This window comes from Pseudomonas sp. PvP100 (assembly GCF_017833055.1).
In the GTDB taxonomy this organism is placed as follows: domain Bacteria; phylum Pseudomonadota; class Gammaproteobacteria; order Pseudomonadales; family Pseudomonadaceae; genus Aquipseudomonas; species Aquipseudomonas syringae.
In genome coordinates this window covers 977,371-1,031,680 of record NZ_JAFIBO010000001.1, presented here as the reverse complement: position 1 = coordinate 1,031,680, position 54,310 = coordinate 977,371, and the positions used below count along the sequence as shown (strand labels likewise).

General features: G+C 58.9%; 62 protein-coding genes, 1 tRNA gene and 1 pseudogene (2 of these 64 running past the window's edge). 24 read left to right on the top strand and 40 right to left on the bottom strand.

Annotation, left to right across the window (positions count from 1 at the left end):
- Nucleotides 1-40, top strand: the end of a protein-coding gene (locus JOE39_RS04455) for a hypothetical protein (RefSeq protein ID WP_210077827.1). The gene continues 671 nt to the left of window position 1, outside the view; the window shows 40 of its 711 coding nt (coding positions 672-711); its start codon lies off the left edge, out of view; its stop codon occupies nucleotides 38-40.
- A gap of 2 nt (nucleotides 41-42) precedes the next feature.
- Here JOE39_RS04455 and JOE39_RS04450 read toward each other — a convergent pair whose 3' ends face one another.
- Nucleotides 43-255 (bottom strand): hypothetical protein, encoded by a 213-nt coding sequence (locus JOE39_RS04450; RefSeq protein ID WP_024421391.1) that lies wholly within the window; start codon nucleotides 253-255, stop codon nucleotides 43-45.
- 112 nt (nucleotides 256-367) lie between these two features.
- On the opposite strand from JOE39_RS04450, the gene JOE39_RS04445 reads away from it, so the two are divergent.
- Both JOE39_RS04445 and JOE39_RS04440 read left to right on the top strand, forming a co-directional pair.
- Nucleotides 368-580: a hypothetical protein gene (locus JOE39_RS04445; RefSeq protein ID WP_005753573.1), complete on the top strand. Its 213-nt coding sequence runs from the start codon at nucleotides 368-370 to the stop codon at nucleotides 578-580.
- Nucleotides 580-1,692 carry a tyrosine-type recombinase/integrase gene (locus JOE39_RS04440; protein WP_210078657.1) on the top strand — a complete coding sequence of 371 codons (1,113 nt, stop codon included), beginning with the start codon at nucleotides 580-582 and terminating at the stop codon, nucleotides 1,690-1,692. The genes JOE39_RS04445 and JOE39_RS04440 overlap by 1 nt, the downstream gene beginning before the upstream one ends.
- Nucleotides 1,693-1,694: 2 nt before the next feature.
- Here the strand turns inward: JOE39_RS04440 and JOE39_RS04435 are convergent, their stop codons facing one another.
- The 10 genes from JOE39_RS04435 to thrS all read right to left on the bottom strand — a co-directional run bounded on the left by JOE39_RS04435 (nucleotide 1,695) and on the right by thrS (nucleotide 9,763).
- Nucleotides 1,695-2,195, bottom strand: a complete 501-nt coding sequence (locus JOE39_RS04435; protein ID WP_210077829.1) for a hypothetical protein — start codon at nucleotides 2,193-2,195, stop codon at nucleotides 1,695-1,697.
- 118 nt (nucleotides 2,196-2,313) lie between these two features.
- Nucleotides 2,314-2,390: transfer RNA gene (locus tag JOE39_RS04430), tRNA-Pro, on the bottom strand.
- Nucleotides 2,391-2,478: 88 nt separating this feature from the next.
- Nucleotides 2,479-2,835, bottom strand: coding sequence for a MerR family transcriptional regulator (locus JOE39_RS04425; RefSeq protein ID WP_003315559.1), 357 nt, complete (start codon nucleotides 2,833-2,835; stop codon nucleotides 2,479-2,481).
- Nucleotides 2,816-3,118 carry an integration host factor subunit alpha gene (ihfA, locus tag JOE39_RS04420; protein WP_002553164.1) on the bottom strand — a complete coding sequence of 101 codons (303 nt, stop codon included), beginning with the start codon at nucleotides 3,116-3,118 and terminating at the stop codon, nucleotides 2,816-2,818. The genes JOE39_RS04425 and ihfA overlap by 20 nt, the downstream gene beginning before the upstream one ends.
- Before the next feature lie 3 nt (nucleotides 3,119-3,121).
- Nucleotides 3,122-5,500, bottom strand: a complete 2,379-nt coding sequence (gene pheT, locus JOE39_RS04415) for a phenylalanine--tRNA ligase subunit beta (RefSeq protein WP_024664827.1) — start codon at nucleotides 5,498-5,500, stop codon at nucleotides 3,122-3,124.
- Between the two features lie 27 nt (nucleotides 5,501-5,527).
- Nucleotides 5,528-6,544, bottom strand: coding sequence for a phenylalanine--tRNA ligase subunit alpha (gene pheS / locus JOE39_RS04410; RefSeq protein ID WP_003367019.1), 1,017 nt, complete (start codon nucleotides 6,542-6,544; stop codon nucleotides 5,528-5,530).
- 104 nt (nucleotides 6,545-6,648) lie between these two features.
- Nucleotides 6,649-7,005 (bottom strand): 50S ribosomal protein L20, encoded by a 357-nt coding sequence (gene rplT, locus JOE39_RS04405; protein ID WP_002553161.1) that lies wholly within the window; start codon nucleotides 7,003-7,005, stop codon nucleotides 6,649-6,651.
- Between the two features lie 29 nt (nucleotides 7,006-7,034).
- Entirely contained in the window at nucleotides 7,035-7,229 is a 195-nt protein-coding gene (gene rpmI, locus JOE39_RS04400) for a 50S ribosomal protein L35 (protein WP_002553160.1), read from the bottom strand.
- 60 nt (nucleotides 7,230-7,289) lie between these two features.
- On the bottom strand, nucleotides 7,290-7,841 hold the full coding sequence (gene infC, locus JOE39_RS04395) for a translation initiation factor IF-3 (RefSeq protein WP_170855886.1): 552 nt from the start codon (nucleotides 7,839-7,841) through the stop codon (nucleotides 7,290-7,292).
- Entirely contained in the window at nucleotides 7,841-9,763 is a 1,923-nt protein-coding gene (thrS, locus tag JOE39_RS04390; protein WP_003315564.1) for a threonine--tRNA ligase, read from the bottom strand. Before thrS ends, infC begins: the two co-directional genes overlap by 1 nt.
- A 349-nt stretch (nucleotides 9,764-10,112) precedes the next feature.
- Between thrS and JOE39_RS04385 the strand changes: the two genes are divergently transcribed.
- A complete protein-coding gene (locus JOE39_RS04385) occupies nucleotides 10,113-10,418 on the top strand; it encodes a hypothetical protein (protein WP_122220621.1) in 306 nt (101 codons plus the stop codon).
- 295 nt (nucleotides 10,419-10,713) lie between these two features.
- A complete protein-coding gene (locus tag JOE39_RS04380) occupies nucleotides 10,714-10,926 on the top strand; it encodes a cold-shock protein (protein ID WP_003315566.1) in 213 nt (70 codons plus the stop codon).
- 65 nt (nucleotides 10,927-10,991) lie between these two features.
- Here JOE39_RS04380 and JOE39_RS04375 read toward each other — a convergent pair whose 3' ends face one another.
- A complete protein-coding gene (locus tag JOE39_RS04375; RefSeq protein WP_011267468.1) occupies nucleotides 10,992-11,333 on the bottom strand; it encodes a lipoprotein in 342 nt (113 codons plus the stop codon).
- Between the two features lie 309 nt (nucleotides 11,334-11,642).
- Between JOE39_RS04375 and JOE39_RS04370 the strand changes: the two genes are divergently transcribed.
- Nucleotides 11,643-11,837 (top strand): hypothetical protein, encoded by a 195-nt coding sequence (locus JOE39_RS04370; protein WP_011267467.1) that lies wholly within the window; start codon nucleotides 11,643-11,645, stop codon nucleotides 11,835-11,837.
- Between the two features lie 22 nt (nucleotides 11,838-11,859).
- On the opposite strand, the gene JOE39_RS04365 is transcribed toward JOE39_RS04370, so the two are convergent.
- From JOE39_RS04365 to JOE39_RS04330, 8 genes are all read right to left on the bottom strand, one after another.
- Nucleotides 11,860-12,885 (bottom strand): nucleoside hydrolase, encoded by a 1,026-nt coding sequence (locus JOE39_RS04365; RefSeq protein WP_116895831.1) that lies wholly within the window; start codon nucleotides 12,883-12,885, stop codon nucleotides 11,860-11,862.
- A 23-nt stretch (nucleotides 12,886-12,908) separates the two neighbouring features.
- A complete protein-coding gene (rbsD, locus tag JOE39_RS04360; RefSeq protein ID WP_003320864.1) occupies nucleotides 12,909-13,313 on the bottom strand; it encodes a D-ribose pyranase in 405 nt (134 codons plus the stop codon).
- Nucleotides 13,310-14,230, bottom strand: coding sequence for a ribokinase (gene rbsK, locus JOE39_RS04355; RefSeq protein ID WP_024684328.1), 921 nt, complete (start codon nucleotides 14,228-14,230; stop codon nucleotides 13,310-13,312). The genes rbsD and rbsK overlap by 4 nt, the downstream gene beginning before the upstream one ends.
- Before the next feature lie 30 nt (nucleotides 14,231-14,260).
- Nucleotides 14,261-15,277 (bottom strand): substrate-binding domain-containing protein, encoded by a 1,017-nt coding sequence (locus JOE39_RS04350; RefSeq protein ID WP_003423790.1) that lies wholly within the window; start codon nucleotides 15,275-15,277, stop codon nucleotides 14,261-14,263.
- 1 nt (nucleotide 15,278) lies between these two features.
- Nucleotides 15,279-16,271, bottom strand: coding sequence for an ABC transporter permease (locus tag JOE39_RS04345; protein ID WP_016567902.1), 993 nt, complete (start codon nucleotides 16,269-16,271; stop codon nucleotides 15,279-15,281).
- Nucleotides 16,268-17,821 (bottom strand): sugar ABC transporter ATP-binding protein, encoded by a 1,554-nt coding sequence (locus JOE39_RS04340; RefSeq protein ID WP_003393032.1) that lies wholly within the window; start codon nucleotides 17,819-17,821, stop codon nucleotides 16,268-16,270. The genes JOE39_RS04345 and JOE39_RS04340 overlap by 4 nt, the downstream gene beginning before the upstream one ends.
- Before the next feature lie 53 nt (nucleotides 17,822-17,874).
- Nucleotides 17,875-18,834 carry a sugar ABC transporter substrate-binding protein gene (locus JOE39_RS04335; protein ID WP_003346032.1) on the bottom strand — a complete coding sequence of 320 codons (960 nt, stop codon included), beginning with the start codon at nucleotides 18,832-18,834 and terminating at the stop codon, nucleotides 17,875-17,877.
- Between the two features lie 193 nt (nucleotides 18,835-19,027).
- Nucleotides 19,028-19,252, bottom strand: a complete 225-nt coding sequence (locus tag JOE39_RS04330; protein ID WP_046265760.1) for a YgdI/YgdR family lipoprotein — start codon at nucleotides 19,250-19,252, stop codon at nucleotides 19,028-19,030.
- 137 nt (nucleotides 19,253-19,389) lie between these two features.
- Here JOE39_RS04330 and JOE39_RS04325 point away from each other — a divergent pair, with 137 nt between their 5' ends.
- The 3 genes from JOE39_RS04325 (at nucleotide 19,390) to JOE39_RS04315 (ending at nucleotide 20,806) form a co-directional block, all read left to right on the top strand.
- A complete protein-coding gene (locus JOE39_RS04325) occupies nucleotides 19,390-19,641 on the top strand; it encodes a DUF1654 domain-containing protein (RefSeq protein ID WP_004418201.1) in 252 nt (83 codons plus the stop codon).
- A gap of 4 nt (nucleotides 19,642-19,645) precedes the next feature.
- On the top strand, nucleotides 19,646-20,347 hold the full coding sequence (locus tag JOE39_RS04320; protein WP_003423784.1) for an endonuclease I family protein: 702 nt from the start codon (nucleotides 19,646-19,648) through the stop codon (nucleotides 20,345-20,347).
- A gap of 222 nt (nucleotides 20,348-20,569) precedes the next feature.
- Nucleotides 20,570-20,806 (top strand): DUF6555 family protein, encoded by a 237-nt coding sequence (locus tag JOE39_RS04315; protein WP_003315582.1) that lies wholly within the window; start codon nucleotides 20,570-20,572, stop codon nucleotides 20,804-20,806.
- Between the two features lie 75 nt (nucleotides 20,807-20,881).
- Here the strand turns inward: JOE39_RS04315 and map are convergent, their stop codons facing one another.
- From map to JOE39_RS04295, 4 genes are all read right to left on the bottom strand, one after another.
- Nucleotides 20,882-21,673 carry a type I methionyl aminopeptidase gene (gene map, locus JOE39_RS04310; RefSeq protein ID WP_003346035.1) on the bottom strand — a complete coding sequence of 264 codons (792 nt, stop codon included), beginning with the start codon at nucleotides 21,671-21,673 and terminating at the stop codon, nucleotides 20,882-20,884.
- Nucleotides 21,670-21,927, bottom strand: coding sequence for a ParD-like family protein (locus tag JOE39_RS04305; protein ID WP_003393021.1), 258 nt, complete (start codon nucleotides 21,925-21,927; stop codon nucleotides 21,670-21,672). The genes map and JOE39_RS04305 overlap by 4 nt, the downstream gene beginning before the upstream one ends.
- An 87-nt stretch (nucleotides 21,928-22,014) precedes the next feature.
- A complete protein-coding gene (locus JOE39_RS04300; protein WP_003393020.1) occupies nucleotides 22,015-22,212 on the bottom strand; it encodes a hypothetical protein in 198 nt (65 codons plus the stop codon).
- Between the two features lie 102 nt (nucleotides 22,213-22,314).
- Entirely contained in the window at nucleotides 22,315-23,346 is a 1,032-nt protein-coding gene (locus JOE39_RS04295) for an Ldh family oxidoreductase (protein WP_046265761.1), read from the bottom strand.
- A gap of 272 nt (nucleotides 23,347-23,618) precedes the next feature.
- Here JOE39_RS04295 and JOE39_RS04290 point away from each other — a divergent pair, with 272 nt between their 5' ends.
- Together JOE39_RS04290 and JOE39_RS04285 are read left to right on the top strand one after the other, a co-directional pair.
- Nucleotides 23,619-24,647: a FecR family protein gene (locus JOE39_RS04290; RefSeq protein ID WP_004418205.1), complete on the top strand. Its 1,029-nt coding sequence runs from the start codon at nucleotides 23,619-23,621 to the stop codon at nucleotides 24,645-24,647.
- Nucleotides 24,648-24,872: 225 nt separating this feature from the next.
- Nucleotides 24,873-25,265 (top strand): hypothetical protein, encoded by a 393-nt coding sequence (locus tag JOE39_RS04285; RefSeq protein ID WP_003315592.1) that lies wholly within the window; start codon nucleotides 24,873-24,875, stop codon nucleotides 25,263-25,265.
- Nucleotides 25,266-25,295: 30 nt separating this feature from the next.
- Here the strand turns inward: JOE39_RS04285 and JOE39_RS04280 are convergent, their stop codons facing one another.
- Nucleotides 25,296-25,484 (bottom strand): hypothetical protein, encoded by a 189-nt coding sequence (locus JOE39_RS04280; protein WP_003393013.1) that lies wholly within the window; start codon nucleotides 25,482-25,484, stop codon nucleotides 25,296-25,298.
- A 244-nt stretch (nucleotides 25,485-25,728) separates the two neighbouring features.
- Between JOE39_RS04280 and JOE39_RS04275 the strand changes: the two genes are divergently transcribed.
- Nucleotides 25,729-27,537 carry a monovalent cation:proton antiporter-2 (CPA2) family protein gene (locus JOE39_RS04275; protein ID WP_024684333.1) on the top strand — a complete coding sequence of 603 codons (1,809 nt, stop codon included), beginning with the start codon at nucleotides 25,729-25,731 and terminating at the stop codon, nucleotides 27,535-27,537.
- 37 nt (nucleotides 27,538-27,574) lie between these two features.
- On the opposite strand, the gene JOE39_RS04270 is transcribed toward JOE39_RS04275, so the two are convergent.
- From JOE39_RS04270 to moaB, 3 genes are all read right to left on the bottom strand, one after another.
- Nucleotides 27,575-28,501: a glycosyltransferase gene (locus JOE39_RS04270; protein ID WP_198704589.1), complete on the bottom strand. Its 927-nt coding sequence runs from the start codon at nucleotides 28,499-28,501 to the stop codon at nucleotides 27,575-27,577.
- An 89-nt stretch (nucleotides 28,502-28,590) separates the two neighbouring features.
- Entirely contained in the window at nucleotides 28,591-29,802 is a 1,212-nt protein-coding gene (gene glp / locus JOE39_RS04265; RefSeq protein WP_210077831.1) for a gephyrin-like molybdotransferase Glp, read from the bottom strand.
- Nucleotides 29,803-29,808: 6 nt separating this feature from the next.
- A complete protein-coding gene (gene moaB, locus JOE39_RS04260) occupies nucleotides 29,809-30,348 on the bottom strand; it encodes a molybdenum cofactor biosynthesis protein B (RefSeq protein WP_210077833.1) in 540 nt (179 codons plus the stop codon).
- Nucleotides 30,349-30,423: 75 nt separating this feature from the next.
- On the opposite strand from moaB, the gene mobA reads away from it, so the two are divergent.
- Nucleotides 30,424-31,029 (top strand): molybdenum cofactor guanylyltransferase MobA, encoded by a 606-nt coding sequence (gene mobA, locus JOE39_RS04255; RefSeq protein ID WP_210077835.1) that lies wholly within the window; start codon nucleotides 30,424-30,426, stop codon nucleotides 31,027-31,029.
- A gap of 96 nt (nucleotides 31,030-31,125) precedes the next feature.
- A complete protein-coding gene (locus tag JOE39_RS04250) occupies nucleotides 31,126-31,350 on the top strand; it encodes a YgdI/YgdR family lipoprotein (RefSeq protein ID WP_003315600.1) in 225 nt (74 codons plus the stop codon).
- A gap of 77 nt (nucleotides 31,351-31,427) precedes the next feature.
- Here the strand turns inward: JOE39_RS04250 and JOE39_RS04245 are convergent, their stop codons facing one another.
- Complete coding sequence (locus JOE39_RS04245) at nucleotides 31,428-32,318, bottom strand: pseudouridine synthase (RefSeq protein WP_003423764.1); 891 nt, start codon at nucleotides 32,316-32,318, stop codon at nucleotides 31,428-31,430.
- 186 nt (nucleotides 32,319-32,504) lie between these two features.
- Between JOE39_RS04245 and JOE39_RS04240 the strand changes: the two genes are divergently transcribed.
- Nucleotides 32,505-33,359, top strand: a complete 855-nt coding sequence (locus JOE39_RS04240) for a shikimate dehydrogenase (protein WP_016567894.1) — start codon at nucleotides 32,505-32,507, stop codon at nucleotides 33,357-33,359.
- A gap of 3 nt (nucleotides 33,360-33,362) precedes the next feature.
- Here JOE39_RS04240 and JOE39_RS04235 read toward each other — a convergent pair whose 3' ends face one another.
- On the bottom strand, nucleotides 33,363-34,019 hold the full coding sequence (locus JOE39_RS04235) for a TetR/AcrR family transcriptional regulator (protein WP_003423761.1): 657 nt from the start codon (nucleotides 34,017-34,019) through the stop codon (nucleotides 33,363-33,365).
- A gap of 107 nt (nucleotides 34,020-34,126) precedes the next feature.
- Nucleotides 34,127-36,034, bottom strand: a complete 1,908-nt coding sequence (gene quiC / locus JOE39_RS04230) for a 3-dehydroshikimate dehydratase QuiC (RefSeq protein ID WP_003393005.1) — start codon at nucleotides 36,032-36,034, stop codon at nucleotides 34,127-34,129.
- A gap of 617 nt (nucleotides 36,035-36,651) precedes the next feature.
- Between quiC and JOE39_RS04225 the strand changes: the two genes are divergently transcribed.
- Nucleotides 36,652-37,980, top strand: a complete 1,329-nt coding sequence (locus JOE39_RS04225) for an MFS transporter (RefSeq protein ID WP_210077837.1) — start codon at nucleotides 36,652-36,654, stop codon at nucleotides 37,978-37,980.
- Between the two features lie 417 nt (nucleotides 37,981-38,397).
- Here the strand turns inward: JOE39_RS04225 and JOE39_RS04220 are convergent, their stop codons facing one another.
- Entirely contained in the window at nucleotides 38,398-39,285 is an 888-nt protein-coding gene (locus JOE39_RS04220; protein WP_024683528.1) for a DMT family transporter, read from the bottom strand.
- A 236-nt stretch (nucleotides 39,286-39,521) separates the two neighbouring features.
- Between JOE39_RS04220 and JOE39_RS04215 the strand changes: the two genes are divergently transcribed.
- Nucleotides 39,522-40,778: an OprD family porin gene (locus JOE39_RS04215; RefSeq protein ID WP_074997710.1), complete on the top strand. Its 1,257-nt coding sequence runs from the start codon at nucleotides 39,522-39,524 to the stop codon at nucleotides 40,776-40,778.
- Nucleotides 40,779-40,836: 58 nt separating this feature from the next.
- On the opposite strand, the gene pcaC is transcribed toward JOE39_RS04215, so the two are convergent.
- The 8 genes from pcaC to JOE39_RS04175 form a co-directional block, all read right to left on the bottom strand.
- Nucleotides 40,837-41,235, bottom strand: coding sequence for a 4-carboxymuconolactone decarboxylase (gene pcaC / locus JOE39_RS04210; RefSeq protein WP_003423756.1), 399 nt, complete (start codon nucleotides 41,233-41,235; stop codon nucleotides 40,837-40,839).
- Nucleotides 41,232-42,593, bottom strand: coding sequence for a 3-carboxy-cis,cis-muconate cycloisomerase (locus JOE39_RS04205; protein ID WP_024960807.1), 1,362 nt, complete (start codon nucleotides 42,591-42,593; stop codon nucleotides 41,232-41,234). Before JOE39_RS04205 ends, pcaC begins: the two co-directional genes overlap by 4 nt.
- Nucleotides 42,594-42,617: 24 nt before the next feature.
- Nucleotides 42,618-43,967, bottom strand: a complete 1,350-nt coding sequence (locus tag JOE39_RS04200; RefSeq protein ID WP_024960808.1) for an MFS transporter — start codon at nucleotides 43,965-43,967, stop codon at nucleotides 42,618-42,620.
- A gap of 87 nt (nucleotides 43,968-44,054) precedes the next feature.
- Nucleotides 44,055-44,657 (bottom strand): protocatechuate 3,4-dioxygenase subunit alpha, encoded by a 603-nt coding sequence (gene pcaG, locus JOE39_RS04195; RefSeq protein WP_153221101.1) that lies wholly within the window; start codon nucleotides 44,655-44,657, stop codon nucleotides 44,055-44,057.
- A gap of 11 nt (nucleotides 44,658-44,668) precedes the next feature.
- Entirely contained in the window at nucleotides 44,669-45,388 is a 720-nt protein-coding gene (gene pcaH, locus JOE39_RS04190) for a protocatechuate 3,4-dioxygenase subunit beta (protein WP_003416184.1), read from the bottom strand.
- Nucleotides 45,389-45,525: 137 nt separating this feature from the next.
- A complete protein-coding gene (gene pcaQ, locus JOE39_RS04185) occupies nucleotides 45,526-46,446 on the bottom strand; it encodes a pca operon transcription factor PcaQ (RefSeq protein ID WP_003423751.1) in 921 nt (306 codons plus the stop codon).
- Nucleotides 46,447-46,498: 52 nt separating this feature from the next.
- On the bottom strand, nucleotides 46,499-46,741 hold the full coding sequence (locus JOE39_RS04180; protein WP_003315616.1) for a glutaredoxin family protein: 243 nt from the start codon (nucleotides 46,739-46,741) through the stop codon (nucleotides 46,499-46,501).
- Between the two features lie 57 nt (nucleotides 46,742-46,798).
- Nucleotides 46,799-47,869 (bottom strand): acyltransferase, encoded by a 1,071-nt coding sequence (locus tag JOE39_RS04175; RefSeq protein ID WP_003423749.1) that lies wholly within the window; start codon nucleotides 47,867-47,869, stop codon nucleotides 46,799-46,801.
- A 247-nt stretch (nucleotides 47,870-48,116) separates the two neighbouring features.
- Between JOE39_RS04175 and JOE39_RS04170 the strand changes: the two genes are divergently transcribed.
- The 7 genes and pseudogenes from JOE39_RS04170 to JOE39_RS04140 all read left to right on the top strand — a co-directional run.
- On the top strand, nucleotides 48,117-48,431 hold the full coding sequence (locus JOE39_RS04170; protein WP_003315618.1) for a DUF883 family protein: 315 nt from the start codon (nucleotides 48,117-48,119) through the stop codon (nucleotides 48,429-48,431).
- Nucleotides 48,432-48,435: 4 nt separating this feature from the next.
- A complete protein-coding gene (locus tag JOE39_RS04165) occupies nucleotides 48,436-48,828 on the top strand; it encodes a phage holin family protein (protein ID WP_003392988.1) in 393 nt (130 codons plus the stop codon).
- Nucleotides 48,825-49,181 (top strand): hypothetical protein, encoded by a 357-nt coding sequence (locus tag JOE39_RS04160; RefSeq protein ID WP_003346087.1) that lies wholly within the window; start codon nucleotides 48,825-48,827, stop codon nucleotides 49,179-49,181. The genes JOE39_RS04165 and JOE39_RS04160 overlap by 4 nt, the downstream gene beginning before the upstream one ends.
- Nucleotides 49,182-49,360: 179 nt before the next feature.
- Nucleotides 49,361-50,692 (top strand): deoxyguanosinetriphosphate triphosphohydrolase, encoded by a 1,332-nt coding sequence (locus JOE39_RS04155; RefSeq protein WP_003392987.1) that lies wholly within the window; start codon nucleotides 49,361-49,363, stop codon nucleotides 50,690-50,692.
- Between the two features lie 249 nt (nucleotides 50,693-50,941).
- Nucleotides 50,942-51,334 carry a response regulator gene (locus JOE39_RS04150; protein ID WP_016567885.1) on the top strand — a complete coding sequence of 131 codons (393 nt, stop codon included), beginning with the start codon at nucleotides 50,942-50,944 and terminating at the stop codon, nucleotides 51,332-51,334.
- A 359-nt stretch (nucleotides 51,335-51,693) separates the two neighbouring features.
- Nucleotides 51,694-52,320 carry a response regulator transcription factor gene (locus JOE39_RS04145; protein ID WP_003423744.1) on the top strand — a complete coding sequence of 209 codons (627 nt, stop codon included), beginning with the start codon at nucleotides 51,694-51,696 and terminating at the stop codon, nucleotides 52,318-52,320.
- Between the two features lie 8 nt (nucleotides 52,321-52,328).
- Nucleotides 52,329-54,310 (top strand): annotated as a pseudogene (locus tag JOE39_RS04140) (transporter substrate-binding domain-containing protein) (it continues 1,639 nt past the right edge of the window).

Here is a 54,310-nt window from a genome sequence, read left to right as displayed (position 1 = left end):
ATGGGTCTGGGTCGTCGAGTTCAAGCGCGTTACACCGTGACCCTACCGCACCATGAAAATCAGTTCTCCCCTGTCGGTCATCGCCATGCCGTACTTGAGCCGGCCCAGGTACTGCTCGTGCATTGAGTAGACCCGGTCATCGATGATTCTGAAAATCATCGTTGTGCCCGACCAGATATTGCCGTCCACCGCCCGCCTGCCGAGCCTGGCATTGCGCGGGCCGTAAACCTCATCCGCCGTTGTGGTGCATTCCATGACATCTCCTTGGTGCCTCCCAGCTCCTGCTGGCTGCGTGGACCATAGCAGTGAACTACAAAACCCGCCTGATAAACCCTTCCGCCGCGTAGCGCGGCCCGGAGCCTCGAAAATGAGAAAAGAACTGATCAAGATCAGTGAGTTTCAGCGTCGGCGCTGGGGCGAGAACGGCACGCCGCCCTGCCCTCAAGCGATCCGAAATTACATCCGCAACGGCCAGCTGCCAGGTGAGCAAATTGGAAAGCTCTGGTATATCGACTGGGCCGCCTACAACAAAGCAGCAGGAAATGACCTGATCGCGATGGTATTGAAAGGAGCTGCATGATGGTCCCCCGGCCGCGCAACAAATCAAACAAGGGCCTGCCCCAAAATCTGTACATGGACGACCGGCGCGGAACCTATCGATATCGCAGGCCGACTGACGGCAAGTGGTTTCAGTTTGGGACCGACCGAATCAAAGCGGTCGACGCGGCCAAGCAACTGAATCTGGCATTCATGCAGGGGGCCGATCTGGTCGAAACGGTACTGGGCGCGACCTCTGAATCGTTTGCAGGATTTCTTGATCATTATGAAGCGACCGTACTGCCGCCGAGGGAGCTCGCGAAAGGAACGCTTCAGCTGTACGCGGTTCACTTTCGGCGATTCCGGAAAGCGTTTGAAGGCAAGGCCGTAGATCAGATCAGCATCCGCATGGTTGCCGTGATGCTCGACGAACTGACGCCGCGTACCGCCAATCAGTGCCGAGCCCTGCTCATCGACATATTCAACCACGCCGCCGCTAAAGGCTTGTGCCCGGACAATCCTGCGGCCAGCACCATCAACCGAATTGAAAAGAAACAGCGCAAGCGCCATACCGTCGAGGGGCTGAAACTGATTCGCGAGAAGTCGCCGGCCTGGCTACGGAACGCGATCGATCTGGCACTGATCACAGCCCAGCGTCGAACCGACATTTTGGACATGAAGTTTGAGGACGTGCGGGAAGGCTTTCTGTATGTCATCCAGCAGAAGACGGCCAAGGCCAGTGACGCAGCCTGGATTCGATTCCGAGTGACCCCAGAGTTGCAGGCGGTCATCAGTCGGTGCCGGGACAACGTGGCCTCGCCCTATCTCGTTCACCGGCGCCCGGAGCGCCTGAGGCAAAAGCAGGCCCAGACCAAGGACCACTGGACGAAGATCGAAGAGCGATATTTGACACGCGCGTTCAAGGCAGCGCGAGAGGATGCTGGGTGCTACTCGGATTGGAGTGACGAGGAAATGCCGGGCTTCCACGAAGTGCGGGCGCTGTCACTGCACTTGTACAAGAAAGCCGGAAAGGACGGGCAAAAGATTGCTGGGCATGCGAGCGAGGATATGACGAAAAACTACCAGAAGGATCACGCCGAGATCATTTGGTCGGAAGCTTTTCCAGACCTCGATATCAGCGAAATCTCCGGATAGCTCTACTCTAAGGTTTTACGAAGGATCTTAAGAGGATCTTCTCCATTTTTATGAGTGACGCCAGCCTGGAGAACAAAATTCATACCGCCTAATACCGCCTCCAGACACGATCGAAACTCGTAAGCTTCGGAGCCGCTAAACCTAGACTTGACTGTAGTTATAAAGACTTCTCGATGGTTCGCTAACTTCACCGGATCAGGATCCAGTGCATGGGCCATCAAATTTCGTATACGGTTGATTCGATCTGCAAGCGGCCATAGCTCACTCAACCAACCCAGCTTGAGCTCCACTGGATACAGCGCCCGCGACAAGTCTACGACCTGAGCAAAAGTGAGTCTGGATTCTGCAAGGTATCGAGGCTGCGGGACCATCTCAAAACAGAAAGAGCGGAGCATTTCTTCGAGGAACAAGTGGCTTTTAAGGACAAGGGAAACGTCGTCCATATCTGCGCCGAAGTGTTTCTCAAATTTGCCTTCATGAACTGTGCTGAAATCAAGATTCATACCCCACCCCAACTCGAACTAGCCAAATGGTTTTGCGCCAGTTTTGCGCGTGTTTTGCGCAGGCCGGAAATTAAAAAGGGGATCAGCACCGTAAGTGACTGATCCCCTTAACAAAATATGGTCGGGACGGAGTGATTCGAACACTCGACCCCTAGCACCCCATGCTAGTGCGCTACCGGACTGCGCTACGCCCCGACTAGGCGTGTATCTGTTTTGCAACGTGCGAAAACGTTGAGGAATATACCCTAAGCATTTGAATTTTGGAAGTATCCTGACTGCTCAATTACGCCTTAAGCATGACGAGTACGTCTTCCAGCTCCGCAATCATCTCGCGAATCATCTGCTTGTACTGCTGGGTGTCATCCTTTGGTTCACCGCTGGTAAGACGAAGTCGGGCGCCACCGATGGTGAAGCCCTGATCGTATAGCAGGCCGCGGATCTGGCGAATCATCAGCACGTCCTGGCGCTGATAATACCGACGGTTTCCGCGTCGCTTCACGGGGTTGAGTTGAGGAAACTCCTGCTCCCAATAACGCAGAACGTGCGGTTTTACCGCGCAGAGCTCGCTGACCTCACCAATGGTGAAGTAGCGTTTGCCGGGGATCGGCGGCAGCTCGTCGTTATGACTTGGTTCCAGCATATGCCTCAACTCGGGCCTTCAGCTTCTGCCCTGGACGAAAGGTGACCACACGGCGCGCCGTAATCGGAATCTCTTCACCGGTCTTGGGATTTCTCCCAGGCCGCTGGCGCTTGTCTCGAAGGTCGAAGTTGCCGAAACCTGACAACTTCACCTGCTCGTTATCTTCCAGAGCGTGCCTGATTTCTTCAAAAAACAGTTCGACCAGTTCCTTGGCTTCCCGTTTATTCAGGCCCAGCTCTTCGTACAGACGTTCGGCCATCTCAGCTTTCGTCAGAGCCCCCATACGCTACTTCCTTAACGTGGCGTTTAACCTCTCCTCAAGCGAGGTGAGGATAGCAAGTGTCGTTGCGTTTACCTCATCGTCATTAAGAGTGCGTGATGGATGCTGCCAGGTCAAGCCGACTGCAAGGCTTTTTCTATGCGGATCAATGCCTTTACCCTGGTAAACATCAAATAACCTGAGGTCTGTGAGCCACTCGCCTGCATTTTCACGAATAACGTCCAGAACCGCACTGGCCGAAACATCCCGATCGGCCAGCAGCGCCAGGTCGCGGCGCACTTCAGGGAAGCGCGACAGCTCGTGGAATTTCGGCAGACGGCCGGTCGACACTTCCGCCAGAACCAGCTCGAAAACAAACACCGGACGATCCAGGCCGAGGGTTTTCGACAGTTCCGGATGAATGGCGCCCAGGAAACCGACTTCACGGCCATCACGCTCGATGCGAGCCGTCTGGCCTGGGTGCAAGGCAGGATGCTGACCCGGCGTGAAGGTGAACTCGCCCAATGCACCGGCAAAGCCCAGAACCGCTTCAACGTCAGCCTTGACGTCGAAGAAATCGACTACGTCGCGACCTTGCGCCCAGCCTTCCGGCAAGCGGCTGCCGCACACCACGCCAGCGAGCATCGGCTCCTGCTTCAAGCCGTCGAGCTGACCGACGAAGCGCAGGCCGCTTTCGAACATCCGCACGCGATCCTGCTGGCGGTTGAGGTTGTGCTGCAGGGCTTTGACCAGACCCGGCCACAACGAGGCGCGCATGGCCGCCATGTCATTGGAGATCGGGTTGGCCAGCAGCAACGGCTTGGCGCCCGGCGAGAACAGCTCGAACCATTTCGGGTCGATGAAGCTGTAGGTGATCGCTTCCTGATAGCCGCGGGCAACCAGCAGGCGGCGCAACTCAGGCAGATCGCCCTTGGCTTCGGCCTTGGCCTGGGGAGCCAGGCGGGCTTGCGGATAGCGGACCGGCAGACGGTTGTAGCCGTACAGACGCGCCAGCTCTTCGATCAGGTCGACTTCAAGGCTGATGTCGAAACGATGACTTGGCACTTCGACACGCCATTGCCCATCGGCTTCAGCAGTCACAGCCAGACCGAGACCTTTCAGCAGGCGCTCGATTTCGGCGTTCTCGATCACCAGACCGAGCATCTGCTCGACACGGCTGGCGCGCAGCGTAACCGGGACGATCGACGGCAAATGCTGCTCGCTGACCACTTCAATCACGGGGCCGGCTTCGCCACCGGTGATTTCCAGCAGCAGGCCAGTGGCCCGCTCCATGGCTTCACGGGCCAGTTGCCAGTCCACACCACGCTCGTAGCGGTGCGAAGCGTCAGTATGCAAACCATAGGAACGCGCCTTGCCGGCCACCGAAATGGTGTCGAAGAACGCGCTTTCCAGGAAAATATCGCGGGTACCGGCAGTCACGCCGCTGTGCTCGCCACCCATGACGCCGGCGATTGCCAGCGCGCGCTGGTGATCGGCAATGACCAGCGTGCCGGCACGCAGGCTGACCTCCTGACCGTCGAGCAGAACGAGCTTCTCGCCCTCCTCGGCCATGCGCACACGAATTCCGCCGTTGATTTCGGCCAGATCGAACGCATGCAGAGGCTGACCCAGTTCCAGCATCACGTAGTTGGTGATGTCGACAGCGGCATCGATGCTGCGCACGTCGGAACGACGCAGACGCTCGACCATCCACAGCGGGGTCGGACGCGACAGGTCGACGTTGCGGATGACGCGGCCCAGGTAGCGCGGGCATGCAGCCGGCGCCAGTACTTCGACCGGGCGCACTTCATCGTGTACAGCACTGATAGCAGCGATCTGCGGACGGGTGACTTCAGCGGCGTACAGCGCACCGACTTCACGCGCAAGACCGGCCACCGACAGGCAGTCACCACGGTTCGGGGTCAGGTCGACCTCGATGCTGGCATCGTCCAGGCTCAGATAGACACGAATGTCCTGACCGACTGGCGCATCGGCTGCCAGCTCCATCAGACCATCATTGCCCTCGCCGGCCTGCAACTCGGCAGCCGAACACAACATGCCGTTGGACTCGACGCCGCGCAGCTTGGCTTTCTTGATCTTGAAATCGCCGGGAAGCTCGGCGCCGATCATGGCGAATGGAATTTTCAGGCCCGGACGCACATTTGGCGCACCACAGACAACCTGAAAGGTTTCGCTGCCATTGCTGACCTGACACACACGCAGCTTGTCGGCATCGGGATGTTGCTCGGTGCTCAGCACCTCCCCCACCACCACGCCGCTGAAAACGCCGGCGGCCAGCGTCACGCTGTCAACCTCAAGACCGGCCATCGACAGACGAGCAACCAGCTCGTCGCGGGAAACCTGCGGGCTTACCCAGCCGCGCAGCCATTGTTCACTGAATTTCATCCTGCTCTCCTGAAAGGTTCGTACGACTTAGCGAAATTGCGCGAGGAACCGCAAATCGTTGTCGAAGAACAGGCGCAAATCATTGACGCCGTAACGCAGCATGGCCAGACGCTCTACGCCCATGCCGAACGCAAAGCCCTGAAACTCTTCAGGATCGATGCCGGACATGCGCAGCACGTTCGGGTGGACCATGCCGCAACCCATGACTTCAAGCCAGCCGGTCTGCTTGCAGACGCGGCAGCCCTTGCCACTGCACATGACGCATTCCATATCCACTTCCGCCGAGGGCTCGGTGAACGGGAAATACGAAGGACGGAAGCGTACGGCCAGCTCTTTCTCGAAGAAAACACGCAGGAACTCTTCGATGGTGCCTTTCAGATCGGCAAAATTGATGTCGCGATCGACCAGCAGACCTTCGATCTGGTGGAACATCGGCGAGTGGGTGATATCCGAGTCGCTACGGTACACACGGCCTGGGCAGACGATGCGGATCGGCGGCTGCTGCGATTCCATGGTGCGTACCTGTACCGGCGAGGTATGGGTGCGCAGCAGCATGTTCGCATTGAAATAGAAGGTGTCGTGCATCGACCGGGCCGGGTGGTGGCCTGGGATGTTGAGCGCCTCGAAGTTGTGGTAATCGTCTTCGACTTCAGGGCCTTCGGCGATGCCGTAGCCGATGTGCGTGAAGAATTGTTCGATACGTTCCAGAGTACGGGTAATCGGGTGCAGACCACCTGAGGTCTGACCGCGGCCCGGCAGGGTCACATCGATGCATTCGGCCGCGAGCCTGGCAGTCAGTTCTGCCTGCTCAAACGATGCCTTGCGTGCATTGAGAACCTCTGTGACACGTTCCTTGGCAACGTTGATCAGCGCACCGACTTGCGGACGCTCTTCAGCAGGCAGGTTCCCCAGGGTCTTCATCACCTGAGTCAACTCGCCTTTCTTGCCGAGGTAGTGAACCCGGATTTGCTCCAGGGCATTGATATCTTCGGCGCTTTGCACAGCCTCAAGAGCTTGAGAGACCAGCGCGTCCAGGTTTTCCATGTACAGACTCCAGATACAAAATAGGGGAAGAGCTGAAGGCTCTTCCCCTATTTATGACGTTTAACACCGGCCCCGGAGAACCGGGGCAAGTGATTGTCGGGGACTTAGGCCAAGGTGGCTTTAGCTTTCTCGACAATCGCAGCAAACGCCGCTTTTTCGTTCACTGCCAGATCAGCCAGAACCTTACGGTCGATCTCGATGGACGCTTTTTTCAGGCCGGCAATGAAACGGCTGTAGGACAGACCGTTAACACGAGCACCAGCGTTGATACGAGCGATCCACAGAGCGCGGAACTGACGTTTTTTCTGACGACGGTCACGGTAGGCGTATTGGCCTGCCTTGATTACCGCTTGCTTGGCAACACGGAATACGCGTGAACGCGCGCCGTAGTAGCCTTTTGCAAGTTTCAGAATTTTTTTGTGACGCTTACGGGCAATGACGCCACGCTTTACACGAGCCATGAGTTACTTCCTCTATATCTTGATCAAAATTAACGAAGGCGCAGCATGCGCTCGACTTTTGCCACGTCAGACGGATGCAGCAAGCTGCTACCGCGCAATTGACGCTTACGCTTTGTCGACATTTTGGTCAGGATGTGGCTCTTGAAAGCGTGCTTGTGCTTGATGCCGTTGGCGGTTTTCAAAAACCGCTTAGCTGCACCACTTTTAGTCTTCATCTTTGGCATGTTCGGATACTCCGCATTCAGTTGATAAATATAACCGCAAGGCCTGCCGTGCCCTGGTGGTTATTTCTTCTTTTTCGGGGCGATGACCATGATCAGCTGGCGTCCTTCCATCTTAGGATGCTGTTCGACGGAACCGTATTCGAGCAGGTCACCTTCAACCCGCTTCAACAGCTCCATACCCAGCTCCTGGTGGGCCATCTCACGACCGCGGAATCTCAACGATACCTTGGCCCTGTCCCCGTCACTCAGGAAACGTACCAGGTTGCGTAGTTTTACCTGGTAATCCCCTTCCTCCGTCCCTGGACGAAACTTGATTTCTTTAACCTGGATCTGCTTCTGGTTCTTCTTCGCTGCAGCAACCTGCTTCTTCTTCTCGAAGATCGATTTGCCGTAATCCATCACACGGCAGACCGGAGGGAGTGCGTCGGCAGAAATCTCTACCAGATCCAGCTTCGCCTCTTCGGCAATACGAAGCGCTTCATCAATCGAGACGATGCCAATCTGCTCGCCGTCAGCGCCAATTAAACGAACCTCGCGGGCCGAGATATTTTCATTGATCGGGGCCTTGGGTGCAGCTCGTTTATCTTGTCTCATTTCACGCTTAATAATAATTACTCCGTATCTTGGCGACCACGCCGGGAAACCGCTTGTGCGAGGAATTCAGCGAATTGGGCGACCGGCATCGAGCCAAGGTCAGCGCCTTCACGTGTACGCACAGCGACAGTTTGCATTTCAACCTCCCGATCTCCAATCACGAGGAGATAAGGAACCTTGAGCAAAGTATGCTCACGGATTTTAAAGCCGATCTTTTCATTTCTCAAGTCGGACTTGGCACGAAACCCGCTTTCGGCCAGAGTTTTTTCCACTTCGAGGGCAAAATCGGCCTGTTTGTCAGTGATATTCATGATCACTGCCTGGGTAGGCGCCAGCCAGGCCGGAAACGCGCCTTCGTAATGCTCGATCAGAATGCCGATGAAACGCTCGAAGGATCCAAGAATCGCGCGGTGCAACATGACCGGATTCTTGCGACTGTTGTCTTCCGACACGTACTCGGCACTCAGGCGGATCGGCAGATTGAAGTCCAGCTGCAAGGTGCCGCACTGCCATACCCGACCGAGACAATCCTTGAGGGAGAACTCGATTTTCGGACCGTAGAACGCGCCCTCGCCCGGCTGCAGGTCGTAAGGCAGACCAGCGCTGTCGAGTGCGGAAGCCAGCGCCGATTCGGCACGGTCCCAAAGCTCGTCGGAGCCTACACGCTTTTCAGGGCGAGTGGACAATTTGAGTTCGATATCCTTGAAACCGAAATCGGCGTAGACATCCAGCGTCAGCTTGATGAACGCGGCGGACTCGGCCTGCATCTGGTCTTCGGTACAGAAGATGTGCGCATCGTCCTGGGTGAAGCCGCGCACACGCATGATGCCGTGCAAGGCGCCCGACGGCTCGTTACGGTGACAGGCACCGAACTCGGCCAGACGCATCGGCAGCTCGCGGTAGCTCTTCAGGCCCTGATTGAACACCTGCACGTGGCAAGGGCAGTTCATCGGTTTGATCGCGTAGTCGCGACTTTCGGACTCGGTGGTGAACATGTTGTCGGCGTAGTTGGCCCAGTGCCCGGATTTTTCCCAGAGCGAGCGATCGACTACTTGCGGAGTCTTGATCTCGAGGTAGCCGTTTTCACGCTGCACTTTGCGCATGTACTGCTCGAGCACCTGGTACAGGGTCCAGCCCTGCGGGTGCCAGAAGACCATGCCCGGCGCTTCTTCCTGGGTATGGAACAGACCAAGACGCTTGCCGATCTTGCGATGGTCGCGTTTCTCGGCTTCTTCGATGCGCAGAATGTAGGCCGCCAGCTGCTTCTTGTCAGCCCAGGCGGTGCCGTAGACACGCTGCAGCTGCTCGTTTTTGGCATCGCCACGCCAGTAGGCGCCAGACAGCTTGGTCAGCTTGAATGACTTCAGGAAACGCGTGTTCGGCACGTGCGGACCGCGGCACATGTCGACGTATTCTTCGTGGTAATACAGGCCCATGGCCTGCTCGTTCGGCATGTCTTCGACCAGGCGCAGCTTGTAATCTTCGTGACGGGCGGTGAACACCTCGATCACTTCAGCGCGCGGGGTGACTTTCTTGATGACGTCGTAATCTTTTTCGATCAACTGCTGCATGCGCTGCTCGATCGCCGCCATATCGTCAGGCGTGAACGGGCGCTCGTAGGCGATATCGTAATAGAAGCCGTCGTCGATCACCGGGCCGATGACCATTTTTGCAGTCGGATACAACTGCTTGACCGCGTGCCCTACCAGGTGCGCGCAGGAGTGACGGATGATTTCCAGTCCTTCCTGATCCTTGGGGGTGATGATCTGCAGGCTGGCATCGTTTTCGATCAGGTCGCAGGCGTCGACAAGCTTGCCGTCGACCTTGCCGGCAACGGTGGCCTTGGCCAGACCGGCACCGATTGAAAGCGCGACATCGGCTACGGAAACCGCATGATCGAATGAACGTTGACTGCCGTCGGGAAGAGTAATAGTTGGCATGGCGCCTCCTCTCCTAGTGGTGACCCCTACCAAAGGTCACGTGGGTTGGGATGAGCCAGTACGTGATCCGGTGGTATGCCTGCCTCACAGTGGCAGGAGCCTTGGGGCCAACCTTGAACCGGACCAGATGACTGGAATGTACGAAAAAACCTGCCTGCGCTGCACCGAAAGCCATAGACCATGGGGCGCTTGAAAATAACAGGACGCGCATCCTACCACAGCCAGGCCGACCGGGATGCACATCCACGCAAATCAAATGGAATTAACACGGCGCCTGAACTGGCAGGCTTCATGGGCGTCAGAAACCAGCGAGACCCCGTACGTTTTTTCCAGCAATAAGGAGAACACCATGAAGTTTTCACGCCTGACCAGCCTCCTCTTCTGCAGCGCCGCCCTCATCCCGCTGGGTGCTCACGCCGCGATGGACGGAGCGACACGCACCACTTTCACTCAGGAATGCGTTGCTGCGGCCAAGAAACAGGGGCTGAATGACAAGACCGCCGCGACTCACTGCGAATGCGGTGCAAAGCAGGTGGACAGTCATTTCACCGAGAAGGAAATAGCCTCGCTCAAGGACACCAAGGCAGCGCCTCCTGCTGCATTGACGGCAAAACTGCAAAAACTGGTCGCAGAGAACTGCACAGCGACAAAATAATCATTTTTTTCAGCCGGGGTAAAACGCACGTGCCAAGCACTGATAGCAGTTGGCCCCGGCTCTTCTGAAAGCCATTGAAATCATGGCTTTAAGCGCCATTGGTAAAGCCTGTTCTGTACTGGGCCTGGCACCTCGGAGGGCGGTTTGCAGAGTATGGTGAACTGCATATACGGGACCTTTACGCAAAGCGCCCACCTTAATAGCTGTTTTTTTGCCCATTTCGACTATGATAGCCCGGTGTGCCCAGTTGGCCTGAGCAGCACGTTACTGAAAATTATGTTTCTGGAGATACACCATGTCTAATCGCCAAACCGGCACCGTAAAATGGTTCAACGATGAAAAAGGCTTCGGCTTTATCACTCCACAAGGTGGCGGTGACGACCTGTTCGTACACTTCAAAGCAATCCAGAGCGACGGTTTCAAAAGCCTGAAAGAAGGCCAGACCGTTACTTTTGTTGCTGCTAAAGGCCAGAAAGGCATGCAGGCAGAAGAAGTTCAGGTGGCCTGATTCACCTGACACAAAAAAACCCCGTCACTGACGGGGTTTTTTTATGCGTAAAAGAAAGTACCGACTCAGCCGCAATTGATACGGGTGACCTTACCCGAAGCGTCGGTATTGACGTTTACCCGCTCGGATCGGTATTCCAGCGTGACCATGTCGTCAGGACCGAGAATGCGCGCATCCTGCGAACCGGAACGGGCGCGGACTTGAGAAAGGAGGTCTATGGACGCCTGCTTGCCAATGGCGAACTGGGCAAGTCCTGCATCACAGCGGCCAGGTATCGCGTTGCTGGCTGGCGCGTCGGCCTTGACGGGCGCTTCAGCACTGGCACTGCTATCAGAAGCCGTACTGCTGCAGCCTGCCATCAATGAAGCCACGACCATAAAACCCAATGTTGCGAATTTCCGGGGCATACACCCTCCTCTGCCAATGAACATTTCCAGACCTGTCCGACCGCGCTTGGGCGCGTTGGTTGCACGATCCGACCGAGATGCCTTGCGTAACCTGTTGATCTGTCTGGAACGGGAGTCTGCCTTGGCATGACACAGGACGCGCGAGGAAATCGTCACAAAACGTTTATCGCCGGAGTTCATTGAACCGGGGTATCAGGATCATATGTAAGTAGAAGTGTCAAAATGCGCGCGGGATGGTTTACTGCCAGAGACACAAGCGCCGGGAAGCGAGCAACGTGTGCGTGACCCTTCACTGGAGATCAGACAGACATGACAGCCATAACCCTAGACGCGGACATCAAGGCCAGATGGCCTCAGGGTCACTGCTCGCACAGCCCGGGGAACCCGGAAGAACTGATGATCATCGCAGTCGACCTGCTGATCAAGGAACTGGGCACCGAGGGTGCCCGTGCCTTCATCAGCCAGGTGCTGAGCCGTTATGCCGCGGCGGGACTGCCCGCCTGACACGCGGCTTCAGGATGCGGGATTACTTGAGACGCGCCAGTCGCTCGGTCAGCAGATCGAAGAAACCCTGAGCGTCGCCGTTCTCGACCCAGAATACGTTCTGCGGCTGCTTGAGCGTGCCGTACCAGTCGGCCACTGTCTGACCGAAACCGACCCCTTCACGAGTGTCCACCGCCACGTTGATCTGCCTTCCGGAGAACAACGCGGGCTTGAGCAGCCAGGCAATCACGCTGGCATCGTGTACAGGTCCACCGGGCAAACCGTAATGCTCCATGTCCAGCTTGACGTATTCATTGAGAATGCCGTCCACCAGCTTGCCAGCATTGTTGCCCAATGCGGCGATCTGCTTGAGGCGCTGTTCACTGGTGAGAATCTTGTGGGTCACATCCAGCGGCACGTACGTCAGCTTCACACCACTGGCCAGAACGATCTGCGCAGCGTGGGGGTCGGCGAACAGATTGAATTCGGCAACCGGAGTGATGTTACCGCCGTTGAAATGCGCGCCGCCCATGACCACCACTTCCTTGATGCCCTGGGTGATTTCCGGAGCCTGCACCAGCGCTAGCGCCAGGTTGGTCTGCGGGCCGAGCATGGCGATGGTGATGCTGTGCGGCTTGGCCTTGCTCAGGGTGCGAATCAGGTAATCGACGGCATTGCCTTCGGCCAGCCCCTTGGCGGGCTCATGCACGGGCACACCCGGTAAACCTTCCTGACCGTGAACGTTCTCTGCATAGATCGGTGTACGCACCAGCGGCTTGGGCGCACCGGCATACACAGGCACCTCTTCGCGCCCGGCCCATTCCCGCGCCAGCCTGGCGTTGCGCGAGGTCTTGTCGAGCCGCACATTGCCGGCCACCGTGGTGATAGCCATGACGTTCAGTTCTTCAGGTGACGCCAGCGCCAGCAACAACGCAACGACATCGTCCGCACCTGGATCGGTATCGATGATCAGATCGCGCTTTTCAGCCGCCTGGACAGCAGCAGTACCGAGAATGGACAAGAGCAACGCTCCACGAATGAACTGCCTGGAAAACTGTATCAATGTCATATGAAACTCCCTTTCTTGAATAACTAGAAGACGACTCCGGATACCAGCGCCACATTACTGTACGGCTGACATTCTCCGGTACGGATGATTGCCTTGGCCTTGCGACTCAAGACCTTGAGGTCTTCATGGCTTATCCAGCGTTGTTGCCCTAACTGGTCGTCGAGATTCAGGCTTTCGATCACCTGCAACGCAGGCGGCTTGACCTCGGCCATCTCGCTGGCCAGCACATGGCTTTCAACCTGCATTTCACTCAGCACGACATCCAGCACACTGATGAAATCCGGCACACCGCGGGTCAGCGCGAGGTCGATCAGTTCGACGCCTGCCGGTACTGGCATGCCGGCGTCGACGATCATCAGGATGTCACCGTGGCCCAGCGATGCAATCACGCGGGACAGGGCAATATTGAGTAACGGGGTCTTTTTCATAGCGAATTGAATTCCTGTACTTCCTCAAACGTCGGGATGGACGGCTGGGCACCCGCTCGGGTGACGGAGATGGCCGCCGCAGCCTGACCGAAACGAATTGCCTGCAACTCGCCATGGCCTGCGGACAATGCCGCCGCAAAACCGCCGACAAAGGTATCACCTGCAGCGGTGGTGTCCACGGCCTGCACGCGTCGCGCTGGAATATGCTCCATGCCAGACGCATTGGCGAACAGGGTTCCGTGCTCGCCGAGGGTAATGATCACGTTGCGCGCGCCGGCCGCCAGCATGGATGATGCCGCGTTTTCAGCGGCAGCCGGTGAGTCAACGTTTACACCGGTCAGGGTCTGCGCTTCGCTTTCGTTCGGGATCAGGTAGTCGATCAGGGCATACCAGTTTGCCGGCAAGGGCTCGCTGGCAGGCGCAGGATTGAGAATGACGGTCTTGCCCAGCGCACGGGCGCGGGCCAGGGTATGGAAAACGGTCTCGGTCGGCACTTCGAGCTGGCAGATGACGATTTGCGAATCCGCCAGCAGCGTGTCGAAGCGCTCGATCAATGCCGGACTGAGCCGACCATTGCCACCGGCCACGATGACAATGGCGTTCTGGCTGTTGGCGTCGACCACGATCGAGGCGATACCGGTGGACACGCCCTCAACGACGGTCACCGCCTGACAATCGATCTGCTCGGCCAGCAACGCTGCACGCAATTGTTCGCCGTAGGCATCGGCCCCGACACAACCGATCATCGCCACGCTGGCGCCCAGACGTGCCGCAGCGACCGCCTGATTCGCACCCTTGCCGCCCGGCACGGTGTCAAATGTTTCCCCGCTCAAGGTCTCGCCGGGACGCGGCAGACGCTGGGCGCGGATGACCAGATCCATGTTCAGACTGCCCACTATCACTATTTTTGCTTGCATGGCTCATTAATCCGTTGCTGTACGTGCACGTCATTCGTTGGACAAAGTGTTTGGCGCTGCCGTGGACTCGCGCACCACGACACTGGGCGTCACGAGTCTTTTTTCGGCAGGAAGCCCATGGGGTGTGGTGATTCTGCTCAGCAGCATTTCTGCAGCGGTTTCGCCCAATTGCATGATCGACTGCCCCACGGTGGTGAGCGCCGGATAAACGTAGCGACTCATCTGGATATCATCGAAACCGATCACCGACAGGTCCTGAGGCACGCGAATCAAGCGCTCGGCGGCGGCGCGCAGCACACCGATGGCAATCACGTCGTTGCCGGCAAAAATCGCGGTCGGCGGGCTTTCTGCCAGCAGCTGGCACGCGGCCCCATGACCGGCAGAGCTGGTGAACTCACTGTGCAGCGACCATTCGGCCCGGACCTGAACGGACGCCTGCTGCAGGGCGCGCCGATAACCCGCCAGACGCATCTCGGCCACGGTGCTATGAACTGGCCCGCCGATACAGGCAATGGCGCGATGCCCCAGGTCCAGCAAGTGCCGAGTCGCCAGATAAGCGCCCTGCTCATGGTCGATACGGATCATGTCGGCATCGATACCGTCCAGTTCCCGGTCAACGATCACCAGCGGCGTACGGACCTCGGCAAGTCCGCCTGCAACACCGGCATCACCACCGACCGAAGAGACAATCAGACCGTCCACGCGCTTTTCCAGCAGCACGCGCAGATAACCACGCTGTTTCTCCGGATTGTCATCGGAGTTGCAGAGGATCACACAAAAACCATTGCGCTCGCAGTAATCCTCGATGCCCCGCGCCAACTCGGCGAAGTACGGGTTCATGCCGTTGGGAATCAACAGACCGATGGTCGAGGTGGTCTTGGCCTTCAGCGAACGCGCCACTGCACTGGGCACATAATCGAGCTGTGCAATGGCGGCTTCGACCTTGAGCCTGACCGGCTCGCTGACCGGCCGGGTCTTGTTCAGCACGTGGGAAACAGTGGTGTACGAGATCCCCGCCAGGGCCGCGACATCCTTGATGGTTGCCATATCAGCCCTGGCGCCGAGCCCGGTGGCTGCGATAGGTGTCCAGCACCACAGCGATCACGATCACCGCACCGGTGATGATCCGCTTGGTCGGCTCGGTCGCACCGATCTGCGCCAGGCCTGCGGCCAGCACAGAAATGATCAGCACACCGAAAAAGGTGCTGATGATCGAACCGCGACCGCCCATCAGGCTGGTACCGCCGATCACCACTGCCGCAATGACCTGCAGCTCGAGCCCGGCACCGGCATTAGGGTCGGCCGCTTCCAGCCTGGATATCTGGAACAGTGCCGCAACACCGGCCAGCAGCCCCATCAGCGAGAACACCAGAATCTTGTAAGGCTTGGGATTGATACCCGCCAGACGCACGGCCTCTTCGTTGGTGCCAATGCCGATCAGGTAGCGACCGAAAACGGTGCGGGTCAGTACCGCCTGAGCGACGAAGATGACCAGCAACGCGATGATGAAGGACGGCGCAATGCCAAAGGCAATCGGATCGGACAGCCAGGCGAACGAATCACCGATGTAGGCGGTACGCGAATTGGTCATCTGATAGGCCGCGCCACGGGCCATTTCCAGCACGCCCAGAGACACGATGAACGAAGGGATGCGCCAGGCAACCGTAATCGAACCGGTGATCGTACCCGCCAGCGTCGCACAGGCAATGCCCAGTAACGCAGCCGGAAACACGCTCCAGCCCCAGCCGAGGATTGCCACACTGACCGCCGAAGCAGCCAGGGCCAGCACCGAGCCGACCGACAGGTCGATGCCGCCGATGATGAGGATCAGCGTCATGCCGACCGACAGCACCATCAGGTCCGGGATCTGGTTAGCCAGCATGCTGAAGGTCTGGTAGGACAGGAAGTGATCGCTGAGCAGCGAGAACAGCACGATCATCACCAGCAACGCACCGGCCAGCCCGATGTAGGTACCGAGGCCAAGGTAGTTGCCGCCGCGACGGACCGGCGCGGTCAGCGTCGGAGAAGGAGTATTTTTCATGAGTCGTTCCTGGGCGCCGCATCATTGAGCAGCGCGTCACGTTTCTGATAACCGGCGAAGGCAGCGGCCAGCAATTGGTCCTGGGTCCAGCTGTCGCGCTCGAACGTGTCGATCAGGCGACCGGCAGACAGCACGCCGATACGATCACAAATCAGCATCAGCTCGCGCAGATCACTGGAAACCACCACCAGCGCCCTGCCCTGACGGGTCAGTTCGGCCAGCAGCGCGTAGATATCGAACTTGGCACCGATGTCGATGCCCCGTGTCGGCTCGTCGAACAGCATCACCGTGCAGTCACGTTCCAGCCAGCGACCGATCACCACCTTCTGCTGATTGCCACCCGACAGCTCGGAGACCAATTGGCCCGGACTGGAACTGCGAATGCGCATGGCCGCCACCTGGCGCTGCGCCAGTTTCAGCTCATCATCGCTGTTGACCAAGCCCGCGCTGGAAATCGAATGCATGTTGCCCAGCGCAATGTTGGCGCTGATCGATTGCGACATCAGCAGGCCTTCGCTCTTCCGGTCTTCCGTGATCAGCGCGATACCCTGCTCCACTGCGTCGGATGGCGAGCGAATACTGACCTTCTGCAGCGGCCTTCCGACTTCGATGTGACCGCTGTCGGCAACGTCTGCACCATAGATCAGGCGCAACAACTCGGTACGCCCGGCACCGATCAGCCCGGAAATACCGAAGATTTCACCTCGACGCACGTCGAAGGAGACATCCTGAACCTTGCCGGCGCGACTGAGCCCCTTGACTGACAGCGCCACCTCGCCAATCTGCCGGGCGCCCATGTCGATATGCTCGCCGAGCTCACGGCCAACCATCAGGGTCACCAGTTGCTCACTGTTGTATCGGGAAATCGGCTCGACACACACCAGTTTGCCGTCGCGCAGCACGGCGATGCGCTGGGACACCCTGGCAAGCTCTTCAAGCCGATGGGATATGTAGATGATCGAGACGCCCCGCGCCTGCAGCCGTGTGATCTGCTCAAAGAGCATTTCCACTTCGCGCGAGGTGAGCATGGCAGTGGGTTCGTCGAGAATCAGTACGTGACAGTCGCCGATCAGGTTGCGGGCGATCTCGACCATCTGTTGGTGGCCGATGCCCAATTCGCCGACCAGCGTGTCGGGATCAATCGCGTCCAGCCCCACTTGAGCCATCGCCTCGATCGCGTTTTCGCGCAAGCGCTTGCGGTCGATCCAGCCGGCCCTGCGGGGCAGGTCATGAAGAAACAGATTTTCGGCCACGGTCAGGGTCGGCAGCAGGTTGAGCTCCTGCATAACCATGCGAATGCCGAGTTTTTCGGCCTGGGTACGACTTGCAGGCTGATAAGGCTGGCCCTGAAATTCCATGTTTCCGGTGGTAGGGGTTACCAGCCCGCCGATGATTTTCGACAAGGTGCTTTTACCGGCACCGTTTTCCCCGGTCAGGGCCAGCACTTCGCCACGCATCAACGTCAGGTCGACGTCACCGAGTACGGGCTGTGCGTAGGTTTTGCCGATGCCACTGACCGAAAGAACAGCTGTCTGAGCAGACGCTGACATACATTTCTCCCAGCGCCCGTCCTCTGCGGACGGGCACCTTTACACGGCGTGGATCAAGGTTGAGTAACGAGCTGCACCGGCGTTTCGATCACGCCCTTATCGTTGGTATCGACCTTCTCGCCTTTGACCAGCTTGAGGGCAGCTTCGATGCCGAAGACCGCCTGCTTGGCTGCGTACTGATCGGCCGTGGCCAGAACCCGGCCATCCTTGAGCATCGGCTTGATTGCATTGATGTTGTCGTAGCCCACGACCATGACCTTGCCAGCCTTGCCTGCCGCACGCACTGCAGAGACGGCGCCCAGCGCCATGCTGTCATTACCGGCCAGCAGGGCTTTCAGGTTCGGGTATTCATTGAGCATCGCCGAGGCCACAGCGTTGCCCTTGTCGATTTCCCAGTTACCGGACTGCGTGGACACCACTTTCATTTTCGCTTCGTCCATGGCGTCTTTGAAACCGGCGGTGCGTTGCTGAGCATTATTGGTGGTCGACACACCTTCGATGATGCCCACCTCGTCACCAGCGGTCAGTTTCTTGGCCAGATAGTCGCCCACCAGCTTGGCACCCTTGCGGTTGTCAGGCCCTACGAACGGAATTTGCAGGCTCTTGCTTTTGAGCACGTCGACATCGAGCTGGTTGTCGATGTTGACGACCTTGATTCCGGCATCGGTGGCTTTCTTGAGCACCGGTACCAGCGCTTTGGAGTCAGCGGGCGCGATCACCAGCGCATTCACGTTGGAGGCGATCATCTGTTCGACGATGCGGATCTGCGCCGACGTATCGGACTCATCCTTGATCCCGTTGGAGATCAAATCGAATTCGGTAGCATGTTCTTTCTGGTAGGCCTTGGCACCGTCTTCCATGGTCAGGAAGAACTCGTTGGCCAATGACTTCATGACCAGTGCAACCTTGGGTTTTTCAGGCGTCTGGGCATAGACGGTAGAGAGGGGCATTACTGCCGTGACGGCAGCAAACATGGCGACAGCGAGAAGGCGTCCAGCGAATGGCAGCTTCATGAGTTCATCTCCGATCTTGTGATTATTGTTCGGGCGAACGGCGCAGAATCGATGCCGGGCATCGCCGCGCAAACGTTTGCGAGGAGCGAACTATGGAAAAAGCTGCAGCCTTTGTCAATCCACCGGAAATTAAATCTTCCCTAGCTGCCCTTCCCCGCTAGCACGGGGAACGGGCGTCACAAAAAGTCGGGTTTCACTCTTCAGGTTTGACCGTCGCCACATCATCGGCCTTGATCCGGATTGTCTTGCCGGAGATATCCTCGAACTCGTAGAAACCGTCGCGGGTCTTGGTCTTGGGCATGTCTTTGGTCACGTACTGAGTACCGTTTTGCAGCGTGACGACCGAGGGCGTGGAACAGCCTGCCAGCAGCACAACTGCCGAGGCCAGTAACGGAGATGCCAGTGACTTGATATTCATGTGTGACTCCGGAAACGTCAGGTTTTTTTCAAGGCACTAGTGTGCCACTTCGAGCGCTTTATCTTACATAGATGTTGCGAAAGATCCGACACTCAAATACTGTATGCCCGTACAGCAATATTCAGGGACCTTTTTCCGTGGCAAAACAAAGCACAGCGACCCCCTCCACTCCCGGCCCTTACGAGCGCATGGGCATGCGGGTACAGAAGATCATCAACTCGCCCACCGCGCAGAAATCCAGGGCTGCCCTGCTCTTTCGTCAGCCGGACGAGGCAGAAGACGACTGGGCACAGCTCCTTGAAGAAATAGCCGAGAACGACAATGTCACCCTCGCCTGGCGCGACGACGGTGGCGTGCAAATCTTCTGGACGCTGCCGAAGGAAGACTGACGGCATGACGTTTCGATTTTCCTCACTGCTTTGCACTACCCTGCTCATCACCGCCTCATTCGCCGCTCAGGCACAAGCACCGCGCACTTTCAGCGAAGCCAAGAAAGTTGCCTGGGGCTTGTATGCACCGCAGTCGACCGAGTTTTACTGCGGCTGCAAATACACGGGCAATCGGGTCGATATCGCTGGGTGCGGCTATGTACCGCGCAAGAGCGCCAAGCGCGCCAGTCGTATTGAATGGGAACACATCGTGCCTGCCTGGCAGATCGGACACCTGCGCCAATGCTGGCAGAACGGCGGGCGCAAGAACTGCACAAAAACTGACCCGGTCTACAAACGCGCTGAGGCAGACCTGCATAACCTGGTGCCCAGTATCGGCGAGGTCAACGGTGACCGCAGCAACTTCAGCTTTGGCTGGATACCCGAGCAAAAGGGCCAGTACGGTTCATGCCTGACCCAAGTGGATTTCAAGGCCAAAAAGGTCATGCCTCGCCCCTCGATACGCGGCATGATTGCGCGCACCTACTTCTACATGAGCAAACAGTACAACTTGCGCCTCTCGCGCCAGGACCAGCAGCTCTATCAGGCCTGGAACAAAACCTATCCGCCTCAGGCATGGGAGCGCCAGCGTAACCAGCAGGTCGCTTGTGTCATGGGACGCGGTAATGACTTTGTAGGCCCGGTAGACCTGAAATCGTGTAAATAACTACGATTGATCAAAGGCCGAGCCCTCAAACGGATGGATTGCTCGGCCATTGACTGATGCACTTGAGTGAATCCAAAACCACTCATCGGACAACTGTTAACTCAATCCATGAACAGTACGATTTTCGTTCTACTCTCTGAAAACAAGGGCGTGATCGGGAAGACTCTGCCCGTGCATATGCCAAAAAAATCAGGCTGATTATCACGTTCGCAGGCAGGAAAGATGAATCATCAAACGGAATTTGAAATTCACTATCAATTCAACGGCGAACCTCACTGCTTTCTGCATCATGCAAAGCAATTGTGTCAGAGCGACGCATTGCATTGTGCGACCCTGCATGCAGGTGTGGGGACCGTGAGCGGCAATATATCCGCAGGCCCGATGGGCGTCGCAACCTTGCAGGCCAAGCGCTTTGGCGTGACGCAGGTACATTGGAGAAGGTCTCCGCTGCAAGCCTGAAGCATCGTCCCCTTCAACCAGACAATGGCCTTCGAAAAAGGCCATTGTTCATAGGCATTGCCAGCCGCTTCCGGATCAGATGGCAGGGTAATCGCCTGTGCCATCAGGCCACGGCGTCAGCAGCTCGAAACCGGTCGAGGTGACGGCAACCATATGCTCCCACTGCGCAGACAGTGAAAGGTCGCTGGTCAGAACCGTCCAGCCATCCGGCAGTGTCCGGGTGCCAGCCCTGCCTGCATTGATCATCGGCTCGATGGTGAACACCATGCCGGGTTTCAGTCTGAGGCCTTTACCCTGTGCACCGTAGTGCAGAACCTGCGGCTCTTCATGGTATTTACGCCCGATGCCGTGTCCGCAATATTCGCGCACCACGCTGAAGCCTTCGCGATGAGCGACGCTCTGGATGGCATAACCGATATCACCCAGGGTTGCCCCAGGGCGCACGGCATGGATACCGGCGCGAGTTGCCTCATAGGTCGTCTCGACCAGACGCCTGGCCAGGGGGCTGACCTCACCCACCAGGTACATCCGGCTGGTATCGCCGTACCAGCCGTCCTTGATGACCGCGACATCGATATTGACGATGTCGCCTTCCTTGAGGATGTCGGTGGCAGAAGGTATGCCATGGCACACCACGGCATTCGGAGAGATGCAGGTGGTCTTGGTAAAACCGTGATAGCCGACGTTCGCAGGAATCACTTTCAGCTCTTTGACGATGTATTCATTACAGATATCGTCGAGCGCTTCGGTGCTGACGCCAGCCTTGACGTAAGGTGTGATCATCGCAAGCACATCGGCGGCCAGTCTGCCGGCTATACGCAGCTGCACGAGATCCTGTTCGGTCTTGATACCGATAGCGCTGCTCATGAGGCCGCCTTGGACAGGCTGGAAGCTGAAGGCTCCGAGATGTTGAAGTTCGAAGCGGTCAGCACGGTCTCACCAGCATTTTCGAGACGGATCAGCATCTGGCAGATCTCGCTGTAATCCAGCGCCGGGTGCAGTTCAGCGAGCATACCGACACGCATCCAGTGCTCGGCCTGCGCATTGATGGAGCGGCTGAGCGCAACGCTGGCAGAGCGCAGATTGGCGTGCATGTTTTCGGAGATTTTTACCAGACCCATGATTCACCTCAAGTTGAATATATGAAGCATATACGTTACGTATACTCACAATCAACCCAAGGCGTGCCGTGGCTGCGATCAGCCACGTTATTCCATCGCGCTGGCCTGGCGGTATTCACCGCCAACGCGGGCGGCCGCGATGACGATCGACACCTCCGGCTCGTAGGCATTGAACTGGCGCAGTCCGGCCGCCAGCCGGAGAAAATCCTCGCGCTGCATTTCGTTGACTGAAGAGAGCGTACGGTGTTGTTGAGCAATCGGGCTTTGCGCTGACTTAAGGGACATGACAGACCTCATTCGTTCTTTACTGTTCATACATACAGTATTTTGAACCGCGCGCTGATACAAGACCAATCGCGACGAATGGTCAGTGAATTTGTAAATCCCTCAATGACCCGCCAGGGCCTGCAGGCGCTCCAGATCAGCCTGGGTGATGCTGATACCGTGCACCATCGATTGCGCGCGTTCGCTATAACGCCGATCCCCCGGCAGACGCTCCTGCCCTGCCCCATGGAGCTTTCGTACCAGCTCCTCGCTGCGCTGTGCAAACGACTGACCGCTGCCCTTGTCAGGGTCGATGACGATCAGCAACTGACCGGTCCAGGGCGTCTGTGCACCGGGATGCTTCGACCAGTCGAATTCGAACGAGAAATTGCCCCCTGTCAGCCCTGCTGCCAGCAGCTCGACCATCATCGACAATGCAGAACCCTTGTGCCCGCCGAACGGCAACAACGCGCCACCCTCGAGAATGGCGCGAGGCTCTTCAGTGGGCTGGCCGTCACAATCGACACCCATGCCCGCCGGCAGCAGTCGACCTTCACGTGCGGCGATCTGTACATCACCGTGGGCGATGGCGCTGGTCGCCAGGTCGAAAACGATGGGTTCGCTGCCTGCACGGGGCGCGGCGAAAGCAATCGGGTTGGTGCCGAACAGAGGTTGACGCGCACCATGCGGCACAACGCAGGTCATGCTGTTGACCATGCTCAGGGCGACCAGCCCCTGTTCGGCGAAAGGCTCGACATCCGGCCATAACGCAGCGAAGTGATGAGAGTTGCGGATCGCCAGAACCGCAATGCCGGCGCTGCGCGCCTTTTCGATCAACAGGGCTCTGGCCGCCGCCAGTGCGGGCTGGGCAAAACCGCCTCCGGCATCGACCCGGACAAACGCAGCGCCGACATCCTCGACCACCGGCACAGCCTTGCCATTCACCCAGCCGCTGGCCAGCGATGACAGATAGCCGGGGATGCGAAAGATGCCATGGCTATGCGAGCCGTCGCGCTGGGCGCTGGCGCAGTTCTCGGCAAGCACCTCGGCAACCTCCGCGCTTGTGCCATGAGCGACAAAGATTCGGCGCAACAGATCTGTCAGTTGCTCAAAGGAAACGGTCCGGGTCGACTGATCGGCAGAATTGGCGCGCATCTGAAACTCCTGTTCATGGCGGTAGATCGAGAACGCTAGCGAGAGCGACGAGGCGAAAGACAGGCCCCGAGAGTAGCGCTGCGGATTGTGCAAAGACACTCCCAAAGGTAATAACCTGATCGCAGCGGACAGACTGCGACGGGAAGTTTTCAATGAGACCCGCTTGCATTCACCAGAAAATACGCAGCGCCTTGATGGGCAATAGCCTGCAAATGTTCTCTCTGCCTGAAATCAAAGGGTAGAATGCGCCGAAGGTATAGGCCGGAGCGCCCATGAGCGACCCTCTTTTCAGCAACGCAGAACACGACGCGATCACCGATGCCGCTGCGCATTGGTGCATGCGCCTGCATGCAGAAGACTGTACCGCCGCCGAACGGAAAGCATTCGAGCAATGGCTGAAGGCCCACCCTCTGCATGCGATTGAATACAACGCCATGCTGGAAGTCTGGGATATCGCCGGGCAAATCGAACCGCTCAATCCGGCACCTGTGCGCCAAGCCCAGGCTGTCCGACCTGATCAGGTTCGACCTCGTCGCGGTCGCCGCTGGGCAAAACTGGCCGCAGCCGCAGCGGTGGTTGCCATGGCGCTGCCGATTGCCGGGTACGTCGGCTGGCATCAAGGCTGGCTGCCTGACGCCTACGAGACTTACAACGCCGATACCGCCACACGCCTGGTCATGCTCGAGGACGGCAGCCGTGCCGAGCTGAACCTGGGTACCGAGCTGACCTATGCCAATTATCGGGATCGACGCAGCGTCACGCTGACAAAGGGCGAGGCGTTCTTTGAGGTCAGCCACGACAGCACGCATCCCTTTGTCGTCGATGCCGGTGCAGGCAGCATCAGGGTCACCGGCACGCGCTTCAATGTATGGATGTATCAGGATCAGGTACGCGTGACGCTGGTCGAGGGGTCGGTTCAGATCAACAGTGATCGTGCGCATCCTTCTTCGAGCCACGCCCTCGCCCCCGGCATGCAGGCCATCTACAAGACCGGCGACGACGCTCCACTGATCAGCCAGACCGAAGCACGCGATACCAGCCTGGCGTGGCGCAATGGCAAGCTGATCTTCAATGATCTGCCGCTCAGCCAGGCACTGCCGCTGATCAATCGCTACCTGCAAACACCCATTCTGCTGGCGGACAGCGCAACCGGTGCCATGCGCCTGGGCGGCAGTTACAACACCCACGACCTGTCGAGCCTGCTAGGCTCTCTGCCCAAGGTGTTGCCGGTGTATGTGACGCAGAATCAGAACGGCAACCCGGTACTCAACCGCCGTACCTCCGACACACCGAAAGGCTGATCGCACTCGCGGTCTTGCAGATGCATAGCCAATTCGGCTGCGCCCATCGTCGGAACAATCCCCTCTCACTCCCGACGATTCTTCATCTAACCTCAAGCGCACCACGCTGCAGCGAGCCTGTACAGACTGGGCCGCGTATTTTTTTCCGCCGAACACTGAGGTTTTGCCGAGCTCGTTCGTCTTAGTAATTGAGAGTGTTTAAAAAGCCTGAAAAGGAGTTTGCGGATGTTCAATCGCCAAGGAATCACGACTCGCACCCTGCTGCGGCAAACTGCAGTGGCTGCGCAGGCACAGTCGCCCGCTCTGGAGACCGAGCGGCCCGGAAACGAGCACATCCGGATGCTCCTGAAAAGCTTTGGCCTGCGCACCAGCCTGGTCAGGCTCAAGGTGCTCGACGCGCTACTGGTCTCGAGCGAAGAAGGCCACCCTCTGGGAGTACGCGGCGTACACAGCCAGTTGCTCAGGCTCGATGTGCCGCTATCGTTTCTCAGCGTGCGCGAGGTCCTCAAGCGTCTGTGCGACGAGGGCGTGATCGACCTCAACGACGACAAGACCTACAGCCTGCACCCCCGGGCCCGGGAATGGCTGGGGGAAGTCGGCAAGGACGGTGCCCGGTAAATCCGTCTTCGTCGCACCGGTCACCAGCGCTTAGCGCTTGACCTTGCGCCGCATGATGCCGTTGAGGATCACTACCAGCACCGCCACGCTGATGGCGATGTACTGAAAGGTCTTTTCGGTGATGGCACCGCTGTTTTGCAGATGCGACAAGCCCAGCATGATCGCCAGAACGCCGAGGGCGATCAGAATCGAGTAAATCAAACGCTGCTTGTTGGTCATAACGGTTTCCTGAATGCTCATGAGCCGGCAACTGACGCTGCCTATTTGCGGGCATATCTTACGCCGATGCGCAACGGATGGCATCGTCACCGTACCTATCACTCTCCTGCGCACTCTTTCAGGTACGTTCTATCAACGACGTTGATTATCGTCATGCCGCGATGCGCGTTGCCGTGTAAAACTCCCATGCTTTAATACCGCCCCTGCTTCAACCGTGTGTTCAATTATTACCAAGGAGTTTTACATGCCCCATGAAGGCAGCCTGCTGCAGGTCGCAGTGGTATTTCTGCTCGCCGCCGTGCTGACTGTGCCGCTGGCCAAGCGGCTGAAGCTGGGCGCGGTGATCGGCTATTTGTTCGCCGGCGTGATCATCGGCCCTTCGGTATTGGGCCTGATCGGCGATACCGAGAGCGTCAGCCATATTTCCGAACTTGGCGTGGTACTGCTGCTATTCATCATTGGCCTGGAGCTTTCGCCCAAGCGTTTATGGGTCATGCGCAAATCCGTGTTTGGCGTGGGCATGGCGCAGGTGCTGCTCACCGGTCTGATCATCGGTGGGGTCGCCTTCGCTGCCTTCAACCAGTCGCTGAACACGGCGGTCATTCTGGGCCTTGGCCTTGCCCTGTCGTCCACGGCCTTCGGCCTGCAGAGCCTGGCGGAACGCAAACAACTGAATAGCCCGCACGGCAGGATGGCGTTCGCCATTCTCCTGTTTCAGGACATTGCGGCGATCCCGCTGATTGCCATGGTGCCGTTTCTGGCCGGAGCCGATCATGCAATGGACACTGGCGAAAGCATCAATCACGGCCTGCGCGTACTCGGCAGCATTGCCATCGTAGTGATTGGCGGACGCTATCTGCTGCGTCCAGTGTTCCGTATCGTCGCCAAGACTAAAATTCAGGAAGTCTCGACCGCCACGGCCTTGCTGGTGGTGATAGGCACGGCGTGGCTGATGGAACTGGTGGGGGTGTCCATGGCGCTGGGCGCGTTTCTCGCCGGCCTGTTGCTGGCCGACTCCGAGTACCGTCACGAACTGGAAGCACAGATCGAACCGTTCAAGGGGCTGCTGCTGGGGCTGTTTTTCATCAGCGTTGGCATGGGCGCCAACGTCGGCCTGTTGCTCAGCTCGCCGCTGATCGTGCTGGGCCTGACGCTGTTGCTGATCGCGATCAAGCTGCCGATGCTGTTCCTGATCGGTCGCACCCTTGGCGAACTCAACAACCGCAGCGCGTTGCAGTTGGGCCTGGTGCTGGCTGCAGGCGGCGAGTTTGCTTTTGTGGTGTTCAAGATCGGCAGCGCTCAGGGGCTGTTCGAGGCCGGGCTGTACGACATGCTGGTGTTGACCATCACCTTGTCGATGGCGATCACGCCGTTGCTGTTCATTGCCCTGGCGCGCTGGATCAAACCCAGGATCAAGCCCGTCGAGGTGCCGGCCGAATACCGCGATATCCAGACCGACAAACCAAGGGTGGTGATTGCCGGCATGGGCCGTATGGGGCAGATCGTCGCGCGTATCCTGCGCGCGCAGAAGATTCCTTTCATCGCCCTGGACACAGCCGTCGAGTCCATCGAGTTTTCACGCAGCTTCGGCAATGTCCCGGTCTTCTATGGCGACCCGTTGCGCCCGGAAATATTGCGTGCCGCCAAAGTCGATGAGGCCGAGTTCTTCGTCATCGCGACCGATGATCCCGACACCAACATCAAGACTGCCGAGCTGATCCGCAAGCTGTATCCGCACATGAAGATCATTGCCCGCGCACGTAACCGCCAGCATGTTCATCGGTTGATGGACCTGGGCGCTCACGCAGTTCGCGAAACGTTCTACTCGAGCCTGGAAATGAGTCGCCAGACCCTTATGGGCCTGGGCCTCAGCGAAACACAGGCCGACGCGCGCATCAGTCGCTTCAAGCGTCACGACGAACAGGTGCTGGCCGCTCAGCACGAGGTGTATGACGACGACGCCAAGGTCCTGCAGACTGCCCGCGAAGCCAGGGCCGACCTGGCGCAGCTGTTCGAGTCAGACCGTCTGGACGAAGAAGCCGCGAAAAGCTGACCTGCTCATGCGCCGCAGGCCTGGTCTGCGGCGCAACTCAGGCGTAAGGGCTATCCCAGTAACGTGCGTACATGCCGAGCTTCTTCTTCACGCCGCGGGGCAAGTGCTTTTCCTGCCGACTCAGCTTGTAGGCCAGCAGCTTCAGCGCATTACGCACGAACGACACAGGCCACCAGAGAATTCGCCGGGGACCGAGGAATTTCAGCTCGGACTTGACGTAACGCATGCCCTCACCACCGATGCCGCCAAAGGTTTCGTAGATCCATGCTTCGCGGGCCTGGAACACGCCGATATCGAAGTAACGGCGAAACTCTTCACGCAGGCTGTAATTGTGCGAATGACGGCATACTGCCGAACCTTCGTACGCCGCTTTCCAGCCATCGATAAGCATTTTCGCGGTGACGTACATGTCTTCAGAGAGGATTACATGTCGCGGAAAACCGCCAATGGCCCGCAACGCTTCGCCTCGATAGGCCGCAAACGAGTTGGACATAAATGGGGTCTTGATGCCCAGCGTACCGGCATCGGCGAGGGTCTTGACCTGCGAGGTTGGCGGGTAATTGAACAACCGCGCATGCTGGGCCAGCAGATTGGCGTCCTTGTGCGGCAACTGTCGCCCGCATACCGCACCGACCTTAGGGTCGGCGAATGGCAGCAGAAGGTTGGCGATGGCATTGATGTCTTCAACATACGCATCCTGGGTCATGAAGACATACACGTCATAGTCGGGATGCAGATCGACCATCATCTGCCGGGTGCCGCCGTGGTTGAAATCCTTGCTGTCGATACGCAGTACATTGGCACATCGCGATTGCGCCAGCTCCAGCGTGCCATCCGAGGAACTGGAGTCCACGATCAACGTATCGAAGCTGGCAGTCTGCGCAGCCAGTGAATCCAGCAGACGCTCCAGATCCTTGCGTCCATTGTAGGTCGGGATCACACAAGCCACTCTCAATGGCGCCATAACAATACTCCAGGGCGAAGTCCGGTTGCCCACTGTGTCAGCGTTGTTGAGAGTAGCTCATGCTTACCCGCCCCACCATTCGAATGCACTCAGCCGAGCACTTCACTCAACGGGATGAAGTTGACCCAGTCACCTTCGGCCACGGTCGAGCCTTCGCGGACTTCAATCAGACCATCGGCCCACGCAGCGCTGCGCAGCACTCCTGAGCTCTGATTGCGATAAGCCACGGCCCGGCCCTGCTCCAGACGACCGCGCAGGTACTCGCGACGATTGCCAGGACGCGTCCAGACAAACCCGGCGGGCACCGGGAACTGCAGGGGTGCGACGTCGATCACGCCTTGGCGACGCAGCAGGTAAGCCCTGGCCAGCAAGGCAAAGGTGACCAGCGTAGAGGCCGGATTACCAGGCAGACCGATCACCGGCACCCCCCGAAAATGCCCGAAGGTCAGCGGTTTGCCAGGCTTGATGGCCAGCTTCCAGAGTGTCAGCTCGCCCTCTTCACGCAATGCGTGGCCAAGGAAATCCGCTTCGCCCACGGACACTCCGCCCGTGGAGAGAATCAGATCGACGCCCTGCAGATTCGCCAGTGCAGCGCGAGTCTTTTCCAGATCATCCGGCAGGATGCCTGCATCCACGACCTCGCATTCGAGCCGCTTCAGCCAGCTGCACAGCAACACCCGGTTGCTGTTGTAGATCTGCCCCGGCCCTAACGGCTGACCGGGCTCAATCAACTCATCACCCGTGGACAGCACCGCGACCCGCACGCGACGAATGACCTCAAGCCCGGCGAGGCCCAGCGAGGCCGCCAGACCCAGTTCGATCGGACCCAGCCGCGTGCCGGCGGCCAGCACGGTATCACCGACCCGGGTTTCCTGGCCTTGCGAACGAATATTCTGCCCGACACCCAGCGGTTCGTTGAACCGCACACGCTGATCCGCCAGCACCTCGGCGTTTTCCTGCATCTCGACGCAGTCAGCGCCTTCCGGCATCGGCGCGCCGGTGAAAATACGCGCACAGGTGCCAGGGGCCAGAGCCTCGGGGGCCTGACCGGCGAAGATACGCTGACTGACCGTCAACGGCTCGCCGTGCCAGTCCCCCGCGCGCAAGGCATAACCGTCCATGGCGCTGTTCGGCCAGGGCGGCAAATCCAGCGTGGAGACCAGATCCACTGCCAGTACCCGGCCTTCGGCATCAGCCAGCGAGACCCTTTCGCGCTCGGTGATGGGCGTGGCCTCAGCCATCTTCAACAGACGCGCAATGGCGTCTTCAACAGGCAGCAGGGTTTTCGGCTGGTTGCTCATGAGCACTCAACCACGGGTCGCACAGGGCTCGGCCTGCTTGAGGTGAGGCACAAAGTTGCAAGGCCGGAAGCGCGAATCCAGTTGCTGGGCAAGAATGCCGTCCCATGCCGTACGCACTGCATTGGTTGAGCCCGGCAGGCAGCACACCAGGGTGGCATTGGACAGGCCGGCCAGCGCACGGGACTGAATGGTCGAGGTGCCGATATCCGGCACCGATATCTGCCGGAACAGCTCACCAAAACCATCGACCTGCTTGTCCAGCAGGCAGGCCACGGCTTCAGGTGTGCTGTCGCGTCCGGTAAAGCCGGTGCCACCGGTGATCAGCACGACCTGCACCTGATCGTCGGCAATCCAGGTCGCTACCTGAGCGCGGATCTTGTACAGGTCATCCTTGAGCAGCACGCGCTCGATCAGACCGTGGCCTGCGTCGGTCAGGCGGTCGACGAACATCTGGCCCGAGGTATCGGTTTCACGGGTGCGGGTATCGCTGACGGTCAGTACGGCGATATTAAGGGGTACGAAAGGTGTGTCAGCCTTGGCTTTCATGGCCTCATCCAGTTGTTAAGAAAACAGGCGGGTGTTATATCACAGCACTCCTTTTGACTGCCCGACGAGTGTTTGATGAATGTTCCTGCCCCACTGCCGCCCTGCTCGATTCTGCTGCTGGCCGGAGGCCGGGGACAGCGCATGGGCGGGCGTGACAAGGGCCTGATCGAATGGCAGGGCACCCCGCTGATCGAACATCTGCACCGACTGACGCGGCCGCTGACCGACGACCTGATCATTTCCTGCAATCGCAATATCGATCACTATGCGCGTTACGCCGATCGACTGGTGCAGGACGACGATACTGACTTCAACGGTCCTCTGGCCGGGATTCGCGCCGCACTGCCCCTGGCGCGGCATCGATGGTTGCTGATCCTGCCCTGCGACGCACCTTTGGTCGATAAGGCGTTGCTGCACGCATTGCGTGAAAAAGCCGCTGAATACCCGGAGCGACCGATAATGGTGCGTGAAGGTCAGCACTGGCAGCCGCTTTTAGGTATGATCCCTGTCGCTCACGCCGCAACGCTGGAAGCCGCATGGCAGGCCGGCGAACGCAGCCCGAGACGGGCTCTGGAACCGCTGCAGCCAGTCGCTCTGCAACTGGACGCCGGCGATCCACGCCTGGCCAACCTGAACACTCCCTGTCTGTTGACCGGGATCAGTGAAAACCGCAACAAGTGACTGGTCATTGAAGTTGCTGCGGGTGTATACGGAACTTGCTGACGGTGTATCCGTCTGAGAGTTCAGCAAATCAAGAATCCATCTGGAGACACAGTAATGAAACAACGGACCCTTCCCGCTGCCTTCCTGCTTGCACTGAGCATTGCCTCCCTCGCCGGCTGCGCATCGCCCACTGTGATCACCTTGAACGATGGTCGTGAAATCCAGGCTGTCGACACGCCGAAGTACGATGAAGACTCTGGCTTCTACGAGTTCAAGCAACTCGACGGCAAGCAGACCCGCATCAACAAGGATCAGGTACGTACCGTCAAGGATCTGTGATCCGGGCGTCGCGTTACTGATTTGAAAAAACCCGCCGAGTGCGGGTTTTTTTTACCTGTCATTTAACTGTTCCTGTACTACCAGTCGAGCTGCAACAGGCTCTCGAAGTGGCGCTGTTCGCCATTGAGCGGGTCGACGAAGCGCAAGCTGCTGGCCAGCAGCTTCAACGGATTCCGATAGTCGTCCACAGGGTCTTTCACCACGTCCGGGTAAAACGGGTCGTTGCAGATGGCAGCGCCCAGTGCAGCCATGTGTACACGCAGCTGATGCTTTTTGCCCGTCACCGGGTAAAGCCCGTAACGCCACAATTTATCCTGCCGCTCAAGCACCTCGATCTGCGTACGGGTGTTGCTCGCGCCGACGCCCTCCTGCATGCGAAAGAACGGTTCACCCTCGACCAGACGGCTCTCGTGCAAACGCGGAAATGTCAGCTCCGGCAGCGCTGGCGCAATGGCCTGATAAAACTTGTCGATGCGCCGGGTGGGAAACAATGTCTGATAAGCCGAGCGCGTCTGTCGGTTGGCGGAAAACAGCACCAGCCCCGCGGTGTGCCGGTCAATGCGGTGCAGCGGCACCAGATCAGGATTGCCCAGGCGATGAATCAAGCGCCGCAGCAAGGTTTGCTCGACGTATTCGCCTGCGGGCGTCACCGGGAGAAAGTGCGGCTTGTCAGCCACCACCAGATGCTCATCGGCGTAGAGGATCGTTTCAACCACAGGGATCGGCGTTTCGTTGGCAACCTCACGAAAGTAGTGAACACGCAGCCCTTCCCGGTACGCCAGATCAGGCGCGATGGCCTTGCCGTTTTCATCTAGCACCCGGCCGCGAGCAAACCGATCCAGCCACTGTTCGCGGCTGATGGCCGGAAATTTCGCGCACAGGCAATCGAGCACCGTGGCCCACGAGCCCGGTGGCAGATACAACGTACTGGCTTGCTGCTGTGCGGCGCTGAAGACGGACTCGGACATGCGGGGGGCTCGAACTTGTGTAAGCCTGAAGCGGCTGGCAGTGGATTATCACTGATTAGTGCGATCACCGCACAACATCGCTGCGTGGTAATCGACTTCTGCCTGCGGCAATATTAACCATCTGGTACATTCCGTTTAACACCTGCAGCCAACCGGGCAGTGACACAAAAACAAGAGATGTATTTTATGACTCACGCTGAAAAACCTTCCATCCTCGCCGGCCTGATCGGCTCGGGCATCCAGGCCTCGCGGACACCTGCCATGCACGAGCGTGAAGGCGATGCTCAGGGTATGCGCTATCTGTATCGGCTGATCGATATCGACGCCCTGCAACTGGACGTTGATGCCCTGCCCCGGCTGCTTGAAGGCGCCCGACAGTGTGGCTTTACCGGCCTGAATATCACCTTCCCCTGCAAGCAGGCGGTCATCCCGTTACTGGATGAGCTGTCCGATGAAGCACGCGGTATTGGCGCGGTGAATACGGTGGTGTTCAAGGACGGTAAACGCATCGGTCACAATACCGACTGCCTGGGCTTTGCCGAAGGTTTTCAGCGCGGCCTGGACAAGGCCCCACGCCAACAGGTGGTGCAGATGGGTGCAGGCGGCGCGGGCGCTGCCGTAGCGCATGCGCTGCTGAGCGCAGGCGTCGAGCGCCTCAGCGTGTTCGAGGTCGAGCCGCAACGCGCCCAACGGCTGGTGGACAACCTTAACCAGCACTTCGGTGCCGGGCGTGCTCAGGTGGGCATCGACCTGCCTGCGGCAATGGCCGAAGCCGACGGATTGGTCAATACCACGCCGGTCGGCATGTCAAAACTGCCAGGCACGCCGTTGCCGATCGAGTTGCTGCGGCCTGAACTGTGGGTGGCGGAAATCATTTACTTTCCGCTGGAAACCGAACTGCTCAAGCATGCCCGCGTACTGGGCTGCCGTACCCTGGATGGCAGCACCATGGCGGTGTTTCAGGCGGTCAAGGCCTTTGAACTGTTCAGCGGCCAGTCCGCCGACGCAGAGCGGATGATGGCGCACTTCCACACGTTGTAAACGTCAGCGCTTGAGATAACGCAGCACAGCGTCGCAGATCATTGCCTTGTGGCGCTGCTTGACCTCCTCGCTCCACAACTCGATCTGAAAGATTTCGCTGAAGGTATGGCGATTGGAGATCCGGTAGAAGCAGAACGAGCTGATCATCAGGTGCAAGTCCACCGGATGAACACCATCACGAAACAGGCCGCTGGCTTCGCCACGACGCAGGATGCCGTCGAGCGCCCTGATGATGTTCTGGCTCTTGGCATGAATCGATTCGGACTGTTTGACGTTCTCGCCGTTATGGATGTTTTCGATGCACACGATGCGCACGAAATCGACATTGCTGTCGTGGTGATCGAAGGTGAACTCGACCACGCGGTGAATCGCTTCCACAGGCTCGAGTTCGGACAGATTGAGCTGGCTCTCGGTGTTGCGAATCGCGCCGTAAAGTTTTTCCAGCACTTCGACGTACAGCTGTTCCTTGCTGCCGAAGTAGTAATAGATCATCCGTTTCGAGGTTTTGGTGCGTTCGGCAATGGCATCGACGCGCGCACCCGACAGGCCATGGGCGACAAACTCGGCAACGGCGGCCTGCAGAATGTCTTCGCGGGTTTTTTCCGGATTGTTCTTGCGCCCTTTCGACGCAACGGCAACGGAGTCGTCAGTAGTTTTCATTGTTGGCTCATGACCACGAGTGATGCGCGGAGTATGCAGCCGACCGGCAACTGAGGGAAGCCGCGAGGGCGTCAAACCCTCGCAGCAGCCTTGCAATCGGATTCGCCTTACAGACGCGCCTGACGTGCTGCCACATTGCGCGCCTTGGCCATCGCGGCCAGACGCACCGGGACGTTGGCAGCGCCGTACCCTACGTAGCCGTTCTTGCGCTGCAGGATTTCGAAAAAGAAGCGCCCGTCAAACGCATCGGTGTAGACGTGGAACAACTCGCCACCCTGCGCATCGCGATCATAGAGCACGTTGTAATACGCCAGTTCACTGAGAAACTCCTCGTCGAAATCGAAGCGCGCCGCCAGGTCATCGTAGTAATTGAGCGGAATGTCCAGCAACGGTACGCCCGCTTCCTTGGCGCGGCTTACTTCGGCAAAGATGTCTTCGCAGGAAAAAGCAATGTGGTGCACACCCGAGCCGCGATAGCTCGACAGCGCATGGGAGATGGCTGTATTGCGATTCTCGGAGATATTCAGCGGCAAGCGCACGGTGCTACAACGGCTGCGCAGCGCACGGCTTTTGACCAGACCATAGGGGTCGGGCAAGACCACTTCATCGTCAGCCTCAAAGTCCAGAATGCTTTTGTAGAACAGCACCCAGCTGTCCAGGCTGTCGGCCGGCAGCGCCATAGCCATGTGGTCGATACGCTGCAACCCGCCCTTGGCGACTGCTTGCGGATCGACGACAAAATCGCTGTCGTAAATCGACTCTCCCGGCGCGGCGTTATCCACCAGATAGATCAGGCTGCCGTCAGGCGCGCGGACCGACGGAATCTCCCGCTCGTTAGGGCCGACCAGGCCACGATAGGGCTGGCCCTTGAAGACGCGCGCGCGTTCCAGCGACTGATGACCGTCGTCGACGCGCAAGGCGGTCGCGCATAATGAAGGGCCGTGCGCCTCGAAGAAGCTGTGGGCAAAGGAATAGGGTTCGGCATTGAGCACAATCCTGATATCACCCTGCCCCAGCAGACTGACCGCCTTGGAGCGATGCTGACCCAGCTTGGCAAAGCCCAGCCGTTGCAGCCAGCCCGACAGTCGAGCGCCATGGCTCTCGTCAACGGCAAACTCGAGGAACTCGACCCCATTGTAGGTACTGGCCGCGGGTGGATTGAAAAGGATTTCGGGAACCGCAGCCGGCTCGTCACGCGCCATCAACTGGCGGGTTTTCTCTTCCAGATAGAGCAGCGAACGCAGGCCGTCCGCGGCATTGGCGCGTGTCGGCGCTGCACGGAAGCCATCGTTGAACACTTCCAGCGACAACGGCCCGGTATAACCACTGCGCAGGATCGGCGCGAGAAAGCCGGCCAGATCGAATTCACCCTGGCCCGGGAAGCAACGGAAATGGCGGCTCCATTCCAGTACATCCATCGCCAGAAGCGGTGCGTCGGCCATCTGCACGAAAAAGATCTTGTCGCCCGGGATCTGCGCAATGGCGCTCGGATCGCCCTTCAGCGACAGGGTATGAAAGCTGTCGAGCAACACGCCAAGCGCCGGGTGGTCGACCTTACGCACCAGGTTCCAGACCTGTTGCCAGGTGTTCACATGCTTGCCCCAGGCCAGCGCTTCATAACCGACTCTCAGGTTACGGGCACCGGCGCGCTCGGCCAGCAGGCCCAGGTCATCGAGCAGAATGTTTTCGTCGCCCACCGAATCGGCAGACGCATTGCTGCAGACCAGCACCAGATCGGTGCCCAGTTCCTGCATCAGATCGAATTTGCGTTCGGCACGGTCGATATTGCGCTGCAGACGATCACGGCGGCAGCCTTCAAAATCGCGGAACGGCTGGAACAGGGTGATGGCAATGCCCAGGTCGGCACACATTTGCCTGATGTTGCGTGGGCTGCCGTCGTAATACAACAAGTCGTTTTCGAAAATCTCGACGCCGTCAAAGCCAGCTGCGGCGATGGCTTCGAGCTTTTCGGGCAGAGTACCGCTCAAGGATACGGTAGCAATTGAACGCTGCATGCTTTTCAGCTCCTGGATGAACGCGACCTGCTTGGGTCGCGACTGGACAGCACCGCATTCCTGGCCTTTCCCGGCCTTATTCAGAGGTGCGAGTAAAGTATTTGCCTGTGAAAACACTACAGCAACATAAAGTGTACGAACCGGTTAGTTTTACGTTCGATTATCGAACAAAAGCCGTTTTACTCAATTGACGCTGTATCTCGTAATGCTCAACATCGGCATCACATTGCAGGATAGACCCGCAGTCCAACATTTCGATATTCGCTCCATCAGCAGCAAACCCATAACAATTCAAAAAACAGGAACATTGCTCATGCGCACCCTTCTCGCTTTGCTCGCCCGATCACCCGTCCGTCTCAACAGACGTCCTGTTCGACGAAGCCGCCCGGCCAAAAGCCCGGCCACGGTCTGCGTCGCCTGAAACATTCCAACACACTTACGCGGCCCAACCTGTAAATTGTCGGCCCGACGGATCGTTTCGAGGACAGCCTGAGTCTACAGGCCAGTCGAATCAAGGTTCTACGACATCACTTTACCTGCACAACGCCTGCATCGAGTGGACTTCTCAGTCCGACTGTTGCCAGCAGCACAGTCCTGGAACGGATGGTTAGAACATCATGCTTAACACCCAGACCAACCCTGTCGCCCAGGCCGCCCGTGCCGGGATGGGCGAAAAGATCCGCGGCGCGCTCGCCGTAGGCAAGACTCGCTGGGGCATGCTCGCCCTGGTGTTCTTTGCCACCACGCTGAACTATATCGACCGGGCCGCGCTCGGCGTCATGCAGCCCATCCTCGCCAAGGAAATGAGCTGGACGGCGATGGACTACGCCAACATCAACTTCTGGTTTCAGGTCGGTTACGCGGTCGGCTTCGTACTGCAGGGCCGCTTCATCGACAAGGTCGGCGTGAAGCGCGCGTTCTTCCTCGCGGTGCTGCTGTGGAGCCTGGCCACCGGTGCTCACGGCCTTGCCACTTCCGCTGTCGGCTTCATGGTCTGCCGCTTCATTCTGGGCCTGACCGAAGCCGCCAACTACCCGGCCTGTGTGAAAACCACGCGGCTGTGGTTCCCTGCCGGTGAGCGCGCGGTGGCCACCGGCATCTTCAACGCCGGCACCAACGTCGGTGCCATGCTGACCCCGGCCCTCCTGCCGGTGATCCTCACGGTCTGGGGCTGGCAGGCCGCCTTCGTGGCGATGGGTTCGCTGGGGCTGCTCTGGGCCATCACCTGGCGCCTGAAGTACTACAACCCCGAAGAGCATCCGACCGTCAGCAAGAGCGAACTGGACTACATCAATCAGGAAGTCGAACCGGCGCCGGTCAAGGTGCCGTTCACCGGCATCCTGAAGATGCGGGGTACGTGGGCATTCGCGCTGGCGTATGCGATCACTGCTCCAGTGTTCTGGTTCTACCTGTACTGGCTGCCGCCGTTCCTCAATCAGCAATACAACCTGGGGATCAGCGTGACGCAGATGGGTATCCCGCTGATTCTGATCTGGCTGACGGCTGACTTCGGCAGTGTCGGCGGCGGCATTCTGTCGTCCTGGCTGATTGGTCGCGGCATGCGTGCGAAGACTGCGCGGCTGTTGTCGATGCTGATCTTTGCCATCACGATCTGCAGCGTGGTGTTCGCGGCCAATGCCAGCGGGCTGTGGGTGGCGGTACTGGCCATTTCGCTTGCCGTGGGTGCGCATCAGGCCTGGACGGCGAATATCTGGAGCCTGGTGATGGACTACACCCCCAAGCACATGATGAGTACCGTGTTCGGCTTCGGCGGCATGTGTGCGGCCATCGGCGGGATGTTCATGACGCAGATCGTGGGTGCGGTGCTGACCGCCACCAATAACAACTACAACGTGCTGTTCACCATGATCCCGGCGATGTATTTCATTGCCCTGATCTGGATGTACTTCATGGCCCCTCGCAAGGTTCCGACGCTCAGCGAGTGATCGTCTGACGCAGCCCGAAAACCCAGAATGGCTATCGTCCCCACGCTCCGCGTGGGGATGCAGTTCGTGACGCTCTGCGTCACACAGCGGGTTTTCTTTGTCAGGTGGATTGGCGTTCGGCTCAGGTCACCTTTTCGCCCCTCGGCGAGTTACGTTGATGGGGCCAAAGTAACCAAACCCCCTGGCTCCGTTTCCGGCCCGACTTCGTCGGGTTCCTTCGCCCTGTCACTTACGTCGCAATTTGCGTCGTCTGTGCCACCGTGATCGAAAAGCACGTATGGCGGCCTCCTGCAGACGCAGCATGACATTGTGCTGAGCCGAAGACTGCACCGAAGACCTGTAAGGCAGTGCGTCAGGAACTACATGCCAATGCTGAACATTGGCATCGACGTCAATCGGCACCTTCAGCGCCGCAAATTACCCACCCTTGCGTCGCTGTTGCCACGCCGCCGCCAGACCGCTGAGGCAGATGATGGCGATGCCGGCCTGCGCGGTCGGGGACGGGGTGTGGTCGAAGACCAGGTAGCCGAGCAATCCGGCGAACACGATCTGGCAATAACTGAACGGCGCCAGCATGGCAGGGGCGGCGAAGCGGAAGGCTTGAGTCAGCAGCAAATGCGCCGACATCCCGCATGCACCCAGCGCCAGCAGAAACGGCAAGTGCTTGAGCGCCGGCACTTCCCAGAAGAACGGCACCAACGCACTCATCAACAGGGTATTGAACAGCCCCGCGAAAAAGTTGCTGGTGGTCGGGCTGTCGAACGGACTGACCAGCCGCGTCAGGAGTTGATACAGCGCAAAACACAAAGCCGATGACAGCGGCAGCAGAATCGCCGGGGTAAACAGTTCGCCGCCCGGATGAATGATGATCATCACCCCGACAAACCCGACCACCACCGCAATCCACTGCCCACGCGTCACACGCTCGTGCAGCAGCGGCACCGATAACGCGGTAACCAGCAACGGCGCAAGAAAGTTGACCGCCGTCGCTTCCGCCTGCGGGATGAACATCAGGCTGCTGGTAAACAGCAGACTGGTGCCCAGCAACGCCAGTGCGCGCAAGGCCTGCAGGCCAGGACGCTTGGTACGAAGCACCCGCAACCCCGATGACGGCATGAAAATGCAGGCCATCAGCAGCGTGTGCACCAGATAGCGCGCCCAGACCACCAGAATGATCGGATAGAAGCCAGACAGGTACTTGGACAGAGTGTCGTGACTGGCAAACAGAAAAGTCGCCAGAAGAATGAAGCCAATACCTTTGAGAGGTTGATTGACGCCGGACAACGGCGTGCTGGCAGTGCTCATTGCGCTTCCTTGTTCAAGTTTCAGCAGCCCGACGCCGTGGCCGAACGCGCTCTCTACCCATATTTGCCCGTGAGCATCGCACACACGTTTGCGGCTTCTCGCAGGAAATGTTCGAACCGGTTCATTAGCGTTCGATAATCGCCCGAAACGACTGTTTCGCAATTGCACGGGGCGTTACGCCATTTCACTATCGCAGCCAGTTACACGACTCAATAACTACAAAAAAGGTCTGTTCCATGCGCGTGAATTCCCCCTGCAAACTCCTTTGCGGTCTGTCGGCGGCTGTCGCTGCAAGCCTGACGCCCATCAGCGGCCACAGTGCCGGGTTCGTCGAAGACGCCAAGGTCAATCTGAACCTACGCAACTTCTACATCAACCGCAACTTCGTCGACCCGGCCAATACGCAGAACTACGCCGAGGAGTGGACGCAGAACTTCATCCTCGACGCCCGCTCCGGCTTCACCCAAGGCACCGTCGGCTTTGGTGTCGACGCACTGGGCCTCTACTCGCTCAAGCTAGACGGCGGCAAGGGTACCGGCGGCACACAATTGCTGCCCATCCATGGCGATGGACGCCCGGCCGACGACTTCGGCCGTCTGGCAGTGGCCGGCAAGGCACGCTTCTCGAAGACCGAATTGAAGGTCGGCGAGTGGATGCCGGTGCTGCCGATCCTGCGCTCGGATGACGGCCGCTCGCTGCCACAAACCTTTCAGGGCGGGCAGATCACCTCCAAGGAAATCGACGGCCTGACCCTTTACGGTGGTCAGTTCCGTGGCAACAGCCCGCGCAACGACGCAAGCATGGAAGACATGTCCTTGAATGGCCGTACCGCGTTCACTTCCGACCGCTTCAACTTTGGCGGCGGCGAGTACGTGTTCAACGAAAAGCGCACCCAGGTCGGCGTGTGGTACGCCGAGCTTGAAGACATCTACCACCAGCAATATTTCAACCTGCTGCACAGCCAGCCGTTGGGCAGCTGGACGCTGGGGGCCAACCTTGGCTACTTCCAGGGCAAGGACGATGGTCAGTCGCTGGCCGGCGATCTGGACAACAAGACCTGGTCAGCGCTGCTTTCGGCACGACACGGTGGCAACACCTTTTACCTGGGCCTGCAGAAAGTCAGCGGCGACAGCGCCTGGATGCGCGTCAACGGCACCAGTGGCGGGACCTTGGCCAACGACAGTTACAACTCCAGCTTCGACAATGCCAAGGAGAAATCCTGGCAGTTGCGCCATGACTATGACTTCGTAGCTATGGGCGTGCCCGGTTTGACCCTGATGAACCGCTACATCAGCGGCGACAACGTGCACACTGGCGCCATCACCGACGGCGAAGAGTGGGCACGGGAAACCGAGCTGGCTTATGTGTTCCAGAGCGGCGCGTTCAAAAGCCTGTCAGTCAAATGGCGCAACTCCACCATGCGTCGCGACTACAACACCAACCAGTTCGACGAAAACCGCCTGATCGTCAGCTACCCGCTGTCGCTGCTCTGATCCGAACAGGACGCCGCCGTGGCCGAGGGCGCTGCGGCGGCGTTCTCGATCACCGCTCTCAATTGTCCTGCAATGACTCCACGCCCATTTCATCCCACACCGCTTCAGCCAGATGGAACGTTGCATTGGCCGCAGGAATGCCGCAGTAGATAGCGCTCTGCATCAGCACTTCCTTGATTTCCTCGCGGGTCACGCCGTTGTTTTTCGCGGCCTTGAGGTGCAGGCGCAATTCGCCTTCGCGATTCATGCCGATCAGCATCGCGATGGTGATCAGGCTGCGCGTATGGCGCGGCAACCCCGGACGCGTCCAGATATCACCCCAGGCGTGACGAGTGATCATCTCCTGAAACTCTTCATTGAACGGCGTCAGTTTGCTCAGGCTGTTATCGACATGCGCATCGCCCAGCACCGCGCGGCGCACCTGCATGCCGGCTTGGTAACGTTCGTCTTCGGTCATTGGGAAATCCTTGTGTGTTCGGCCACGGCGCGCTCGACCCAATGGCGAGCCTGGCCAAGGTAATGGGCCGGATCGAGCAGACGATCCAGCTCGTCAGAAGAAAACTGCTCGCTGACCTGCGGGGTTTCGCCGAGCACCTGACGCAAATGCGCGCCCTGCTCCACCGCACGCCGGCAGCACTGTTCAACCAGATGATGGGCTGCATCGCGGCCGATGCGCTGAGCCAGCGCAATGCTCACTGCCTCGGCGAGAACCAGGCCTTTGGTGGATTGAAGATTGATCGCCATGCGCTCGGCATCGACCTGCAGACCGGGTATCACCTGCAAGGCCTGCTGCAGGGAACCGGAGACCAGACAGCACAGTTCCGGTAAGGTCTCCCACTCGGCATGCCACAGGCCCAGGCTGCGTTCGTGCTCCTGCGGCATGGCCGACAGCATGGTGGCCACCAGCCCCGGTGCGCGAGTGGCGGTGCTGATCATGACTGCAGCACCGACCGGGTTGCGTTTGTGCGGCATGGTCGAAGATCCGCCCTTGCCCGGCGCCGAAGGCTCGAAGACCTCGCCCACTTCGGTCTGCATCAACAGGCTCACATCGCGCCCCAGCTTGCCGAGACTGCCGGCGATCAGGCCCAACAGACCGGCAAACTCCACCAGTCGGTCGCGCTGGGTGTGCCAGGGCTGCTCGGGCAACGCCAGTTGCAATTCATCGGCCAGCGCTTCGGCCACCGAAAAGGCCTGATCGCCCAGCGCCGCGAGGCTGCCGGACGCACCACCGAACTGCAGGCACAGCAGGCGCGGTTTGATCTCGTTCAAGCGCTGTCGATGGCGAGTGACTGCGCCCAGCCAGCCGGCGATTTTCATCCCCAATGTGACCGGCGTGGCCTGCTGCAGCCAAGTGCGTCCGGCCAAGGGCGTGCAGGCATGACACTGTGCCTGCTCAGCCATCGCATCGGCCAGTCGACTGAGGTCACGCTCAAGCAGCACGATGGCTCGACGCAGTTGCAGGACCAGCCCGCTGTCCATCACATCCTGACTGGTCGCGCCCATGTGCACGTAGCGCTCGGCTTCAGCGCTGCGTGCGGCAATCTGTTTGCCCAGCGCCTTGACCAGCGGAATCGCTGAATTGCCGGCACTGCCGATGGCGATTGCCAGCGCGTCAAAATCGAACAGCCGTGCGTCGCAGCTCAGCTCGATGTCGGCGACTACCTCGGGCGGGATCAGGCCGACGCGCGCCTGTGCCCGGGCCAGCGCAGCCTCGAAATCGAGCATGCCCTGCACCCGGCCTTCATCGGAAAAGATCTCGCGCATTTCGGGTTGCATGAAGTAGGCATCGAAAAGTTGATTGCTCGCTCTGTTCACATCACCACTCCAGATTGAAAGGTTTCAGGTAGCGTCCGAATGGCTGACCCAGCCTTTGATCAGCACCGCTATCGCGGCTAGCGCCGCCGGGATGACCAGCGCGGTCAGCACCTGCTCGAACGTCCAGCCCAGGCCCAGCAGCGTGGCACCGGCCCAGGCGCCGAGAATGGCGCCGAAACGGCCGATCCCGAGCATCCACGACACGCCCGTGGCACGCCCCTGAGTGGGGTAAAAACGCGCTGCCAGCGACGGCATTGCCGACTGCGCGCCGTTGATGCACATGCCGGCCAGCAGCACCAGTGTCGCCAACAGCGCGACATTACCCAGACTCTGCCCGACCAGCCAGGCGAACACCCCCGCCAGTGCATAGGCACAACCAATGACCTTGTGCGGATTGTAACGATCCATCGCCCAGCCCACGCCCACAGCACTCAACACCCCGCCGAACTGAAACAGCGCGCCAATAAAGGCCGACTGTTCCATGCTCGCGCCGCTGTCGCGCATCAGCGTCGGCAGCCAGCTGGTCAGCAGGTAGACGATGACCAGCCCCATGAAATACGTCAGCCACAGCAACAGCGTGCCGGCACTGTAGTTGCCGGAGAAGATCACTTTCAGCACATTGCGGCTGCTGACCGTTTTCTGTTCGGGAACGCTGAAATCAGTGATACCGGCCAGCGCCTTGGGCGCAATCGGTGCCAGCACCTTGCGAATCCGCTCTGCACCGCGATTACGTACCACCAGAAATCGCGCCGACTCCGGCAGCCAGACCATCAGCACCAACCCCAGCAGGAGGGGCAGGATACCGCCCAGCATCAGAAGGCTGTGCCAGCCCATGCTGGGGATCAGTTTGGCTGATACAAAACCGCCGCATGCCATGCCCAGATTGAAACCGCAGAACATGCTCGTCACCAGCAGCGACTTGAGCCGCTCGGGGGTGTATTCCGACAGCAAGGTGGTGGCGTTGGGCATCGCCGCGCCGAGCCCCAGCCCGGTCAACAGGCGCAGTACCAGCAATTGATCGATGTTGCTGCTGTAAGCTGAGGCCAGGCTGAAAAGACCGAACAGCAGCACCGCGACCACCAGCACCACCTTGCGCCCGAAGCGGTCGGCCAGCGGGCCGGAACCCAGCGCGCCGAACACCATGCCGATCAGCGCAGCACTCATCACCGGCCCCAGGCTGGCCCGATCGATCCCCCAATCCTGGCTGAGTGCGGGTGCAATGAAGCCCATTGCGGCAGTATCGAGGCCGTCGAGAAACACGATCAGAAAACACAGCGCAACCACTCGCCACTGATACCCGGATAGCGGTTGTGCATTGATAAAGGCCTGAACGTCGAGCGTACTCGACGCGGGGCTGCCGGCGGAAAGCGTCATGGAGGGGTCCTTTTATTTTTATAGGGTCGCCTGCCGATGCAGGCGCCTTGAAACGCACGCACATTGATTGCTGAATCGACAAGCGATTCAGAAATCGAAAAACACTGTCTCGCCTTCACCTTGCACGCGGATATCAAAACGATAGGCCGTCTGCCCCTCATGCGTGCAGCGGCGTGCCACCAGGGTTTCACGACGCGGGGGCTGCTCAATCAGGTTGAGCACCGGGTCCTGCGCGTTCGCCTGGGCTTCGTCGTCGAAATACAACCGCGTCTGCAGATGAATATTGATGCCCCGCGCAAACAGCGAAACATTGATGTGCGCCGCCATCGGCACGCCCGCCGCATTGCGCGCCGAGCCTGGCTTGATGGTCTTGAGGATCCATTGGCCATCGTCCGTGGTAGCCGTGCGACCAAAGCCGTTGAACGGCCTGTCCGGGTCGAATTCGCTGTGATACGCACCCTGATGATCTGCCTGCCAGAACTCCAGATAGGCATCGCGGATCAGGTGACCGTTGCCGTCGAAGACGTTGCCCAGCAATACGATGTGCTCGCCGGGCGCCTCGGGCCTGGCCATCTCGTTCCAGATTTCCAGCTCGCGGGGCGGGTTGCCGGCCACCTGTGGTGCAAGACCGATGTGAACGTAAGGGCCAGCGGTTTGCGAAGGGGTTTCCTGCAGCAATTGAACGGGCATGTCGGGCCTCCTCAGCAGTTTTCGAAATGAGTCTTGCGCTGGCCGCGCAACACGATATCAAAGCGATACGCCAGGCAATCCATCGGATTGCCCAGGCCCAGGTCGAGCCTGGCAATCAGGCTCTGCACGGCGTCCGGGTTGGCGATGGCCTTGACGATCGGGCAGATCGGAATCAGCGGGTCGCCTTCGAAATACAACTGAGTGATCAGCCGTGTGGCAATCGACGGCCCGCTGATCGACACATGAATATGCGCCGGGCGCCAGTCGTTGGGACCGTTGCGCCATGGGTAAGGCCCTGGCTTGACGGTACGGAAGCTGTAATTGCCTTCGCTGTCGGTCAGTGCACGTCCGACGCCGCCGAAATTGGGATCGATAGGCGCCAGATAGGCATCGCGCTTGTGGCGATAACGCCCGCCGGCGTTGGCCTGCCAGATCTCCACCAGCGTATGCGGGATCGGCTTTCCGTACTGATCGCAGACCCGCCCGGCCAGCAGGATACGCTCACCGATGGGCAGCCCACCGTTGTTGAAATTGAGCAGCAGGTCGTTATCGTGCTGGCCGAATTTCAAATGCGAGAAATCCGGGCCGGTGGTTTCGGAAATGGACTGCGGGATACTGACCAGCGCCTGACGCGGCGAGCGCAGGATCGAGGTCTTGTAATCAGGGGTGAGAGCTTTTGGATGCCAGTTTCGGTCACGAATGACGAAGCGGCTGTTGTCCGCGGCAGACATGGCGTTCTCCTCGTTTTTCTTATGGGCCGCGCAGGCGTCGATCACATGCGCTACAGGCTGCGGCGAAGTGTCGCGCGATCCATGCTTATAGAGAACTGAAATAAACCCTATGATCCATAACCATTTGGTTATGGATGCTAGACGTTGCGATAGGCCTCTCCAAGACTCCGCAGCTCGTCCACGCACCACTGCGCTGCGCGCGTGAGTGGCAAGGCCGGGTTGCTGCACAAACCGACAGAGCCGCCCGGCTCACGAATACCCATGTCCAGTTCGACCAGCGTGCCGCCTTTCAACTCCAGCGACACGGCATCCAGCGGCGCGATCCACACCGCATCGCTGCATTGCACATAGCGGCGGCTGAGGGTGAGCGAAAGGGTTTCAAGGCGCTGACGTGGCATGCGGATGCCGCACTGTACGAACAGGCTGTCGGCAAACTTGCGGATGGTGGTGCCTGCCAGCGGCAACACCAGCGGGAACTGCTCGAGACTTTCGGGCTTGAGCGGCGCAGCCAGCAATGGGTGATCGCTGCGCACCACCAGCGTCATCGACTCGTTGTACAGGTGCTCGAACGTCAGGCCCTGAATCTGCGGACTGTCCGTCATGCGCCCGACCACCAGATCCAGCTCCCCTACCCTCAATTGCGACAGCAGATAGGCACTGGGCCCGGTCATTACGCTGACGATCAGCGCCGGGTGCTGCTGGTGCAGGCGATGAACCACCTCGGGCACCAACAGGCTTTCGGCCGTCGACAGTACGCCCAGTCGTGCAGTGACCGTATCGTGCTCACCCGAACGCAGGCTGCTGACGCCCTCGCGCAGGGCCTGCACGCTGGGCCCGGCAAAGCGCATGAACGCCACGCCCGCTTCGGTGAGTGCCGCGCCGCTCTTGCTGCGCACGAACAGCGTGGTGTCGAGCAGGGTTTCCAGCTCTTTGAGACTTTTCGACAGCGCCGGCTGACTGATCGCCAGAACGTCGGAAGCACGCGCCAGACTGCCCTGCCGAGCCACTTCGAGAAAGCAGACCAGGTGGCGAAATTTGATGCGTGTATCGATATTCACTGCGCGTCGTGTCCGGTAAATGAAAGGGAATGCAGCTCAACGACAAGGCAGCTCAACGACTCAGAAACGACGCCACTTGAGGCGCGTCAAATGGCCAGTCCAGCTCGTCGCCGGTGTCGACTCGCCGCAACACAGGAACGCGCAACTCGTAGCGTTCAAGCAGTTGCTCATCCTCGCAGATGTCGACCAGCTCAACCAGCAGGCCGTGTTCGATGGCGAACGGAAGTAAAACCGCTTCGGCAACCTCGCACAGCGGGCATCCCAAGGTGCTGAACAGCTGACATTCGGGGGGCATGAGTCGATCCTCGGCGAATCCTCGGCAAGCGGAAATTATTCTAGGCGCGCACCGGGATCACGTCGACACCCGAAAATGCGCCTTGCTGAACGCATTGGCGCGATCCAGTACCGGTTTCTCGAAACAACGATAACCGACCCAGCCATAGCACACCGCCGCAGCCATCATCAGCAGCGCGAAAAACAGGTTGTCCAGGTAGCTTTCGGGCCAGGCTCCCACCAGACTCCAGACCCTGCCGATCACCCCCAGCACCAGCAGATGAGACAGGTAGACCGTGTAGGACATATCGCCCACGGCAACCAGAAACCCGGGCACCCGCAGGTGTCGACGCCGTTCGAGCAATGCCAGCGTCACCACCAGCATGCCGAACGTGCCGCCGACCATGAGCATGCGCAGCAACCCCTGACTCTCATACAGCCGGTAATAGCCGATCAGGGGCACCGCCGCCAACAACGCGACACCGAGCAGTAACCAGACCGCAGCAGTCGGCACGCGGGCACTGTGGCGACCGTAAAAGAACAAGGCCAGCGCGGCGCCAAGCATGAACTCGAGGGCATAGGGATGCAGGATGATCTTCACTGCCGGGGAATAGTCCTGCCAGTCTGCCAGCGTGTTGAACGCCACGATGATCAGACACCAGCCGCCGAGCAGAAACGGCAGGCTGCGCTCGCGAAACAGCAGAAAGCCGGAGAACACTACGTAAAACCACAGTTCGAACAGCAGCGACCAGGCCACCATCACCAGCAGCACCTTGTCGTTGGGCAACAGCAGGAACGACATGATCAGATTGGACGAGCCATGCCCGCTGTTGACCATGCCAGGCTGCACCAGATAAACCGCCAGGGTGATGAAAAAGTACAACCAGTACGTGGGATAGATCCGCGATACCCGATTGAACAAAAACCGCTGGGCTTCGATTGCGCTCTGAAAACGGCCACGGCTGACAATCACCATGACGAATCCGCTGATGACGAAGAACAGATCGACGCCCAACTGAAAAAAATCGAGCCAGGGCGGCAAAAGGATATCGCCACCGGAAAACTTGCTCTCTACCGACATCATGTGAAACAACACAACGCCCAGGACCGCTACGCCCCTGAGCCCCTGCAGGGAATACAGCCGCTCCATGCCTCTCTCCATTCAACGGATGTCGCGCGCGCCAGGCCTTCCCTTGATCACGCGTGTGGAGCATAGCCAATGGCCAGAAATACGAAACCCCAATCTTCCAGTGGTTGCGGTTTTTGCTGGCAGATACTTTTGGAGTAAGGTGCAACTGCAGTGCAAAGCCTGATCGAACACGATGCGGCAATCGAAGTGAACCTTCAGGAATCACCTGTACTCGAAACATTCATACGCCCACCAAACGGAGAACATCATGGCCCGCGAAACTGCACAGAATGCTCAGGAAATCCTGAGAGCCGACTTCCAGGTACTGGTTGCCGACACTGAGAAATTGCTGGCGCATACCGCCTCTCTCGCGGGTGATCAGGCCGATGAATTGCGCGCCCAGATCCGCGAAAGCCTGCTGCGTGCCAAGGAAACCCTGAAGACCACCGAAGATTCGTTGCGCGAGCGCGGTGAAGCGGCAGTGGTCGCCACCGAAGATTACGTTCAGAACAACCCCTGGCAGTCCGTCGGTATCGCCGCAGGTGTCGGCTTTCTGATCGGTCTGCTGGCTACAAGGCGCTAACATCATGACTCTGGGAACGGAATCAGCACCGCCCGAGGGAACTCCGGGCGCTTCACCGCGGCGCCTGGGCGCTGCCTTCCTTGGCCTGTTGCACACTCACGTCGAGCTGTTCGGCATTGAATTGCAGGAACAGAAAGCGCGAACCGTCAGCCTGCTGCTGTTCGCCGGTCTGGCACTGGTTTTCGGCCTGCTGCTGCTCACCGGGCTCTCGGCCTTGCTGCTGATCGTTCTGTGGGACAGCTATCGCTTGGCCGGCATCGTTGGCCTGTGTACGTTTTACCTGCTGGCCGCGATCTTCTGTGGATTGCGCCTCAAGGCAGCGATCTTCGACGAGTCTTCGCCCTTCCACGCGACCCTCGAAGAACTGGCCAATGACCGTGAGCGATTGATGCCATGAGTGAACCCAAGTCGCACCAGAGCAATACTCGTCGAGAACTGCGCAAGGCATTGATCCGCCTGCGCATGGAAATGCACCGCCAGGAAATTCGCCACGAATCGACGCAACTGATGCAGCCGTTGCAACGCTTTCGCGGTATCCGCCATGACTGGAAAAGCGCGCTGGGCTTTCGCCACGCGCCGCTCTGGGGCGTGGGCTCGGTCGCCCTGCTGGGCTTCCTGAGCGGCAAACGTGCCAAGACCGGACGTACCAGCCTGCTGGGCCGCCTGTTAAAGCTGGGCATCACGTTGACGCCGGTAGTCAAGGTCGCCATGCAAGCACGCGCCCTGCAGAATCGCAATCGCAAAGTCTGATCGCGCCGTGCATCTCGCATGATCCTGGCCTGACTGTACTGGCCTTAATATAAATGCCTGCTCCGGAATTCCGGTGCAGGCATTTGTTTTTCTACGGGACCTGTTTTCATCAATGCGCCCCTTGCGGCAGGCGTGTCGAAGCGGGAAGCTACGCCCCAATTACTGACGGAGTGAACGCATTGGATTGGCAAACACTGCTTAACCGCGAACGACTGGGCAAGACCCTGCACAGCCCCGAGGAACTGGGGCGCAGTCCGTTTCACAAGGACCATGACCGGATCATCTTTTCCGGGGCCTTCCGCCGCTTGGGACGCAAGACCCAGGTGCATCCGGTGTCCAGCAATGATCATATCCATACGCGCCTGACCCATTCGCTGGAAGTCAGTTGTGTCGGCCGTTCGCTGGGGATGCGTGTCGGCGAAACGCTGCGCTCTGCCCTGCCTGAATGGTGCGATCCGAGCGACCTGGGCATGGTCGTGCAATCGGCTTGTCTGGCGCACGACATCGGCAATCCGCCGTTCGGCCATTCGGGCGAAGATGCAATTCGCAACTGGTTCAATCAGGCGGCCGGGCGCGGCTGGCTCGACGCGATGAGCGACACCGAGCGCAATGACTTCCTCAATTTCGAAGGCAATGCCCAAGGGTTCCGGGTGCTGACGCAGCTGGAATACCACCAGTTCGACGGCGGCACCCGCCTGACCTACGCCACATTGGGCACATACCTCAAATACCCGTGGACCGCACGCCACGCGGACTCGCTGGGCTACAAGAAGCACAAGTTCGGCTGCTATCAAAGTGAACTGCCGATCCTTGAGCAGATCGCCGGCAAGCTGGGTTTGCCGCAGCTCGAAGACCAGCGTTGGGCGCGTCATCCGCTGGTGTATCTGATGGAGGCGGCCGACGACATCTGTTACGCCCTGATCGATCTGGAAGACGGTCTGGAGATGGACCTGCTCAACTACGCAGAAGTGGAATCGCTTTTGCTCGGGCTGGTCGGCGACGATCTTCCGGAAACCTACCGACAACTGGGCCCGGGCGACTCACGACGGCGCAAACTGGCAATCCTGCGTGGCAAGGCCATCGAGCACTTGACCAACGCGGCCGCCAGAGCCTTCGTCGAGCAGCAGGACGCCTTGCTGGCCGGCACCCTGCCTGGCGACCTGGTCGAGCACATGCACGGCCCGGCCAAACGCTGCGTGCTCAACGCCAAGGACATGGCGCGCAAGAAAATCTTTCAGGACAAGCGCAAGACACTGCATGAAATCGGTGCCTACACCACGCTGGAGATCCTCCTCAACGCATTCTGCGGCGCGGCCGTCGAGCAGTTCGGCGGCAGGACGCCATCGTTCAAGCATCGACGCATCCTCGATTTACTGGGTAACAGCGCGCCCGATCCCAAGGCACCGCTGCATGCATCTTTCCTGCGCATGATCGACTTCATTGCGGGCATGACCGACAGCTACGCCAGTGAAATGGCCCGGGAAATGACTGGCCGCTCCGGACAGATATAGCCTCCATCGACCAGCCCGCTGCCTGAACGCACACAGGCAAAGGCTGGTCAGACCTGATCACCCCGCAAAACTCAGACAGGCCCTACATGCATGTCAGACGGGTCCTATCGCAGCTTTTCTTGCATCCCTCAATAATTCCAGCCACTTCAACTGCCATCCGGCACGTCATCCATCCGCCTGCGATACTCACGGGTCCGCACGCCGCCTGCCGACGCCTGAACGCCTCGCCAGGGCTTTTCCGGAACGCTCATGTCCACACATAGCCTGCGCATCCTTCTGGTGGAAGATCACCCGTTTCAATTGATCGCCACTCAGGTGCTGCTCAACAACCATGGCTACTTCCTGCTGACACCCGTGCTGACGGCTGCCGAGGCCATGGCCGCCATGCAACGCAGCGCCGAACCGTACGGGCTTGTGCTGTGCGATCAGTGCCTGCCGGACATGTCAGGCCTCGACCTGATCGACGAGGCAGCCCGACACGGCTGGCTGCGCCAGGCGATTCTGCTCAGCGGCTTGCCTGACACACAGCTTGAAAACCTGCAGCAACTCGCCCTGCAGCGCGATCTCCCCCTGCTCGGCTGCCTGAGCAAGCCCCTGCACGGGCCCGACCTCAGCCGCCTGCTGGGGCACCTCATTGACTGACGTCGGTAAACCGGCTTTATCCGCTTTCAGATAGGCAGGGTAAAAACAGATACATACCTTAACACCGACAAACCGTACCGATTAAATACGACGTTCAGACGCGTAGGAAATCAGCAGTCAACATGAATGATGATTCCAGAAAGTAATAAAAATTTGATGCATCACTCGTCAAATACACATTGAAATAAGCGTTAACGTTTAAACACACTTGTGTTCTACGTAGGCTTTTACGTACTCCGATACGCTAATTTTTGTAGGACTTTTCCTATATATGCCTGCCGAGCAAGTCTCTTTATGTGCCTGCCCGAACATCTGAGCTAAGGTGCGCGCTTTCTTCACTGCTTGTTATGGAATGGAATATGAACTCAGTTTTTATCATCGACGATCATCCGGTCATCCGGATGGCGGTCAGAATGCTCCTGGAGAATGAAAATTATGAGGTGGTCGGCGAAACCGACAACGGTGTCGACGCCATGCAGATGGTGCGTGAATGCATGCCCGACCTGATCATCCTCGACATCAGCATCCCCAAGCTCGACGGCCTCGAGGTGCTGGCCCGCTTCAATACGATGGGGCTGCCCTCCAAGATTCTGGTGCTGACGTCGCAGACCCCCAACCTGTTTGCCATTCGCTGCATGCAATCAGGTGCCTCGGGTTATGTGTGCAAGCAGGAAGACCTTAGCGAACTGCTCAGTTCGGTGAAAGCGGTATTATCCGGCTACAATTACTTTCCCAGTCAGGCGTTGACGTGCGCAGTTCGTGAAGATGGCCAGACCAACGAGCTGGAGCTGTTCAAGTTGGTCAATGACCGCGAACTGATGGTCTTGCAGTTATTTGCCCAAGGCCGTTCCAACAAGGAAATAGCCAAGGGCATGTTTCTCAGTAACAAAACCGTCAGCACTTACAAAACACGGCTTATGCAAAAACTGAAAACCAGAACCTTGGTAGAACTTATCGAGATGGCAAAACGCAACGCGCTAGTGTGAGAAAACGGATGCCCAAGCGCTTCAGACAATTATTAATACTGGCCACAAGCCTGTGCCTGGGCTGGGTTGCTGAGGCCGGTATTCATGCGGCCGATCACTACACCCTGCTCGGCCGCTCGAGCCCGGCGCACATGGACGTGAAGCTGGACAGTCACCAGTGGCAGTGGGTGCGCGGGCAACGCGAACTGATTCTCGGCACCTCGAACCCCGATTACCCGCCCTTCGATATCACGATTTCAGGGAACGATTACGAAGGCATCACTGCCGATTACGCAGGGATCATTTCGGATGCGCTGGACCTGCCCGTCAGGGTCCAGCGTTTCGAAACCCGTAATGCAGCGATCAAGGCCCTTGCCGCAGGCCAGATCGATCTGCTGGGCACCGCAAACGGTTTTGAAGCCGTCGATCGCAATATCAGGCTTTCACAGCCCTACTCGGTGGACCAGCCCGTTCTGGTCACTCGGGTCGGAGACACCCGCCCCCTGAACGAGGGCCTGAAAGGCATGCGGCTGAGCATGGTCTATCACTACCTGCCGCCTGCCGAGGTCGAAGCGTCCTATCCCGGCGCAACGCTGAAGACCTATCCCTCTTTTCAGAACGCCATCAACGCAGTCGCCTTCAATCAGGCGGACGTGTTCCTGGGCGATACGATTTCCACCCAGTACATCATCAACAAGGGTTATCTGAACAACGTGCAGATGTCGAATTTCGGCAAGCACGAGCCCAACGGTTTCAGCTTCGCGGTCAGCAACGAAAACACGCAACTGCTGGGCATCATCAATCAGACGCTGAAAGCCATCCCCGTCGATGAACGGATCAATATTTCCAGACGCTGGAGCACGGGCAGCGACCTGATGCTCACCGACCAGAAGCTGCAACTGACGCAACGCGAGGAGCGCTGGATCGCTCAGCACCCGACCGTGCGCGTGGTCGTCAACGAAGCGTACGCGCCGCTGACATTCTTCGATGCCAAGGGTAACTTTCGCGGCATCACCGCCGACTTGCTCGAACTGGTGCGCCTGCGTACCGGGCTCAGGTTCGACGTCAAACGCTCGCCCAGCCTGACCGACATGCTCAATCAGGTCGGCGAAGGTCAGGCAGACATGATTGGCGCGCTGGTGTCCAGTGATGCGCGTGAGGACCGATTCAGCTTCACCCGCCCCTACATCGACAATTCGTTCGTGCTGGTCACCCGCAAGGACCAGGGCGCCCCCAGCTATCTGGAGCAAATGGACGGCAAGCGTCTGGCAATCACCCAAGGCAGCCCGGTGCTCGACTGGCTAAGCCGCAAATACCCCAGGGTCGTGCCGCTGGAGATCGACAACCCGTTCCAGGCGCTGGACATGTTGTCACTGGGCCGGGCGGAAGGTGCGGTCATCTCGCTGCTCAGCGCAGACTATTTCCTGTCTTCCGGGATCTTCGAGGAGCGTTTGCAGATGACCGCCACCATCGGCGAGGATCCGGCGCTGATTTCCATGGCGACCTCACGCAATGCCATCGAGCTGAGCTCGATTCTCGACAAGGCCCTGGCGAGCATCGCACCACAGGACATGGCAGCGATCAACAATCGCTGGCGCGTTTACACACCCTCACGTGCCAACTGGCATGACTATGAACGGCTGATCTATCAGATTGTGGTGGGTGCAGGCCTGTTGCTGCTGGGCCTGCTGGCCTGGAATGCCTGGATGCGCCGGCAGATACGTCAGCGTGAGGCTGCGGAGCGGGCTCTGGGCGATCAGTTCGAATTCATGCGCGCCCTGGTCGAGGGTACGCCGCATCCGATCTACGTGCGGGATCGCGAAGGCATGCTACGCATGTGCAATGACAGCTACCTCAGGGTTTTCTCCGCGCAACGGGAAGACATCATCGGCAAGAGCGCCACCGAAGGGGTGCTGGGCAACGCCTTCGAAGCCCGGGAATACGCTGCCGACTATCAGCGGGTCATGGCCAGCAATACCGCGCTGATCCTCGACCGCCCTTTGCGCATTGG

What these genes read in the sequence shown, in the direction of transcription:
- JOE39_RS04450 (WP_024421391.1), bottom strand. Translation starts at nt 255, where the DNA reads ATGGAATGCACCACAACGGCGGATGAGGTTTACGGCCCGCGCAATGCC.
- JOE39_RS04445 (WP_005753573.1), top strand. Translation starts at nt 368, where the DNA reads ATGAGAAAAGAACTGATCAAGATCAGTGAGTTTCAGCGTCGGCGCTGG.
- JOE39_RS04440 (WP_210078657.1), top strand. Translation starts at nt 580, where the DNA reads ATGGTCCCCCGGCCGCGCAACAAATCAAACAAGGGCCTGCCCCAAAAT.
- JOE39_RS04435 (WP_210077829.1), bottom strand. Translation starts at nt 2,195, where the DNA reads ATGAATCTTGATTTCAGCACAGTTCATGAAGGCAAATTTGAGAAACAC.
- JOE39_RS04425 (WP_003315559.1), bottom strand. Translation starts at nt 2,835, where the DNA reads ATGCTGGAACCAAGTCATAACGACGAGCTGCCGCCGATCCCCGGCAAA.
- ihfA (WP_002553164.1), bottom strand. Translation starts at nt 3,118, where the DNA reads ATGGGGGCTCTGACGAAAGCTGAGATGGCCGAACGTCTGTACGAAGAG.
- pheT (WP_024664827.1), bottom strand. Translation starts at nt 5,500, where the DNA reads ATGAAATTCAGTGAACAATGGCTGCGCGGCTGGGTAAGCCCGCAGGTT.
- pheS (WP_003367019.1), bottom strand. Translation starts at nt 6,544, where the DNA reads ATGGAAAACCTGGACGCGCTGGTCTCTCAAGCTCTTGAGGCTGTGCAA.
- rplT (WP_002553161.1), bottom strand. Translation starts at nt 7,005, where the DNA reads ATGGCTCGTGTAAAGCGTGGCGTCATTGCCCGTAAGCGTCACAAAAAA.
- rpmI (WP_002553160.1), bottom strand. Translation starts at nt 7,229, where the DNA reads ATGCCAAAGATGAAGACTAAAAGTGGTGCAGCTAAGCGGTTTTTGAAA.
- thrS (WP_003315564.1), bottom strand. Translation starts at nt 9,763, where the DNA reads ATGCCAACTATTACTCTTCCCGACGGCAGTCAACGTTCATTCGATCAT.
- JOE39_RS04385 (WP_122220621.1), top strand. Translation starts at nt 10,113, where the DNA reads ATGAAGTTTTCACGCCTGACCAGCCTCCTCTTCTGCAGCGCCGCCCTC.
- JOE39_RS04380 (WP_003315566.1), top strand. Translation starts at nt 10,714, where the DNA reads ATGTCTAATCGCCAAACCGGCACCGTAAAATGGTTCAACGATGAAAAA.
- JOE39_RS04375 (WP_011267468.1), bottom strand. Translation starts at nt 11,333, where the DNA reads ATGCCCCGGAAATTCGCAACATTGGGTTTTATGGTCGTGGCTTCATTG.
- JOE39_RS04370 (WP_011267467.1), top strand. Translation starts at nt 11,643, where the DNA reads ATGACAGCCATAACCCTAGACGCGGACATCAAGGCCAGATGGCCTCAG.
- JOE39_RS04365 (WP_116895831.1), bottom strand. Translation starts at nt 12,885, where the DNA reads ATGACATTGATACAGTTTTCCAGGCAGTTCATTCGTGGAGCGTTGCTC.
- rbsD (WP_003320864.1), bottom strand. Translation starts at nt 13,313, where the DNA reads ATGAAAAAGACCCCGTTACTCAATATTGCCCTGTCCCGCGTGATTGCA.
- rbsK (WP_024684328.1), bottom strand. Translation starts at nt 14,230, where the DNA reads ATGCAAGCAAAAATAGTGATAGTGGGCAGTCTGAACATGGATCTGGTC.
- JOE39_RS04350 (WP_003423790.1), bottom strand. Translation starts at nt 15,277, where the DNA reads ATGGCAACCATCAAGGATGTCGCGGCCCTGGCGGGGATCTCGTACACC.
- JOE39_RS04345 (WP_016567902.1), bottom strand. Translation starts at nt 16,271, where the DNA reads ATGAAAAATACTCCTTCTCCGACGCTGACCGCGCCGGTCCGTCGCGGC.
- JOE39_RS04340 (WP_003393032.1), bottom strand. Translation starts at nt 17,821, where the DNA reads ATGTCAGCGTCTGCTCAGACAGCTGTTCTTTCGGTCAGTGGCATCGGC.
- JOE39_RS04335 (WP_003346032.1), bottom strand. Translation starts at nt 18,834, where the DNA reads ATGAAGCTGCCATTCGCTGGACGCCTTCTCGCTGTCGCCATGTTTGCT.
- JOE39_RS04330 (WP_046265760.1), bottom strand. Translation starts at nt 19,252, where the DNA reads ATGAATATCAAGTCACTGGCATCTCCGTTACTGGCCTCGGCAGTTGTG.
- JOE39_RS04320 (WP_003423784.1), top strand. Translation starts at nt 19,646, where the DNA reads ATGACGTTTCGATTTTCCTCACTGCTTTGCACTACCCTGCTCATCACC.
- JOE39_RS04315 (WP_003315582.1), top strand. Translation starts at nt 20,570, where the DNA reads ATGAATCATCAAACGGAATTTGAAATTCACTATCAATTCAACGGCGAA.
- map (WP_003346035.1), bottom strand. Translation starts at nt 21,673, where the DNA reads ATGAGCAGCGCTATCGGTATCAAGACCGAACAGGATCTCGTGCAGCTG.
- JOE39_RS04305 (WP_003393021.1), bottom strand. Translation starts at nt 21,927, where the DNA reads ATGGGTCTGGTAAAAATCTCCGAAAACATGCACGCCAATCTGCGCTCT.
- JOE39_RS04300 (WP_003393020.1), bottom strand. Translation starts at nt 22,212, where the DNA reads ATGTCCCTTAAGTCAGCGCAAAGCCCGATTGCTCAACAACACCGTACG.
- JOE39_RS04295 (WP_046265761.1), bottom strand. Translation starts at nt 23,346, where the DNA reads ATGCGCGCCAATTCTGCCGATCAGTCGACCCGGACCGTTTCCTTTGAG.
- JOE39_RS04290 (WP_004418205.1), top strand. Translation starts at nt 23,619, where the DNA reads ATGAGCGACCCTCTTTTCAGCAACGCAGAACACGACGCGATCACCGAT.
- JOE39_RS04285 (WP_003315592.1), top strand. Translation starts at nt 24,873, where the DNA reads ATGTTCAATCGCCAAGGAATCACGACTCGCACCCTGCTGCGGCAAACT.
- JOE39_RS04280 (WP_003393013.1), bottom strand. Translation starts at nt 25,484, where the DNA reads ATGACCAACAAGCAGCGTTTGATTTACTCGATTCTGATCGCCCTCGGC.
- JOE39_RS04275 (WP_024684333.1), top strand. Translation starts at nt 25,729, where the DNA reads ATGCCCCATGAAGGCAGCCTGCTGCAGGTCGCAGTGGTATTTCTGCTC.
- JOE39_RS04270 (WP_198704589.1), bottom strand. Translation starts at nt 28,501, where the DNA reads ATGGCGCCATTGAGAGTGGCTTGTGTGATCCCGACCTACAATGGACGC.
- glp (WP_210077831.1), bottom strand. Translation starts at nt 29,802, where the DNA reads ATGAGCAACCAGCCGAAAACCCTGCTGCCTGTTGAAGACGCCATTGCG.
- moaB (WP_210077833.1), bottom strand. Translation starts at nt 30,348, where the DNA reads ATGAAAGCCAAGGCTGACACACCTTTCGTACCCCTTAATATCGCCGTA.
- mobA (WP_210077835.1), top strand. Translation starts at nt 30,424, where the DNA reads ATGAATGTTCCTGCCCCACTGCCGCCCTGCTCGATTCTGCTGCTGGCC.
- JOE39_RS04250 (WP_003315600.1), top strand. Translation starts at nt 31,126, where the DNA reads ATGAAACAACGGACCCTTCCCGCTGCCTTCCTGCTTGCACTGAGCATT.
- JOE39_RS04245 (WP_003423764.1), bottom strand. Translation starts at nt 32,318, where the DNA reads ATGTCCGAGTCCGTCTTCAGCGCCGCACAGCAGCAAGCCAGTACGTTG.
- JOE39_RS04240 (WP_016567894.1), top strand. Translation starts at nt 32,505, where the DNA reads ATGACTCACGCTGAAAAACCTTCCATCCTCGCCGGCCTGATCGGCTCG.
- JOE39_RS04235 (WP_003423761.1), bottom strand. Translation starts at nt 34,019, where the DNA reads ATGAAAACTACTGACGACTCCGTTGCCGTTGCGTCGAAAGGGCGCAAG.
- quiC (WP_003393005.1), bottom strand. Translation starts at nt 36,034, where the DNA reads ATGCAGCGTTCAATTGCTACCGTATCCTTGAGCGGTACTCTGCCCGAA.
- JOE39_RS04225 (WP_210077837.1), top strand. Translation starts at nt 36,652, where the DNA reads ATGCTTAACACCCAGACCAACCCTGTCGCCCAGGCCGCCCGTGCCGGG.
- JOE39_RS04220 (WP_024683528.1), bottom strand. Translation starts at nt 39,285, where the DNA reads ATGAGCACTGCCAGCACGCCGTTGTCCGGCGTCAATCAACCTCTCAAA.
- JOE39_RS04215 (WP_074997710.1), top strand. Translation starts at nt 39,522, where the DNA reads ATGCGCGTGAATTCCCCCTGCAAACTCCTTTGCGGTCTGTCGGCGGCT.
- pcaC (WP_003423756.1), bottom strand. Translation starts at nt 41,235, where the DNA reads ATGACCGAAGACGAACGTTACCAAGCCGGCATGCAGGTGCGCCGCGCG.
- JOE39_RS04200 (WP_024960808.1), bottom strand. Translation starts at nt 43,967, where the DNA reads ATGACGCTTTCCGCCGGCAGCCCCGCGTCGAGTACGCTCGACGTTCAG.
- pcaG (WP_153221101.1), bottom strand. Translation starts at nt 44,657, where the DNA reads ATGCCCGTTCAATTGCTGCAGGAAACCCCTTCGCAAACCGCTGGCCCT.
- pcaH (WP_003416184.1), bottom strand. Translation starts at nt 45,388, where the DNA reads ATGTCTGCCGCGGACAACAGCCGCTTCGTCATTCGTGACCGAAACTGG.
- JOE39_RS04180 (WP_003315616.1), bottom strand. Translation starts at nt 46,741, where the DNA reads ATGCCCCCCGAATGTCAGCTGTTCAGCACCTTGGGATGCCCGCTGTGC.
- JOE39_RS04175 (WP_003423749.1), bottom strand. Translation starts at nt 47,869, where the DNA reads ATGGAGCGGCTGTATTCCCTGCAGGGGCTCAGGGGCGTAGCGGTCCTG.
- JOE39_RS04170 (WP_003315618.1), top strand. Translation starts at nt 48,117, where the DNA reads ATGGCCCGCGAAACTGCACAGAATGCTCAGGAAATCCTGAGAGCCGAC.
- JOE39_RS04165 (WP_003392988.1), top strand. Translation starts at nt 48,436, where the DNA reads ATGACTCTGGGAACGGAATCAGCACCGCCCGAGGGAACTCCGGGCGCT.
- JOE39_RS04160 (WP_003346087.1), top strand. Translation starts at nt 48,825, where the DNA reads ATGAGTGAACCCAAGTCGCACCAGAGCAATACTCGTCGAGAACTGCGC.
- JOE39_RS04150 (WP_016567885.1), top strand. Translation starts at nt 50,942, where the DNA reads ATGTCCACACATAGCCTGCGCATCCTTCTGGTGGAAGATCACCCGTTT.
- JOE39_RS04145 (WP_003423744.1), top strand. Translation starts at nt 51,694, where the DNA reads ATGAACTCAGTTTTTATCATCGACGATCATCCGGTCATCCGGATGGCG.